This window comes from Bacillus cereus group sp. BfR-BA-01356 (assembly GCF_022663635.1).
Classification (GTDB): domain Bacteria; phylum Bacillota; class Bacilli; order Bacillales; family Bacillaceae_G; genus Bacillus_A; species Bacillus_A cereus.
Genome location: NZ_JAKUFX010000001.1, coordinates 1 through 57,671 on the forward strand (window position 1 = coordinate 1; position 57,671 = coordinate 57,671).

The following is a 57,671-nucleotide window of genomic DNA, read 5'->3' on the forward strand; positions in this document are numbered from 1 at the left end:
AAATGATTGTCCTTTTCTTGCCATAAAAAAATCCCCTCCAGATAAAACAGTATTGAGTCCATCATATCAGATGGACTCTTTTTTACTGTCTACCTATAGGGGATAATACCAGAAACTCGCTCTTTTTTGTTATGTACAATAATTCATTACTATTCTAATTCAATTGAAACATTTTTTTGTGGTACAAATGTAGAAATTGCATGTTTATAAATAAGCTGCTGCTTACCTTCTGTTTCCAGCAGGACTGTAAAATTATCAAATCCTTTAATTAATCCACGAAGCTGGAAACCATTTAATAAGTACAGCGTAACAAACGTATTTTCTTTACGGAGTTGATTTAAAAACTGATCTTGAATATTGATTGATTGCTTCATGTCGAATCCTCCTCTTTTTCTCTACTTACTATTATTCGACTTTACTTGTAACTTTCCTTCTATGTATCGTAAAATTTCTGACGTTTTTTCACCGTCTGTAACATCAAACCACGTGACATCCATTTTATTACGGAACCACGTTAATTGACGTTTTGCATAACGACGCGAATTCGTCTTTAATTGTGACACCGCATCTTCTAAAGAGGCTCGATTCTCAAAATAATCATAGATTTCTTTATATCCAATCGCTTGAATAGATTGACAATCTCGTATCCCTCTATTATACAGCCCTTCTACTTCCTCTAATAGGCCTTGTTCCATCATCAAATCCACTCGTAAGTTAATGCGATCGTATAGCATTTCTCGATCCATTGTCAAGCCAATTAATGAAACATCATAGAGTAACTCTTTTTCTTGTTTCTCAATTTGGTCACTCATTTTTTCACCCGTCATGTGGAAAATTTCTAACGCCCGAATGACACGTCGTGCATTATTTGCATGAATACGCTCCGCACTTTCTGGATCTACTTCTTGCAATTTTTTATGTACATATTCCACACCGCGTTCTAAAGCTAACTTTTCCATTTGCTCTCGGTATATCACATCACCAGCATCATCTGTAAACTGATAATCGAATAAAACAGATTGTATATAAAGACCGGTCCCACCAACTATAATTGGTAATTTACCACGTTCTGTAATTTCTCGAATATGCTTGCGAACACGTTCTTGAAATTCCGCGACAGAAAATGAATCTTCCGGATTTTTTATATCGATCATATAATGTGGAATTCCGTCCATCTCTGCTTTTGTTACCTTTGCAGTTCCAATATCCATCGTTCGATAGATCTGCATGGAATCACCACTAATAATTTCACCGTTCAACGCTTTGGCAAGATCGATACTTAACTTCGTCTTTCCAACAGCAGTTGGTCCAATGATGACAGCAACTTTTTCACGTTGCACTTCTCCCATATCATTCAACTCTCTTTATGTAATATACTCCATCTATTGATTATACCCAATCTTACCAATTTTAACGGCATGATTGCAAGTTCTTTCATTTCGGTACATGAAATTACACAGAAAAAAGAACATAGTTTGTCCAATTCTGCATATACATGATAAAAATAGTTTCGAGAGGATGAGTTAACTATGAAACAATCCACCATCAATTTTTCATCTTTGACAAAAGACCTCATTTTAGCCACTTCTACAAAAGAACAAAATTGTTCACAAGAGGAATTATACTTCGCCCTAAATTGTTTACTACGGGCTTTTCATTCTACTCTCCATGAAACAACATTACATCCAGAAAATAAAAATACAGAATATATACAAACGCAATTTTGCAGTGCATATAAAATTATCACAGGTAAAACTATTTATCCATTTCAATAATCCATAAAAAGCGGCTGCTTACATAGTTTCAAGCAACCGCTTTTTATATTAATATCGATAACCTATTGTATAACTTTCACTTTTACAGATTTGCGCCCCCAGCTATTAGCACTACCATCTGAACCGACTAATACATCAATACGATTTCCTTTAATCGCACCACCGGTGTCTCCAGCAATCGCTTCTCCATATCCTTCTACCCATACTTTTGATCCAAGCGGAATTACTTTCGGATCAACAGCAATTACTTTCATATTTGGATTTGCTGTTAAATCATGCCCCATTGCAGTTAATACACGACCACCATACGAACCATTCTCACTCGGATCTGCTGTATATGCCGTCGCTTCTACTGTAATTTCACGACCACCAGTAGGCGCACTTGTTTCAGTAGATTTTGCAACTGGTTTTGCAGCCGGTTTTTCTTTTACCACAGGTTTACTTGATTCTACATTCTTAATAGAATCGTTACTCTTAACAGACTCTTTATTCTTAACTACTGTATTATTTTTAACTGGCGTATTTGTTCTAGCTGGCGCTTCTTCTTGAGCTACAACCTCTTTCTTTTCGATTACAGGTGCTGTTCCTGTTAAAAATGGCACGTGAACATATCCAACTTTTCCATTGTAGTCGAATTGTAACCATTCATTTTGAACTTGATTCGTCGTTTCAATCACATCATTTTTATTAAGTTTACCTAAAATTTCAGAATCAGTATTCGCTCCAGCACGAACATTTAATACGCCCGCCGTTACATAATATGTGCTCTTTGTAAAATCGGCACTTACAAACGCTTCCTTACCGTTCAACTTAATTTTTGTCCATCCATTTTCTGTATTTATAACATCTAGTGTATTCCCACTGAACACTTTACCTACAAGCTTTGACTCTACATTTGGGTTTTCTCTAACATTTAATACGTCTGTTGTTACAATTGTTTCCGCTTTAGCAGAACCCGCAAAAATCCCAAGACCAAAAACTGCTGCTGTTGCTATACCTAATAAATTTTTCATGAATAGCCTCCATTTGCTTTGTTTTCGTATTTTCATTATAGCAACAGATTTTTAGAATTTTTAGAAATCACACAATTACAAAGCATTCGTAATATACGATTAACGAGTTGTAACATAAATTTCCATATTAATAAAATGTATTCCTCATACAATCTCCAGTGGTTTTCATATATTTTTCATATACGAGCACAAGAACTTTTTTCCAGAAAAAATTACAGTGTTACTTTTTTGTTACAAAAAATTCACAATTCGTTACATCTTTTACCAAAAAACATCAATATTCAATTGTTAACCTATTTTTTTGTAATAAAAAGAGAGCAGCTACTAAAAACTGCTCTCTTTTTATTTGTTATTGAACTTTCTTTTTCCAAACACCTAGCATAACAGCCGAAACAATTGTTCCAATTAATATAGAGAAAATATATAGTAACGGTTTATTTACTAACGCTATTACAAATAATCCACCATGCGGTGCCGGTAATGTAATTTGGAATAACATAGATAACGCACCTGCAATACTTGAACCAACAACACAACTTACGATTACTCGAACCGGATCTGCAGCAGCAAACGGAATCGCACCTTCTGTAATGAACGATGCTCCCATAATATAATTGGTTAAACCAGATTTACGTTCCGCTTCTGTAAACTTTGATTTAAAGAATGTAGTTGCGAATGCAATCGCAAGTGGCGGTACCATCCCACCAGCCATAACTGCTGAGTGCACTCCAAAATTCTGTGCTTCTATTGCAGCAATACCAAACGTAAATGCCGCTTTATTAATTGGCCCCCCCATATCAATTGCCATCATACCACCTAAAATAAGACCTAGTAATATAGCATTCGTACCGTTTAAACCATTTAACCACCCTGTCATCATTTCATTTAATGCTACTACAGGCGGAATTACTACTTTTTGCATTACAACTCCTGTAATCAATAATCCAAAGACTGGATATAACAATACAGGTTTAATTCCTTCTAATTGTACTGGTAGTCCTGAAAATAATCTTTTCAACCCTAAAACAACATATCCAGCTAAGAAACCAGCAATTAACCCACCTAAAAATCCAGCATTCGCATTCGCCGCTAAAAATCCACCTACAACACCAGGCATAAAACCAGGACGATCAGCAATAGAACTTGCAATAAATCCAGCTAAAATTGGTACAAGGAATAAAAACGCACCTGTTTTTCCTCCACCAATTGACATGAACAATTCAGCTAAAGGACCTTCCGCCTTTATACCACCAAACGAAAACGCTAGCGCTATTAAAATCCCGCCGCCAACAACGAATGGAAGCATATTACTTACACCGCTCATTAAATGCTTATAAATTCCTAATCCTTTTTCTCCCTCAATACTTTCTGATTTCCCGTCCTCTTTTACACCTTTAAAGATTGGTGCATCTTGTTTGACAGCTCGCTTAAGCAGATTTTCCGTTTTTCGAATCCCATCAGCAACTGGCACTTGAATGACATGTTTACCAGCAAAACGATTCATTTCTACTTGTTTATCCGCCGCAACAATAATAGCTGTTGCACGTTCAATATCCTCTTTCGTTAAACCGTTTTTAATACCTGTTGATCCGTTTGTTTCAACTTTAATCGCTATTCCTAACTCTGTCGCTTTTGCTTTTAAGCTATCCGCTGCCATATATGTGTGAGCGATTCCAGTTGGACAAGCTGTAACAGCAAGTACGTACGGTTCATTTCCTTCTGGTTTTGCGACTTCAGTCTCTTCTTCTTTTTCATTCTCTTTTTCATCAAATAGTTGAAGAAGCTCACTTTCATCCTTTGCTTCTAATAGTTGCTTGCGAAATCCTTCATCCATTAATAATGTCGATAAACGAGACAACGTTTCTAAATGAGTATTATTCGCTCCTTCACTTGCAGCAATCATAAAGAATAAGTGTGCTGGCTGTCCGTCAAGCGACTCATAATTGATACCGCTTACACTTCTACCAAAACAAATCGATGGTTGTTTAACAGCCTTTGTCTTCGCATGAGGTATTGCAATACCTTCCCCTATTCCAGTCGTACTTTGGGACTCCCGCTTTAAAATAGCTTCTTTAAATTCCGTTTTACTATTTAAACGATTTGCCCCGTTTAATTTCTCAACTAATTCATCTATGACAGCTTCTTTATTTGAAGCTGTCAAATCCATAATGACTGTATCCCTTTTTAATAGTTCTGTAATTTTCATATGTTGCTTCCCCCTATCGCTTAGCTACAATTACTTGCGACAATAATTCTTCTACTTTTTCCTTCTTACATAAATCAGCTGAAAATGCTGTTGCACTCCCTGTTGCAACGCCGTATTGAAATGCCTTTTCAATATCTTTTGTCTGTTCATATTTGCCTACAAACCCTGCAACAAGAGAATCTCCGGCCCCAACTGAATTAATTACAACACCTCTTGGAACAGTCGCTTCATATATACCTTCTGCCGTAAATAATAAAGCTCCCTCTCCAGCCATCGATACGATAACGTGTTTTACACCTTGTTCAATTAATTTTCTTCCATAAGGTAAAACGTCCTCTACTGTTGAAAGCTCCACTCCAAACAACTCACCAAGTTCATGATGGTTTGGCTTAATTAAAAATGGCTTATTTTTAATTACATGTTGCAGTGCGCTTCCACTTGCATCTACTACTACACGAATACCTTTTTCAGCTCCAAACGCAGCAATTGATTCGTAAAAGGTACTTGGAATAGAGACCGGTACACTCCCAGCAAGTACAACACAATCTCCAGGTTGCATACTCTCAATTTTTTTCATTAACTGTTCGAACTGCTCTTTTGTTACAATAGGACCTTGGCCATTTAATTCTGTTTCTTCTTCCCCTTTTATTTTCACATTAATGCGAGTATCTTCATCTACTTGGACGAAGTTTGTTGTTACACCTTCCGTCTGTAATACCTCTTTAATAAATTGACCAGTAAATCCACCAGTAAATCCAAGTGCTATATTTTTAACACCTAAACGCTGAAGAACACGAGAAACATTAATTCCTTTTCCTCCAGGAAACTTCATATCTTTCTCCGCTCGATTTATTGTTCCTAAATCAAAAGAAGAAACTTGCACTACATAATCAATAGATGGGTTTAAAGTAACTGTATAGATCATTGTTTATCAGCCTCAATTACATTGGTTTGTTGTTTATATTTTTCTAAATCAATTTCTAAATGGTTTGTAATAATATTTGCTTCTTCAACATTTGCAATTTTCGCAAATGCAACTTCTGAAAACTTACTTTCATCAATTAAGAAATATCCTTCGTTTGCTAATGTTAATGCCATTTGTTTTAAGAGCGCTTCTTCTGGATCTGGCGTTGTAAAGCCAAGCTGTTCATGTACACCATTTGCACCTAAAAAACATTTATCAAAACGATACTTCTGCATACTTTCCTGTGCCATAGCACCGATTAAAGCTTTCGTCCTACTCTTCATCATTCCGCCTAGTAAATACGCACGAATATTATTTTCAACTAAAGCTTCAATATGCATAAGTCCATTCGTAACGACAGTAACATCTTTATTTATTAAAAATGGAATCATTTCAAATGTTGTACTTCCTGCATCTAAATAAATACAATCACCTTGTTCAATAACGCTAGCCGCATACTTAGCAATTTGTTGTTTTATTTGAATGTTTTTGGATGATTTTTCAACCATCGTTGGTTCTTGCCCTTTTCCTGTTAAAACAGCGGCACCACCATGAACTCTTTTTAATAACCTTTGCTTTTCCAATTGCGCTAAATCACGGCGAATTGTCGATTCAGAGCTTTCTGTTCTTTCAACTAATTGCTGTAATTTTACAACTTTCTGTTCTTTTACAAGTTGCAATATCATTTGATGACGTTCAGGAGTTAACATTTTATTCACCTCTTCTTTGATTACAGTATAATGAAAACGGTCACAAAAATCAACCGTAAACAATCAAAAATAATCAAAAACATCCAAAAACGTTTATAAACAGCAAAAAGAAACCTATTCGATCAAACAATCAAATAGGTTTCTTTTCTAAATTCACTTATAAAGAAGCTTTATATATACTTAAAACATCATCTTTATTTAATTTTTTAAAGTTACCAAATTCACCATACGCCATCGCTTTATCCGCCATTAAATCAATTTCATTTTCTCCAATAGCGTAATCAGATAATGTTACTGGCGCCTCAATTGAAGTCCAAAATTGACGTAACGCCTGAATTCCTTCTAACGCAATTTCTCGATCAGTCTTTCCATCTGTTTCTACATTGAATACTCGAATAGCAAACTGTTTAAAACGACTTACATTTTCCTCTACAACATGCTTCATCCAGTTCGGGAATAAAATCGCAAGGCCACCCCCGTGTGGTATATCATGAACAGCAGAAACTGCATGCTCAATATTATGAGTCGCCCAATCTCCTTTTACTCCCATTGCTAAAATGCCGTTTAACGCCATAGTACCACAATATAAAATAGTTTCTCTATGCTCATAATTTTCTAAATCACTTAAAAGCTTAGGAGCTGTCTCAATTACTGTTTTTAAAACAGCTTCACAATAACGATCTTGTAGTTCTGTATTCGTTCCATGATGGAAATATTGTTCTAATACGTGCGACATAATATCTACCATACCGTAAATTGTTTGATCTTTCGGTACAGAAGTAGTATGAACTGGATCTAAAATCGAAAACTGCGGGAAAGTAACCGGGCTACCCCATCCATACTTTTCATTCGTTTCCCAGTTTGTAATTACCGAGCCTGCATTCATTTCAGATCCTGTTGCTGCAAGAGTAAGTACAGTACCAAATGGTAATGCCTCATTAGCAAATGTTTTTTTCGTTACAATATCCCATACATCTCCATCGTACTTACTACCAGCTGCAATTGCCTTCGTACAGTCGATTACACTTCCTCCACCAACTGCTAAAATAAATTCAACACCATTCTCTTTACAAATTTGAATCCCTTTCTTTACAGTTGATACACGTGGATTCGGTTCAACACCTGTTAATTCAAATACTTCTGCATTAATATCCTTTAAAATAGAAATTACATTATCATAAATACCGTTTCTTTTAATGCTGCCTCCCCCGTATACGAGAAGAACTTTTTTACCGAACTGTGGAATTTCAGTTTTTAACTGTTCTAATTGACCTTTACCGAAAATAAGTTTCGTTGGATTACGAAATACAAAATTTTGCATATTTCTTTACCATCCCTTCTATATGAAAAGCAACTATACTTTTGTATACCATATTTTTTTCATTTCACAAAAATATTTGCTTAATAAAAAAATCCCAGCCTACAGGCTGAGATTTTTTTATTGGTAATAAGGTGAGATCATTAAGTAAACAATAACACCAGATAAACTTACATATAACCAAATCGGCATCGTCCAACGTACAATTTTACGGTGACGTGTTAATTGATTTGTAAAACCAAATACAAGCGCAAACAATGCAAGTGGTACGATAATTGCTGCTAGGATAATATGTGTAATTAAAATGATGAAATACACATATTTAATGAATCCTTCTCCGCCAAAATGTGTTGCCGGTGCTAAGTAATGATACGATAAATACGACACACAAAATAGTAAAGTTGTCGTAAATGCTGCAAGGATAAAACCACGATGCATTTTCACATTCTTTTTAATAATAGAGAATAACGCTGCTAATAAAAATACGAACGTAAAGCTATTAAAAATCGCGTTTAACATTGGTAAAATCGTTACATCAAAATGTACTTCTCCTTCATAGCCAACAGGTCCAAAGAACAAAAATAAAATAATCGCATTTACAATTACAGAAAGCGTTATCACAATAGGAGCATAGCTTTTCTGATTTGTTGATTGATCCACCAAAATGGTCACTCCCTCTTCCTTCAAGTATGTATACATAACCTCACTATTTTAACATATTATTCACAGTGTAAATGTGACAATAGTTTGACACAGCAAGACAAGACAAAGAAAAAAATCCTTCTTAATAAAACTTCTTAAGAAGGATTTTATCGCTTTATTATTCAAATAGCAATGCGATTAGTTTTTGTTAAAAAATGTATCGCTATATGCTTGAAAAATTTCAGACACTTGATATCCCATTAATGAAATTGCTGTTAATGAAAAGAAACCAATCATAAGAAATCGAAACCACATATAAATCTCCTCCTTGTATTTAGCTTAAAAAACATTCGCTATATTACAAGTTGAGTGGCACTCTTCATCGTCACTTTCCTTTTTCCTTACAATTGCTGTAATAAATCGAATCATAAAGAAAACTACAAAAGGAAATTGTTCGTAATTCACATTGGCATAGTTTAGCAACGGCTCGCGCTGCACATCGAACGGAGATGAGAAGGAGTAGAACATACCTTGCTCTTCCATATATACAATTACAATTTTCATGCAAAATACGATTCCTAGAAACGAAACAATATCTTGCCATTCTGTCGTATATAACAGGTTATACAGCTCTAATACATACTCTTCCATCATCATCCCCCCTTCCTTTTTTACCATTTTGCTCGCCTTCGTATAAAAAGTCAAGAAAAAAGTTTATATTCACTATGACAATAGTAATTACTTGTTTCTATGATTATATATGATTCTTTTATAGCAATGATTGGGTGTAACTCTCTTCGAAAATAAGAAAATTAGAATCGAACAGATTCCTCATTCTTACTTTTAGGATGCAAAACTGTGATATTTTTATTTCTATTAAAAATAAAATAAGAAAGTATTATAAGAACAGTAACAAACATTGTTAAAAATGCTTGTGAACGTAAAGTATCAATTGCGAACATCGCAACTAAAACTGCTATAATAGCAGCAATTGTAACATACGTTACATACGGAAAAAGCCACATTTTCACTTTCAAATTTTGTTGTTCTACTTTCCCCATTTTTTTACGCATCTTTAAATGCGAAACTGCAATAACGAGATAAACTAGTAACGCAATCCCGCCAGATGCATTCACTAAAAACAAAAAGACTTTATCTGGAGAAATGTAACTAAACACAACTCCAATATAAGCGAAGAAAGTTCCAAATAAAACCGCTCGAACGGGAACACCACTACTGTTCAATTTTAAAAATGACTTTGGAGCATCTCCTCTTTCTGCCATTGAAAAAAGCATTCTTGAATTTGTATATAAGCCTGAATTTAAGCAAGAAAGTACAGCTGTTAAAACGATAAAATTCATAATTTGTGCTGCCGCTGGTATTCCTATATGTTCAAGTACAGCTACAAATGGACTTTTTAATATGTTTGCTGAATTCCATGGCAGTAGCGTGACAACTACCGCTATAGACCCAATAAAAAATACAAGAATACGCCAAATCACACTGTTTGTTGCTGTTTTTACTGCTTTTACAGGTTCTGCAGATTCACCTGCGGCTACTGCTACAATCTCTGATCCCATAAATGAAAATATAACAACAGTAATTCCAAGCAGGACCGAACTTATACCGTTTGGCATAAATCCACCTTGTCCAATTAAATTCGAAGTGCCGGGTGCTTCTGTTCCTGGAACAAATCCTAAAATAACAGCAAGACCTAGACAAAGGAACAAAACAATACTTATTACTTTAATAAAAGAAAACCAATATTCAAACTCTCCAAATGATTTCACCGAAAAAACGTTCGTCAGCGTTAATAAAATTGTTAATATTAAACTTAATAACCAAAGCGGTATTTGTGGAATCCAATATTGGATAATACCAGCACCTGCTGTGGCTTCTATTGCAATAACAATTACCCAAAAAAACCAGTATAACCAGCCTATTGTATAACCCGCCCAAGGACCAATCGCTTCTCTTGCATACGTTGCAAATGAACCACTTGTCGGATTAACAGCTGCCATTTCTCCTAGCATTCTCATGACGAAAATGACTAGAAGTCCTGCTAATGCATATGAAACGATAGAACCTGGTCCTGCCGAATGTACAACTGCACCACTTCCAACAAACAAACCAGCCCCTATTACGCCGCCAATTGAAATCATTGTAATGTGGCGTATTTTGAGGTCTTTCTTTAGATTTTTATCCAAATCTTGTACATCCCCTTCCAAACTAAATTTTGAAACTTATGTAAGAGTACTGTGCGAAAGATTTTGTCCTATACTTTAAAATATATCAAAATATTCTGAATTTAACAATTGCAATTCAACCTTCTTCAAAAATTATTACATTAGGTTTAATACTTTCCCATACACAATTGTTGAGAAAATTATAGTCCCCTTACAAAAGAAAGAATTTTCAGATATTATTAAATAAACAAGATTATACATCTAGACAACTTTTTTGTATAGGAGTGTTGATATGTTAAACAAGTTCAAATTTTTTTGTTGTATTTTAGTAATGTTCTTACTTCTACCGCTATCCCCTTTCCAAGCACAAGCAGCAAACAATTTAGGTTCAAAATTACTCGTTGGATATTGGCATAACTTTGATAACGGTACTGGCATTATTAAATTAAAAGACGTTTCACCAAAATGGGATGTAATCAATGTATCTTTTGGTGAAACTGGTGGTGATCGTTCCACTGTTGAATTTTCTCCTGTGTATGGTACAGATGCAGACTTCAAATCAGATATTTCTTATTTAAAAAGTAAAGGAAAGAAAGTAGTTCTTTCAATAGGTGGACAAAATGGAGTCGTTTTACTTCCTGACAATGCCGCTAAGGATCGTTTTATTAATTCCATACAGTCTCTAATCGATAAATACGGTTTTGATGGAATAGATATTGACCTTGAATCAGGTATTTACTTAAACGGAAATGATACTAATTTCAAAAATCCAACTACTCCCCAAATCGTAAATCTTATATCAGCTATTCGAACAATCTCAGATCATTATGGTCCAGATTTTCTATTAAGCATGGCTCCTGAAACAGCTTATGTTCAAGGCGGTTATAGCGCATATGGAAGCATATGGGGTGCATATTTACCAATTATTTACGGAGTGAAAGATAAACTAACATACATTCATGTTCAACACTACAACGCTGGTAGCGGGATTGGAATGGACGGTAATAACTACAATCAAGGTACTGCAGACTACGAGGTCGCTATGGCAGATATGCTCTTACATGGTTTTCCTGTAGGTGGTAATGCAAATAACATTTTCCCAGCTCTTCGTTCAGATCAAGTCATGATTGGGCTTCCAGCAGCACCAGCGGCAGCTCCAAGTGGTGGATACATTTCGCCAACTGAAATGAAAAAAGCTTTAAATTATATCATTAAAGGAGTTCCGTTCGGAGGAAAGTATAAACTTTCTAACCAGAGTGGCTATCCTGCATTCCGCGGCCTAATGTCTTGGTCTATTAATTGGGATGCAAAAAACAACTTCGAATTCTCAAATAACTATAGAACATATTTTGATGGTCTTTCCTTGCAAAAATAACAAAGTAAAACTATAATTAGCCCCCATCAATCGGACATTTATGGGCAATCAATGCAGGATAAAAACAGCAATAGGACCCTTTATAGGTCCTATTGTTGTTTTTTATTTATGAAAACTACTTTGTCACATCTAAAGTTTCAAGAAACTGTTTTCCATCGCCCAACATCGCACGTTCCTCCGAATCATATTGTTAAATATTCTAGTCACTCTTTTGCTTCAACACAAAAACTGAAAGTTCAGGTACACTACAAAATCTAACAGGCATCCTAGTAGTCCCAATACCACGATTTACATATAAATATAACTGCTTACTCTTCCCCTCCACTTCATACATACCTTCAACATAGCTCTCAGCTAGTTTGGTAGTAATTAACGGACCTACAAAAGGGATTTGGACTTGTCCTCCGTGACTATGTCCTGACAGTTGAAGATCAACTGGGTAACGATTTATTTTGGTTACAACATCCGGCTCATGTACTAATAACATGTTAAAATCATTTTGTTTCAAGTTTTTTAAAGTTGAATCTATTTTCGGCTTCCCTAATAGAAAATCATCCAAACCTGATATTGTAATATATTTGCCGTTTTCCACTTTAATTTTCTGCACTTCATTTACTAATACAGAAAAACCAGCTTCCTCCATATATCTTTTGTAAAATAAACTACCGCCCCCGCCCCTATCATGATTCCCAAACACAGCATATTTCCCTAAGGGAGCATAAATTTTCTGCAAAATAGCCTTCGCTTCCTCTCTTTCTGCACTATAAGAACCAAATTTATCTATTAAATCCCCGGTAAAAACTACTATATCTGGATGTAATTCATTCATCTTCTCCACCAAATGTTCAAGTTGCTTCAATGTAAACTCTGGCCCTAAATGTACATCTGAAAACTGTAACATTTTTTTATTATTAAATTCTTTAGGAATTGCAGAAGCTTCTATTTCATTCCATGTAACTGTTACTAGTTTTCGTTCTATTTCTGTCGCATAATAATACAAACTTACTAGTATCATTAATATACTTATAAAACTAATAATAAATATCTTTACGATTGATTTTTTTCGTTCTTTTTTTACATGATTCGTATTCATGTTTTCACCTCTAGAAACACTTTAAATCCTTATTGTTACATTAATGTGACAACATGAACAATGTTATTAATATGTAATTTCCTCCCTATTCACTTTGACAATTTTATACAGAAGTCATACCATATTTTTATAATACATATATTTTCGAATCTTTTTCTATTCATTCCATCATTTTATTACGGAGGGGTTATTCATGTCTGTATTTACACCAGAAGAAATTACGGAACTTGCTGCGAATTCCGGAAGGAAAAAAGCTCATTTATCATTACTCCCTATGCTAATTCTCGGTTTTTTTGGCGGTGCTTTTATCGCATTAGGGTATTTACTCGATATTCATGTTATTGGGACAATGCCAAAGGCTTGGGGATCATTTTCTAGTTTTCTAGGCGCTGCTGTATTCCCTGTTGGTCTTATTCTCGTTATTCTTGCAGGCGGTGAACTAGTAACTGGCAACATGATGACAGTTTCTATGGCCTGGCTCCAAAAGAAAATTACTTTATTTTATTTCATACGAAATTTAGTTATTGTTACATTTAGCAATTTCATAGGAGCTGTATTTGTAGCCTATTTTTTCGGTCATATCGTTGGCTTAACTGAAGGAGCTTTTTTAGCGAAAACTATTTCTATCGCTCAAGCGAAACTACAAGATACACCATTGCAAGCATTTATTTCTGCAATCGGATGTAATTGGCTCGTTTGTTTAGCTGTTTGGCTCAGTATGGGAAGTAAAGAATTTATCGGAAAGATTATCGGTATTTGGTTCCCAGTTATGACTTTTGTTGCGATTGGATTTCAACACGTTGTAGCAAATATGTTTGTCATCCCAGCCGCAATTTTTGCCGGTCATTTCACTTGGGCTGAATATTTTCCAAACTTTATTTTTGTTTTCTTTGGAAATTTAGTAGGAGGTATGTTATTTGTAGCACTACCTTACTTCATATCTTATAATAAGAAACTATCTTCTTATCAAGAGAAGACTGAAATGAAGAACAAATCTCTGTCGGCTTAAATAGAATGTCTATAAAGAACCCTAAAAATATTACAAATTTCATTTTTTTTGCGAATATATGTACGTACACTTGTTCTCGAATGTTTTATACGTTATAATAACAACTTAAATAGCATTATTTACATATGAGGTGAAAAACATGAACAAAACAGAATTAATTAAAAACGTAGCACAAAATGCTGAGATTTCTCAAAAAGAAGCTACTGTAGTTGTACAAACTGTAGTAGAATCAATCACTAACACTTTAGCTGCTGGTGAAAAAGTACAACTTATCGGATTCGGTACATTCGAAGTTCGCGAAAGAGCTGCTCGTACAGGCCGTAACCCACAAACTGGTGAAGAAATGCAAATCGCAGCTTCTAAAGTACCTGCTTTCAAAGCTGGTAAAGAACTAAAAGAAGCTGTAAAATAATGAAAAATATCCTTCTCATTTATGAGAAGGATATTTTTTCATAACATAATTAATAAAAATCTGACCATTATGCTGTTTCTTTTGTTCTTTTATGCAAATAAAATCTTTACTTTCAAAAAAAGGTTTTGCGGTAATGCTCGCCTCTGTATATATCTCCCTATGCCCTAGGTTCACTGCTTCTTTTTCTAACTTCTGTAGTATGTATGAAGCGACTCTTTTCCCTTGATAATCTTTATGCGTAAATAAACGATCTACGTAACGATCATCGTTATAATCCCCAAACCCCACAATCATACCTTTATGATCGGCTACATAGCTAATATTCTTTTCTAAAGACTGTAACCAATTTTCTCTATCTAGTCGCTCCGGTGCCCACGCCTGTAGCTGTAACTCATTATAATCTTTTGCATTAACCGTATGAACTGTTTCATAGAACAATTGTAATACTTGATCTAAATCTTTTTTCTGGAATGTTCTAATTATAATATCTTTTAACATATATAAGTCTCCTTACCAAACTACCTCTTAACTTTTCTACTACATACGATTCTATATTTCTGCTTTATTATATCGTTTTAATTTCTATACGAACAAAAAAACAATACTTATTCAAGTATTGTTTTTTAATTCTATTCAATTACTTAATGTAGCTTTTTAAGATTTTAATTTAACTCTTTGTAATCGTAATGCATTTAATACAACGGATACAGAACTAAATGCCATCGCTGCTCCAGCAACCCAAGGGGCTAAGAAACCTAATGCCGCAATTGGAATTCCTAACGCGTTATAAGCTAATGCCCAGAATAAATTTTGTTTAATATTTCTTATCGTCATTTTACTCATAAATATCGCATCAGCAATACTATTTAAGTCACCACGGATTAACGTTATATCCGCTGCTTCCATCGCTACATCCGTTCCCGTTCCAATTGCCATACCAATGTTCGCTGTAGCAAGAGCAGGAGCATCATTTATCCCGTCTCCAACCATCGCTACTTTCTTACCATTTGTTTGCAGTTTTTTCACTTCTTCTGCTTTTCCTTCTGGCAATACTTCTGCAATTACGTGATCAATACCAACTTGCTTTGCAATTGCCTGAGCAGTTTGTGTATTATCTCCTGTAATCATCACAACGTCTAGACCCATTTTTTTCAGTCTTGCGATAGCTGCTTTTGAAGTATCTTTCACAGTATCTGCAACGGCAACTATACCAGCATATTCTTTATCGATTGCAATAAGCATTGCTGTTTTTCCTTCTCGTTCTAGCGCTTCCATTGATTTAGAAACTTCTTCAATATCAATATTGAATTTCTTCATTAATCGACGTGTACCAATTAATAAGTGTTTTCCTTCTACAACTGATTCGATACCAAATCCCGGAATCGCTTCAAACGTTTCTGAACTTGGGATATCAATTTTCTTTTCTTTAATTCCTTCTACAATCGCTTCTGCAAGCGGATGTTCAGAATTTCTTTCTGCTGCCCCTACTAATCTAAGCAGTTCATTTTCATTGAATCCATCTGCTACAATTACATCTGTTAATACCGGCTTCCCATTTGTCACTGTACCCGTTTTATCTAAAATAACCGTATCTAATCGGTGCGTTGCTTCTAAATGCTCTCCACCTTTAAATAAAATACCATACTCAGCCGATCTTCCTGATCCTGCCATAATAGATGTAGGCGTTGCAAGACCTAATGCACATGGACAAGCAATAACAAGTACTGCTATCATTTTCTCAAGTGCTCCGCCAAAATCACCAGGTGTAACAAATATCATCCATACTGCAAATGTGATAATCGCAATCACAACTACAACCGGTACGAAAATACCTGAAATTTGATCTGCTACCCTTTGAATAGGAGCTTTTGAACCTTGTGCCTCTTCTACTACTTTAATAATTTGAGCTAATGCAGTATCTCTTCCTACCTTAGTTGCTTTCACTTTTAAAAATCCATTTTTATTTATTGTCGAACCTATTACTACATCCCCAATTGACTTATCAACAGGAATACTTTCACCCGTTAACATCGATTCATCAATTGCTGACTTTCCTTCTACAATCTCACCATCTACTGGTATTTTTTCACCAGGCTTTACATAGACGATATCACCAGCTACTACTTCTTCAATCAAAATTTTTATTTCTGTTCCATCTCGCACAACTGTAGCTGTCTTCGCTTGTAAACCCATCAATTTTTTAATTGCTTCTGATGAGCGCCCTTTTGCTTTCGCTTCAAATAATTTACCTAAAATAATTAATGTAATAAGTACCGCACTCGTTTCAAAATATAAATCTGTCGTATGTTTCGAAGAACCAATAGATTGAATACTTAAATATACACTATAGAAATACGCGGCCGACGTTCCAAGCGCCACGAGAACATCCATATTCGCACTTTTATTACGTAACGCTTTATAAGCTCCAACATAAAACTGTCCACCAATGATAAATTGAACAGGAGTTGCAAGTGCTAGTTGCACCCAAGGGTTCATTAACATATCTGGTAAATAAATAAACGACGTAAATGAGAAATGACTAACCATTGCCCACAATAATGGGAAAGATAAAATAAACGAAATAATAAACTTCTTCTTTTGTCTTTCAATTTCTTGTAATCGATGATCAGTTGATGCATCTTGATCATCTGGTTTCACTTCTAATTTATATCCTAGCTTCGTAATCGTACTCTTCATTTCATTTACATTAACTTCATCAGGATTAAAGTCTACTGTAGCTGATTCTAAAGCAAAATTTACTGTCGCTTTGTTCACACCATCTAACTTATTTAAACGCTTTTCAACTCTATTTGCACATGCTGCACATGTCATTCCTGAAACAGTAAATTCAGCTTTATCACTTACAATTCCATATCCTAACGATTCAACTTTTTCTTTAAACTGTTGCGGATTTGTTTTAGTTGGATCGTACATTATTTTTGTTTTTTCAAGTGCAAAATTTACATTTGCCTCATGAACACCTTCTACTTTTTTTAGACCTTTTTCAATTCTATTTGCACATGCCGCACATGTCATTCCCGATATTTGAAGATTGGCCTCTTTTTTTTCATTCATGTCTCTCACCTCTATATACCCTTATGAGGTATAATGATTAGCAAAATAAATCGTACTTTATTTAAAGTACGATTTATTTCCATATCTAAAAATAATTATTGAACATCGTATCCTTGGTCTTCGATTACAGCAACGATATCTTTTAATGTTACGGCAGACGAGTCGATAGTAACTTCAACAGTTCCTTCTGCTAATTGAACCTTCACTTGTTCAACACCGTTTAGCTCTTTCACACTGCTTTCGATAGCATTTACACAATGTCCACAAGACATACCTTCAACCTGTAATGTTAACTGTTCCATTTAAAATCCTCCTCTTGTTTATTCATTGTTTGTTAATCACAATTACATCTTACCATACCCCCCTAAGGTAATCAATGGTTTTATATCATGATTTTTCAATTATTTTCTAAAAGTTTATTTTACACACACTTTTTCACATCAATACGCCGAGATCTTATTATGAAGGTAAACAAAAAAACAAGCCAGTGACATACTAGCTTGTTTTTACGCTTTTGAAAAACGTTCAAATACAGTCATTAATTCTTCAATTGCTTCGTCACCATTGCCATCTTTAATAGCACCTGAAACACAATGACTTGTATGGTTTTTTAATACACCCATTCCTACTTTTTTCATCGCTGCATTAATCGCTGAAATTTGCACTAAAATATCCACGCAATAACGATCATTTTCAATCATATTTTGAATACCGCGGACCTGTCCTTCAATTCTCTTTAATCTATTTATAATCTGTTCTTTTTCTTTTTCTGATCTATGTGTTACTGCTTCATGCTCTTTATGATCCATATTATCACCTTCTTAAAGTTTCTCTTCATTCAATAAAACAATTGTTTTTTATGAGTATACCAATTATAGCATTAAATATCTACGCATGATACCCCATAAGAGTATATTTACACTTTATGATTATTCTTAGCAACTCATTAGCTTCTTAATCTCAATTTTCAGTATACCCTTTCCTTTTTGTCACAAAATCATTATATCTCTCATCAAAATTCAATAAAGTGAAACAAGAATAAGCGGGGATTAACCGCCCCCGCTTATTCTTCGTCTATAATTTTTTAATTTTAATTTTCAGATATTTAACCCTAGAATTTTTCTTTCCATATATAATTATTGCTGATCACATACTTTTGTATCATTCACTACTGAAGTTCCTTCAACGGTTACCGTATGAAAACAATCATTCACTCGAACTGTCACAACATTATCTTGCCGATTAATGATATGATATTCATTAAAATTTTTATTCAGAGCACTGCGAATTTGTTCTCCTTCATAAATTGGGATGCCATGCGATAAAACCCAAATAAGTCCAGCGATAGCAAGAATTGTTTTCATACGATCTACCTCCTTGGGAATATAGTGAACTTTTAATCCATGCTTTTTCAACTCTACGAATCATGATTGAAATAAACCAAGCCTTTTTGGAAATAAGTTCATTTCGTCTATTTTATGTTTATGCTAATTGTGACCGATTTGTGACAACTTTTTGTCTCTTTAGACGAAAAGTTGAAACAAAACTTTCGAAAAGGACAATTCTACATATTAAAAAAGGTTATGGAATGTTTTATCCATAACCTTTTTTCCTATACGTAACTAATAAACCTCAATCCTTTACTTAAAGACGTCGGCACAACAGATGCATGATTCTCCCCTTCAGCTTCATAAAACTTAAATTTAAGTTTATCGTGGTTTACTTGGAGAAGGCGCTCTGATAATTCATTTGCACCTACAACCATATGCTCTCGTTCTAGTGACCCAACTGTAAGGAACACTCCTGTTTCAAACTTAGCATTGTTTAATTCATGTATAAGGTTCTCTTCTTTTTCAAGTACGGATTTATTATTCCACCATATAGATGGACTACTAATAAAATAATTTTGAAAAGCATTTAAGTTTGTAAATAGTATATAAAGAGCAAATAGTCCACCTAAAGAATGTCCAAATAACGTTTGCTTACTTTTATCAATCTCAAAATTCTTTTCAATTTGTGGTTTCAGTTCTTCTTCAATAAAAGTATAGAAATTATGTGCTCCTCCTGTTTTAGGCCACGGTTTACCGTCTGGTTTTAAAGGGGCATCTTTTGAAATTACGCTAGGCGTAAAATCATAGCACCTTTCTTCCCCTGAAAATGCGCCTTCAATTGGATAACCCACTGCTACTATAATAGCTGGTGAAACACCGGTTTTTTCCGCTCTTACTGATTGTATTTTAACTGCTTCATGAAATGTTTGAAAAAAGGCATTGCCATCTAATACGTAAATGACAGGATATCCTGAATCCGGTGCTGGTTGCCTCGGCTTTGAAATATGAATTTGATATTCCTTACCTTCTAATTTTGAATACATTTTCCACTGCTCTGTATTAGATGTTATAATCTGCTGTTTTTCAACTGTAGTATTCACCCTATTCCCCCTCTTTTTTAACTTGTTACATATATTTCGATTTTTTCTTCTTCAGATACAACGCTATCATATCCGAAACAAACAGGAGCCCCGTTATACGGATCAATCATGACACGTGCATCAATATGAAATACTTCTTTTAACACTTCATTTGTAATGATTTCTTCCGGGCTACCAGTTGTAACAATTTCTCCTTCCTTCATTGCAATAATTTCATCTGAAAACCTTGATGCATGGTTAATATCATGTAATACCATAACAACCGTACAATTATGTTCTTTATTTAACTTCTCCACAATTTGTAATACATCTAATTGATGAGACATATCAAGGTATGTAGTTGGCTCATCTAATAGCAACACTTCTGTCTCTTGTGCTAATGCCATCGCTAGCCATACCTTTTGTCTTTGACCACCTGATAAATTTGCAATTTGTCTCGTTCGAAATTCAGAAGTTTTCGTTATATCTAATGCCCAATCAATCATTTCTTTATCTTTTGTCGTTAACTTATTTACGTTATTTCGATGTGGATAGCGTCCATAAGAAATTAATTCTTCCACTTTAAGCTCACCTGGTGCAATTGGAGTTTGCGGGAGTAAAGCTAACTGCTTCGCAATTACTTTCGTTGGAATTGTATGTAAATCCTGTCCTTGCAAATATACTTTACCGCTTTTTTGTTTTAAAATTCTTCCCATTGTTTTTAACAATGTCGATTTACCGCAACCGTTTGGACCTATAATTGTCGTTACTTTTCCTTCTTGTATTTCCACATTTAAATCGCGAAACACTGTAAGCTTTTCATAACTTGTTTCTAAATTTTTTGCACTTAAAATACTCACTTTTATTCCTCCTCTTACGCTTTCGCCTTATAAAGTAAATATAAGAAATACGGTACACCGACAATAGAAATAACGATTCCAACTGGTAGCTCTACAGGTGTAAAAACTGTTTTCGCAATAAAGTCTGAAGCAATTACAAGAAACATTCCGATTACGCCGCACGTAGGAATTATATACTTATGTTGAATACCGACAAGCCTTTTCGCTATATGCGGTGCCATTAAGCCAATAAAACCGATACTCCCTGAAACAGCAACACATGCGCTCACAAGCCCGATACTACTTAATAGTAAAATCGATTTCTCTCTTTCTACTGAAACACCTAAACTTGTAATACTCGTTTCTTCCAATTGAAATAAATCTAATAAATAAGCTTTCTTTTGTATAAGCGGAATTAAGATAATAAGCCATGGTAACATAGCCACAATATACTTCCAGTTTGCACTATATATGCTTCCAGACACCCACACTGCGGCCATTTCAAAATCAGTTGACTTCATTTTGAGTGATAAGTACATAGAAAAGGCTCCAAATCCTGATCCAATTGCAATCCCTGTTAATAAAAGTCGCTGCGAATCTAATTTACCGTTTTTCCAAGAAAACAGATAAATGATGATAGCTGCACCTAATCCGCCTACTAAACCAAACATTGGCATCATCATAATAGAAACCCAGTCTGTGCTTTTTAATTGCCCTTGAAAGAAAAACATAAAAATGACAATCGCTGTTCCTGCTCCGGCATTTACGCCTAAAATACCTGGGTCCGCCAACCCATTTCTCGTAATCCCTTGAATAACGGCACCCGCAACACCAAGGCCTAATCCTACTAATCCAGCAATTACGATGCGCGGAAGGCGAAACTCAAAAATAACTAAATCATGTTCTGGTACTGGATCAATTCTAAAAAGTGTTTTAAATACATCTGTAATCGTAATGTCGAACGTACCATTTGTTAAACTAATATAAATAGCACATAGTATTAAAAATATAATAATCCCCATCGTCATTCCGAAACGTTGACTTGAACTTTTAAGCATGTCTCTCTCCTCCTCTAGTACGGATTAAATAAAGGAAGAAAGGAATTCCAATTAAAGAGGTAACGACTCCAATAGGTGTTTCAAATGGATAGTTTATAAATCTACTCAAAACGTCACATAACGCTAAGAAAACGCCACCAATAACACCTGCACATGGCAAAATCCACTTATAATCTACCCCAATTATAAAGCGCGTAATGTGCGGAATAATTAAACCTACAAAACCAACTTTCCCCACTAAAGCAACTGCTGTTCCTGTTAAGAAAATTACCGATAAAATTGCCATCGCTTTAACTAGTTTTGTACGTTGCCCTAAATTAATAGAAACCTCTTCGCCTAATGAAAGAATGGTAATAGATTTTGATATTAACAATGCTAAAATTATTCCAATTATCCCAAACGGTATCGTGATTTTAATGATATTAGGATCTACTTGATCTAACTTTGCATTAAACCAAAAACTAACATTTTGAGAAATTTGGAAATACGAAGCCATTGCAGCCGATACACTACTTAAAAATGTTCCAATAACTGTTCCTATAATCGCTAACCTAACTGGTGATAAGCCATTTTGAAGGAGCGAACCAAAACCAAATACGATACCGGCTCCTAGTGCAGAACCAATCATTGAACATACAACCATACCAATTGATGACATTCCCGGAAGAAAAATCATGCTAAGTGTAATAACAAAGGCAGCGCCATCCGTCACACCCATAATAGAAGGGGATGCAAGATAGTTTCTTGTCATCCCCTGCATAAGTGCTCCTGATATGGCTAGAAATGCTCCGACTAAAAGAGCTGCAACTACCCTTGGTAAACGTGAAGTAATAATAATATTATGATTTACATCGCTTGAATCAAAATGAAATAATGCGTTCCACACTGTTTCAGCGTCAATACTTTTTGCCCCATACAAAATCGAAAGTATAATTGTAAATAAGATGAGTATGGGTGCTATACATAATATAGTTACTGGTACTGCATTTGTTTTCTGCATATCATTCAACGCACCTTACTTATTGTATTATTTAGATAAATTTTTCACGGCTTCTTTTAAGAATGCTGTTTTACTCCAAGCTGTACCACCTTGTGCCATTGGATCTACAACATTTACAAATACTTTCTTTTCCTTCGCAGCATTCATACTTTGCCAAATTGGATTACTTTCAATTTCTTCTAACACTTTCGGGTTTTTATTTTCACTTGCCTCATATTGTAAGAAAATATAATCTGGGTTAAGTTCAGCAAGTTTTTCAAATGAAATTTTCTCTTGTGCTTTTACAGTTTTCAATTGTTCTGGAGCAGTTAGTCCAAGATCTTTATAAATTACAGGGTTGAAGTATACTCCTTCTGGATATAGGAATAATTCATTTGCTCTTAGTCTTATGACAAGTACTTTTTTATCTTTTAACTTATCTCCTAGTTTTGCTTTTGCTTTTTCAGCGTCCGAATTGTAATCCTTAATAATTTTTTCTGCTTTATCTTTTTTACCAGTTAATTCTCCCATTAACTTTAAGTTATCTTCCCAATTTGTTGAAACGTGTGATACCGGGAATGTAGGAGCTACTTTCGTAAACTTTTCAGCTGTTTCTGCTGGGAATTTCGTACTCGATGTAATAACATCTGGTTTTAATTGTAGTAATGTTTCGAAATTGGGTTGCATTTTCTCACCAACAGATTTAGCACCTTCTAACTCTTTTTCAAGATATTTTGGTAATTTACCACCTACAGTAATGGCACCAACTGGTTTAATTCCAAGTACTGCCGCATCTTCCATTGACTCTAAACTAGCTGTCGCAATTTTATCTACTTTTGCTGGCACTGTATACTCTTTACCTAAATATGTGATTTTTCGTTTTTCATCTTTTTTCGTTTCCGTAGCTTTTGTCTGTTGTTTTTGCTCGCCTGAAGTTTTATCCGCACTATTACATGCCGCTAAACCTACACTTAAAACTGTAACCATCCCTAAAGTAAATAATTTCTTGTTCATCTTTATATGTCTCCTCTCGAATTTTCAAACTATATTCTCAATAAAATTTAACTATATGAACCTTGTCCCATATATATATTTCATTAGATTAATAATTTTATCCAGAACTCATTCCCGTTCACTTCCCCTAGACTATAATTCTTTTACGCCTTCATCACTTGATAATCATTTTCACTGATAATGATTATCGTTACTAAGTATATATTTAATATGAAATTATTTCAAGAATGATTTGAAAAATTTTAACAAACTGAATTAAAAAAAGAAGTATCTCCCTAATATTAGGGAGATACTTCTTTTTTTTAGAAATTTATATGTAATTCAACTGGACAATGGTCTGACCCCATTACTTCACTATTAATTTTCGCTTCTGTTATTTGGTCTTTCATTCGTTCCGAAACAACAAAATAATCTAAACGCCATCCAATATTTTCACCTTTGTAATCTTGCTCTTACATTTATGAATACATACATACGCACTTTATTCAGGTTATACTAATTTCAGAGGTGATGTTCTATGCACAATGAAGGAGTTACATTAACAAATGAGTATTGGCAAGCAATTATTCATAATGATTCTTCCTATGATAGCAAATTCTTTTATGCTGTGAAATCAACTGGAATCTTTTGCAGACCATCATGCAAATCAAGAATACCGAATAGAAACAATGTACGAATTTTTCATCATGCAGAGCAAGCATTAAGTGAAAACTTTCGCCCGTGCAAACGTTGTAAGCCAAATGGAATCACTTTACCTAATGAAGAGTGGGTAAAACAAATTAAAGACTATATCGAAAAGCATTATGACAAATCTTTAACTCTCGACATGCTTGCGGAAATGTGTCACGGTAGCCCTTTTCATTTACAACGTACTTTCAAAAGAATAATAGGGCTAACTCCTATAGAATATATACAACAATTCAGGATTCTTAAAGCAACCGAATACCTTTTACACACAAATCAATCTATTAAAGAAATTAGTACTGCTGTCGGGATAGAAAACCCAGAATATTTCGCAACTTTATTTAAAAAGAAAACCGGATTTACTCCTACTGAATATCGAAAAAAGAACGAGATGAAAGAGGGATACGATAATGAATTCCTACAAAAATAATTATATATATTGGACGCTACTTACACATAAAAATTGGCAATTTCATATTGCTGCAACTGAAAATGGACTATGTTTCATTGGATCACAAGACGAAAACTTTGAAGAATTAAATATATGGGCTAGAAAAAAACTGCCCCAACATATATTGATCCATAGTCCAGATTACTTGCAAATATATACGAAAGAAGTTATCGAGTATTTAGAAAACAAGCGAGAAACTTTTACATTCCCTATCGATGCTTATGGAACTAATTTTCAATTATCTGTTTGGAATACGGTACGTGAAATTCCTTATGGAAAGACATATTCTTATACAGAAATTGCTGAAAGAATTCAAAAACCTAAAGCTGTGCGCGCCGTTGCTTCTGCTATTGCTGCTAATCCTCTTCTTATCACCATTCCTTGTCACCGCGTTATTGGGAAGAATGGGAAACTAACCGGATTTAGGGGTGGATTAGAAATGAAGAAAAAATTGCTTACATTAGAAAAGTTGCAGGTGGAATTCATATGACAGCAGAATATAATAGCGTATTATCTATAGCAGTTCCAAAAGAATTTTGTTTCCAAGAAAATTTACGTTATCTATCACGTTCTAACAATGAATGTATGTTCCATATTGAAGATAACAAAATTTATAAAGTTATCCCTGTTCAAGATGTAAATCCTTTAGTTGAAATTAGTGTGAATACAGATGGCAATATTCAAATACATTGTTTAGAAGAATCATATACATCTGAAAAATCGATACGTGAAGCTGTAGCTAACTATGTAAAAGAATGGTTTGATTTAACTACTGATTTAGCTCCCTTTTATACATTAGCTAAACATGATTTACTCCTTCAAGGACCAATTGAACAATATTACGGCCTTCGTACTTTAGGTATTCCAGACTTATTTGAGGCACTTTCCTGGGGAATTATCGGTCAACAAATTAACTTAACATATGCTTATACGCTAAAAAGAAGATTAGTTGAGCAATTTGGAAGTTATGTAGAATGGGACGGTAGAAAGCATTGGATATTCCCATCACCTGAAACAATTGCAAATCTACATGTAGAAGATCTCCAACAATTAAAAATGACGACTAGAAAATGTGAATATTTAATCGGTATTGCGAAGCTTATTACAGAGAGAAAACTATTAAAAGAGGATTTACTGCAAACACAAGATGTAAAGGTTGCTGAGAAACAATTAACCGCTATCCATGGTATAGGACCATGGACTGCCAACTATGTTTTAATGCGTTGTTTAAGATTTCCTTCAGCTTTTCCAATTGATGATGTTGGTCTGCATAATGCAATTAAATTTATAACAGGTTCCGAAAATAAACCGACTAAAAATGAAATAAAAGATTTCGCGGCAAACTGGGCTAATTGGGAGTCTTATGCGACTTTTTATTTGTGGCGAGTACTATATTAAAAGAACCAAGTAGCACATTCGTACTACTTGGTTCTTTTTTAAGCTTGCTCCTCAAAACGTCTTGCAATTTCCACAATAACTTGAACAGCTTTTTCCATAGTATCTACCGAAACATACTCAAATTTACCGTGATAGTTTTCACCACCAGTGAAAATATTCGGCGTCGGTAATCCCATATATGATAATTGTGATCCATCTGTGCCTCCGCGAATCGGATGAATATTTGGTTCAATGTCTAAACTTTTCATTGCTTCATATGCAATATCAACAATTTCTCTTACCGGTTCAATTTTTTCAAGCATGTTATAGTATTGATCATTCATTTCTAAAACGACTGCATCTTCGCCATATTTTTCTTGCATAGTCTTCACAATATTTTTAACGTTATTTTTACGTGCCTCAAAATTTTCACGATCAAAGTCTCGAATAATATAATACGCTTTACTTTGCTCAACATCACCATTTAAAGAAAGTAAATGATAGAATCCCTCATAGCCTTCTGTATATTCTGGCGCCTCTTCTACTGGTAAATACCCGTTAAACTCCATAGCCAGTTTAGTAGCATTGCGCATTTTATTTTTCGCTGTTCCAGGATGTGTATTCGTTCCGTTAAACGTTAACTTAGCACCTGCAGCATTAAAACTTTCATACTCTAAACCACCTAATGGACCTCCATCCATCGTATAAGCGAATGATGCACCAAACGCTTCTACATCAAAATGCGCTGGCCCACGACCAATTTCTTCATCCGGTGTAAATGCTACTCTTATTTTCCCGTGCTTAATTTGCGGATTATGTATTAAATGGTTCATTGCAACCATAATTTCTGTAAGACCAGCTTTATCATCTGCTCCTAGAAGTGTTGTACCATCAGTTGTAATAATGGTATGTCCTTTATATGATGGTAATTCCGGGAACTGCTCTGGTGTTAACACAACATTTAGCTCTTCATTTAACGTAATTGCATTACCATCAAAATTTTCATGAATTTGTGGCTTGACGTTTTTCCCTGTAAAGTCTGTTGCCGTATCTAAATGGGCTAAAAATCCGATTACAGGAACATCCTTGTCCGTATTAGCTGGAAGTGTTGCCATTACATAGCCATTATCATCCATCGTTACTTCTGTTAAACCAATTTCTTTTAGCTCTTCCACTAATAACTTACCAAACTCAATTTGTCCTGGTGTTGTTGGTACTGTATGACTTTCTTCATTTGATTGCGTATCAATTTTTACATATCTCGTAAATCTTTCAATAAGTTCTTGTTTCAAGTTCATTCACTCCCTTTTATGTTCCTCCCTCCATTATAATCCTTAAAACGAAATATTTTAACTTTTTTGACTGTGAAGATGTATATTTCATTTACATTGTTAACACTTTTACATAACAAAAAGAAAATTAGCGAACATATTTAAAGTACAGCTTAATACAAATAAATCCACCCTATTTACGACTCTCATCGCAAATAGGGTGTTGCTGTTTTTATCTCGCAATTTAAGAATATATACTACTCATTTACAATAAAAGTATATACATCATCATAAATACAGCCATTTACTTTAATCACATACTTCCCAGGTTTATTAAAACTAATTGTGTATTTATTTAACTGAATTGCTTCTTTATCTCCAGAAAGAATATCAATGCTTCTGCCACTTAATACATACAATTCATTTAGATTCATCGTTACATCAATTGTATTGAAATTTTCTACTTTCACTTGCTGTGCTTCCGCAACGCTTACACTTGGTTCTAAAAACAGTAGTCCACTTAATCCAATCGTACCTGCTAAAGCAACTCCCGCAAACTTTTTAATCTGTTTCATTACAATGACCTCCTTATAGATTTTACGTAAAGGCAATGTCCTCCCTTACACCACAAAGCCTATATGTAATGAAATGAAAAGTAAACGGGGACTGTAAGACAAAATTCTACATCTTTTTCTCCTATTGAATATAAATCCAACGTTTGGAATTTTGACACATTTAAAATTGTTTCCCTAAACCAATTTCTCCATAATTTATTCAAAGACTGAATAATTACTTATTTATTTAACATTCTAACAATAGTTGATAAAGATGCTTTCTATTCAAAAAAAGACTTTGCTATAAAAGTAACTTTTACAACAAAATCCATGCAACTAATTTTATTCAGCTTTCCATAATCTCTCTACATTCATTAATTGTTCTTCTTTAAATTCCATCTTATATATATCCGGTTTTGACGTATTCATTAAAAATTCAAAACCATATTGTTTATCAAAATAGTTCATCATTAATGTCATGACAAGCCCATGTGTACCAATTACAATTTTGCATCCTCGAAAATCCATTAAGATTTCTTTTAATACTTTCACTACTCTTCTCTGGCAATCTGCATATGACTCTCCTTCCGTTCGTGCAAAATCCGGATTAGAGAACATCTTCTGTACAAGTGGATACACCTCTTTGTCTGATATAACCTGATCCTCACTTGAAAACATACACTCTTTAAGATTTTCATATACTACTATTTCTTTTTCATGGAAATTAGCTGACTCCTCTATCGTTAGCATAGCCCGATTATAAGGACTGGAAATAAAAGCATCAATCCTCTCCGCTTTTAATATGTCAGTTACTCTACGGGCATCCATATGTCCCCTCTCAGTTAATCCACGCATTCTTTCATTTCCTTCTAGTTTTGGTGATTCACCATGTCTAACCATATAAATATATGTGCTCATAATTTCTCCTTAAAATTTTTTATAAAGTGAAACTTTAATCAGCCCTCACTAATCGGGCTGCCCGGCAAATAGCGAGATAAGTTAATAAATCACGTTCATTTATCCCATTTCAACACTTAGGGGTAATACTAAAATACTTTATAAACTGTGCTGATTTGTTCGTCTAATCCATTCTCCTACTAAACTCTCAAATAATTCAGGCTGCTCAATTTGCAAATTATGCCCTGCCATATCTAACACTGCTAATGTTGCCCTTGGATATTCTTCAATAATTTCTATAATATTTTGATAACCTACTGATATATCTTGTCTTCCAGTCAGTAAAAGAACGGGATTTTCATATTTTTCATGCTGAAAATCCATAGTAAGAGAGTAATTCTTTTGCAACCTTTCAATAAATTCATAATTAGCAACATCTAACCCAGGCTTAATTTCTTCTTTAAATCGCTTATATGTATATTCATTTGCTATTACAGCTAACTCACAAAATTCCTCTCTTTCTGTGGAAGTGAGCGTATTTAAAAATTCCTCATCTTGTACAATTACCTGTTTATATGGAAGAATCCTTTTTTCTGGCTCCGCTACAACAACAGGACATACTAATAGTAATCCGCTAACTCTCTCAAACATCTTTGCAAGTATACCTTTGGCTAAATAGCCTCCATATGATTCTCCTACCAATAAAAATTTTTCAGTAGAAATGATTTCCTCAATAAATGTGATAAGCACTTCTACTATACGATCTGAACTATTTATCCAATTTGGAGCATTCGATTTTCCCATTCCAGGTAAATCAATATATATTCGCTTATAACCTTCATATTTCTGAAATACTGATTCCATACATTTCATCATTAACCTATGGTCAGGGGCGCAGCCATGTATGATAATGACCGGTTTACCCTCTCCCACAATTTCATAGTATATTTCTGCATCTTTAATTCGATATATCATAAAAAAGCCTCCCTATTTAGTGGCAATACTATTCCACTCTGTAAGAATACACGTTCTTATTTTATATCTTTTCTCAACATTTTCACAAATATTAATTTTCAGATTAAAAATAAAAAGCTCACCAAAAAAAGATACTCATCATTTTATATGCAATTTTGCATCTCCACTTACAAATCACTAAAAAAACTTTACAATTCAAAGGATGACTAAATATACAATTTCTATTTAAAGTCTTGATACAGTCTGTACTATCAACCGCAATATTTTTCCAACCTTAAGAATACTTACACTCTTTAACACTTTCCTTATAAACATGATTTTTATAAGGAAATCTGATACAATTCTTAAATAATATTATTATGTATAGATATAACGAACATAGTGCATAATTAAAGAAGGTGATTTCATTGAAATTAAATAAAAATTTACAATTATGTATATTAATCGGAACATTAATATGCTATTCAATCTATTTTATGTTTTTCTATCTATTCCCTACTCATTTTTCAAATTCAGATGTACGCTTCGCTTCACTTGTCGTTGAAGCCATTACATTTGTATCACTGATTTACTCTATATATTCTAAAAAAGTCAGTTCAAATCCGTTTTGGATATGTATTACAATAGCAATTGGTAGTTTTTTATTAGGGAAAATAGTATATACATATCAAGATAGCTTCTTCGAAATTCCAATACATCGTTTTACGGTTTCTGATGTATTTTACATGTTTTTTCTATTTTTCTGTCTTATCGCTTTCTGCTATAAAATCTTAAAGGAATGCAATAAATGGGAAAAAGCGTTCTTTATTTGTGATATATGCATAGTGCTTACTTCCATATTTACATTAGAATGGTATTTATTTAATCAACCAAATTTAAATATATTCGCTCTTTCACTAGGAGATGTTTTCCTTTCATTTTTATACCCAATTGCAGATTTATTATTTCTACTGCTAGGTGTTAGTCTCATTTTCCGTCCAACAATTTTTAATTCCAAACGGAAAATTTATATCTTTATTTTTGTATTAATAAGTTCTGCAACTTTTAACTATATTTATTTTTACTTAAATAACCACTTATCAACTGAAACGATAATATTATTACGTCTTTTATATAGAATACCTATATTACTTATTGCAATAGCTGGCTCTATTTCAGAAGATCATAATAGCCATAAAAATTATTTCCTTGTAAACCCTATAATAGGAAAAAAAGCTTTAGTTGTATTTCCCTATCTTGCTGTTGCAATACTAATCGGGTTTACATTAAAAGAACAAACATCATCTTCAACTCTCATTACAGGAAATTGTATTACTTTTATTTTCGTACTCATTCGTCATTCTATCGTACGTATGCAAAACAATTCCTTAACAAAACGTTTGCAGGCATTTAATGCCCAACTAGAAGAAAAAGTTACTTTACGGACGTCTGATTTAGTTCATAAATCAGAGGCTCTTTCTCAAAAACAGCAAAAGTTTAAATCATTATATGAATATCATCCTGACCCTATCTTCACCATTGATTTAAATGGAATATTCTTAAATGTAAATAAGGCTGGGAGTGTACTACTTGGGGCACCAACGGATGAGTTACTAGGTGAAACTTGTTTTTCGATCATTTTAGATGAAGATAAGCATAAGCTAGCATTGGCATTAGAAAAAGTGAAACAACAAGAATCGGCATTCTTACAACTTAGTTCTCAATATAAAGATGGCTTTACTTATTTTTTATACGTTACAATCATTCCTATTATAATAGACGGACAAATTTCAGGAAGCTATATTATGGTGAAAGATATTACTGCACTAAAAAAACAGCAAGAAGAAATAAAATATTTAGCATTCCATGACACTGTAACGAAAATTGGTAACCGTGCCTTTTTCCATAAGAAATTAAAGAGAGTTATAAAAAATGCTGAAATAACAGAAAGCGAGTTTGCATTATTATATTTAGATTTAGATCGCTTTAAAGCAATTAACGATACACTTGGACATTCATCAGGAGATTACATATTAGAAGAAGTAGCAAAGCGATTCCAATCATGTCTTCCATCACATACTCATCTTTCAAGAATCGGTGGCGATGAATTTACAATCATAATTGAAAACTATACTGACGAAGATTACTTATTCCAATTATGTAACCAATTATTTAAATGCATGAAAAAGTCATTTATCATACATGAGCATAAATTAACTTTATCACTGAGTATCGGCATCGCTATTTATCCACATTCCGGAATCGATACCGCTACACTTCTGAAAAACGCTAATGTTGCAATGTATGATGCAAAAGCAAAAGAACTTAACTCTGTATCTATTTATGACGATGTAATCGCTAAAAAAATTGAAAGACGATTGCGATTAGAAAAAGATTTACCAAACGCACTACAAAATGAAGAATTGTTCCTTTTGTATCAACCTCAAGTTGATAGTGAATCTAATAAAATTATCGGTGCAGAAGCTTTAATTAGGTGGAATCATCCTGAATTAGGTATTATTTCTCCATACGAGTTTATTCCGATTGCAGAAGAAACACTACAAATTATTTCAATAGGTAAATGGACATTAGAGCAGGCTTGTAAACAAATGAAACGTTGGCACGCACTCGGATATTCACATTTAAAAATAGGTGTAAATTTATCTGCTAAGGAATTTGAACAAGAGGATTTTGTAAAATCTATTTCTTCTACTTTAACAAATACAGGTTTACCAGCAAGCTCTCTTGATCTTGAATTAACAGAGCGAATTGCAATGATGGATGAGCGAGAAACATTGATAAAACTGCGTACACTAAAAAGTTTAGGGATTCACATTTCTATCGACGATTTTGGTACAGGTTATTCTTCGCTAGCCTACTTACCTTTGTATCCAATTGATACGTTAAAAATCCCGAGAGAATTTATTACAATGTCTGAAACATGTGATGATGGAATGGAAATTATTAAAACGATCATCACATTAGCAAATACATTAGGAATGTCTGTCATTGCTGAAGGTGTAGAAACGAAAGAGCACGTAAATTTCCTTCAAAAAAATAAATGTCAGTTTATTCAAGGTTATTATTACAGTAAACCTATCCATATTCATGCATTTACTGAGCTATTAGAAAACGGCATTCACCCATAGTACATAACTAATTAGAACAAATATAGCAAAAAGGAAAGAAGATACCTTCTTTCCTTTTGTTTTTCTATTTACATTTCTATTACTTCACCACTTCATTTATTATATCTATTATTTGATGAATTCCCTCATCATTTGTTTTCTTATATCCATTCATGTTTTGAATATATTTCTCCTTATTTGTATACAACTTATTTACTGCATGTATAAATGTATTCGTACTTACTCTGTCTTGGAGTATAACTTCCGCATATCCTTGCCGTGAAAAATATTCAGCATTTAAAACTTGATCTCCCCTACTGGAACTGTTAGTTAACGGGATAAGCAACATCGGTTTCTTCAAAAATAACAATTCAGAAATAGCAGTAGAACCCGCTCTAGAAACTACAACACTTGCCATATTTAGTATATGCGGCAACTCGTCGCCTATATATTCAAATTGCATATATCCCTCCATGCCAATAGATGGGTCTACCTTCCCTTTACCACATATATGAATAATATTAAAGTTTAATAGTATTGTATCTACACATTCCCTTACCATATCATTTATCCACTTAGCACCCTGACTCCCACCCATAATTAATAATACTGGTTTATCTTGCTGAAATTCACAATATCTTCTTCCTCGTAATACGTTACCCTTCTCAATTTCTTCCCTTACAATTGGTCCTACATAAACCTTCTTCTCATTACTTACATTTTCTCCTGTCTGAGGAAATGTTGTGCATAGCTTTGTAGCAAAAGGTAATGCTATTTTATTGGCAAGCCCTAATGTGCTATCTGGTTCACGTATAATTATAGGCACACGATTTAACCATGCTCCTATAGCTACAGGAACTGAAACAAATCCTCCTGCTGAAAAGATAACGTCAGGCTTTGTTTTCTTAATTAAATTATAACTTTGTAAACAACCGCGTATAATTTTAAAAGGATCTTTAAAATTCTCCCAATCCCAATATCTCCTAAGCTTTCCCGTTGAAACACTATTGTATTTAACATTTTGCACTAATGATTTTTCAATTCCATTTTTGGATCCAATATACTCGACTCTCCAGCCTTTCTCTATAAATTTAGGAATTAATACAATATTAATCATAACGTGTCCGGCTGTACCGCCCCCAGTAAAAAGAATCGTTTTGCTCATAACTTATACCCACCTTTATTATTAAAAATCTAGCTTTCTCTTTACCTTTTAAATGTAAATAAACTTATTATTTTTTATATAAATCTTTAACTCCACCTCTATATCTTGTAAAAGATCGTTAATGAGTTCATAAAAATCATTTCCATACTCACTACACTCGTATTGAGCAAAGATTTGAATCACATACCTAGTTTCCGTCTCTAATGCTGACTTTATTTGATTAACCCTTTTTTCTTCTACATACGCTTGATATTTATGTATTGCCTCATACAGACGCAATACATGCGCTTCTTCATCTCTCCAATCCAACGTATCAACAATTGAAAGAAATAGCGTATTTTGATTATCTATTATTTCATAATCATTCATATATTTCTTACACCCTTTTTTGTTTTTCATTGCATGCAGATGTCACTACACTTCGCATACTCAAGTACATCTTTTAATGATTGATGAAATTCAATTTCTGGGATCCAACCTAACCTTTTTATTTCCTCTATTGCTAAACTCTCATTTGAGTCGCTCCCACTTTTCCCTGTTTCCTCTATAAAAAAATTTAACTGTGTTAATTCTTTATATTGTTCTAGTACATTTAATAAAGATTGTTTTACTCCTGATCCGATATTATATTGTTTTCCATTTATTCCATCTCGTAATAACACATGATACGCTTTAATCGCATCACGTACATCTAGAAAATCTCTACTATCTTTCAAACTGTTTACTTCAATAATGGCTTTACTTCTACCTGATTCTATATCTATCATTTTCTTTGCGAGAATCGAACAAATGCCATTCGATTCCCCTGGACCAATTAAGTTTGAGGGCTTTGCAATGATAATATTTGAATCCATTAATCCTCCCCAAGCCTCTGCAATAATGACTTGCATCGTTTTACTTAAACTATATGGATTTGAAATTTTTATTTCGTTCATACTATCTGCTTGCAAAGCAGATCCTATAACTAATGTTCTACAATGCGAGGCTTCTTGCTTAATTGCTTCTAATAAATATAACGTTCCTATTACATTAATCTCTATATACTCAAGAGCAGCTGTCCAAGATTCTATAACCGAATTCCTTCCTGCTAAATGCAATACGTAGTCTGGCTTTATTTGTTTCATTACCTTCATTACTTCGCTCTTATTAGTTAAATTACACGTAATACCATTTCTAATTTTTTCTCTATGTGCACGATTTTGAAACATAGGAATTACATGAAAGCCCTGCTCTAAAAAATAGTGGCAAGCATGGCGTCCTGTGAAACCATTTGCACCAGTTATTAAAAGGCTCGCATTTTTTTTCATCGCAAAAACCCTCCTTTTAATAGCATTTGTTTCACCTCATGTTTTGCAAGCAAGTCTTGTTGAGAACTAAAACTCTTCACATCCACTAGCGGATAGCTAGAATAATATTCTTGAGGTCCTTCGATAGGAATCGTCGGTAGTACCACAAAATAATTTTGATCAAAACTTATACTTGTTTTACTCTCTACCTCAGATAGAAGCATTTCACTTAATTTTTCACCCGGTCTTATCCCTACCTCTTTCACCTTAATATTTTCTTTTTTTGAATCTTCAATTAATATTTCTGCTAAATCTGTTATTTTACATGCCGGCATTTTCATAACAAAGATTTCCCCGCCTCTACCTTGATATACTGCTTTAAATAACAATCCAACAGCATCTTCAACTGTTAAGAAAAATCTAGTCATATTCGCATCGGTAATCCCTACTTGTGAAGATCTTTTAATTTGTTGTTTAAAAAGTGGTACTACACTTCCACTCGTTCCTAAAACATTTCCACCACGAACACAAATGAATTTTGTTTTCTTCGTTTGTATATTCGCATGAACCATTAATTTTTCACCAATTGCTTTTGTCATCCCATACGTATTTGATGGATCGGCTGCTTTATCCGTTGAAACATATATAACTTTTTCAACTTGCATCTGTATAGAGGCTTCAATTACATTTTGCGTACCATGTATATTGGTTTTTATAGCTTCATAAGGATAATACTCACATACTGGAACATGTTTTAAAGCTGCAAGATGGAACACATAATGTACACCTTGGCAAGCATAGACTAGTTGATCTTTATCACGAATATCTCCAATAATAAATTTTAACCTATCATCATTTATATACTTTTGCTGCATTTCAAACTGAACCGTTTCATTTCTTGAAAAAATTCTAATTTCTTTCGGTGATTTTTCTAATAGTTGTTTTATAAGTTCATGCCCCCACGAACCTGTCCCACCAGTAATTAAAATTATTTTATTTAACATTCTTTTTCCTCCTACGAAACATCTCAATTTAAATAATATTTATTGAATTATTTTCAATTGATTCAAATCATAATCGTCGTTTGTTACATTTAATTGACAAAATAAAAAAACAGAAACTATTAAACATAGTTTCTGTTTTTCATTTCACCTCACAACAGTAAGATTTTTTATACTGTTTGCATGATAAATAAATTCCTTGTAAAAAAACACCGCTCATTTATTTCTTATACTCGTAATAAAATAAATAGAATGATTCATAGCCAATAATCATGTTTAAATTTATGAAAAAGGGAGGTAACGGAATGGACCGAAGCAATTCAAATCATACATATAACGGACCTTCCAAAGCACTGCCTCTCTCCCTATTCGACGTAAAAAATGAATTAAAACAAAAAAGCAAGCTTATTCCTTCTGACACCATGTATAAATTAACGAAAGAAGAACAACTCATCATCAACAAAATAAAAATACAAACAGAGCAGCTAAATAAAAATAATGTTACAAGAACACGCGCATACTACCAATTTTACATTCAATATCCAGAAATACATTGGGCACTGCTTGGACATATGGTATCACGTAACGGCGGTTGGAATATGACTGATTTAAAGGGGGATTTATATACGAGAATTTTATCAGAGAAAGATCAATTCATATTTTTTTCTTTTTTAGAAAGAGGGAATTGGCTTATTTTCCAAGATGTATACCCTCAATTTTTACTTTACGAACAAAGTGTAAAGAGATCACAAAAGTTATTTCACCTTCTTTCTCACCTAAATGTTTCTACATTTATGGAAACGATGTGGAACCATTTTTGGAAAACAGGTAACAAAAAAACTTTAGCGATTGCAACTATTATTAATGAACAAAACTACTTAGAAAAAAGAGTGATTCAAAATGTACAATTTAAAAAGACTGTACTAAATAGTATTGGATTTAAACTCTTTGATTTCTTTCAGTTTAATCATATTCTTTTCCCATTCTACGAAAATGATAAGAAACAAAAAGTATTACTATTTGGTGATACAATGAAACATTTCACTTCCTTACATGAACGGATATTAATCGGAAAAAGATTGTACTCATTATTATTTCGAGATACACATGTTTTATCTCAAATAATAAGCTGGGCTCAACACCATCCACATACAGGATCAAGGAAAGATTACTGGCCCCATTTATTTTCAAGTGTAAATGAATCTTTTTCCCGTGAGTTTTATAAGCGCCGAATAAAGAAATGCCAGTTACGAAATGGCGCTTATCGCATATACAGCCCTGCACTCATCTATGCATGGCGAGATATGAAGCATGAAGAAGTTGACAGTGAAGATTGGTTTACCGATTGGCAAGTTGTAAATTACTTAGTTGATAAGGAGGAAAATATAAATGGACAAATTACAGAAGACTACTGCAAAACACTCGAAAAAATTGAACTCGCCATTCTCGCAAAGAAAAATGTCCTCCTCCGAGAAGAAGAATGAGTTTCTAGCATTAGTAGTTACAATCTTTCTCTCTTCTATTATTGGAACTTGCTTAGATGCCTTTTTTGTTCATAAACAAATATATTCCTTTCCGGCTAGGCCCTTCTCATCCACATTTTCGGTTAATATAGCTTTTACATTGTTCGTACTGCCGATTTTAACAGTTATCTTTATACACATTTCAAAAAAATTATCTAAAGTTTCTAGAATTTTATTTATTATTTCAATCGGTATTTGTGCTAGCCTTTTTGAACAGGTTGCTGAAAGTTTAGGTTTATTTGTACATAGCGCGAATTGGAACCATACATATTCTTTATTTGGTTATATGATTTTTCATTCTTTTATTTGGAACGTATATAATTGGATAAAAAAATAAAGAGACCATTATAGGTCCCTTCTTAAGCATACTCTTCCGTTATTGCTACTGGTGCCAATGTTTGAAGGCTTTTAGAGCTTAAACGATAGGCAACGACTTTCTTCTTATATTGCTTAATGACATCAACATGTTCCTCATAGCTATATAGAGAAAATCTAATCTCTTTATTCCCTTTCTTCGTATCAATGACTATTGGTGTCCCTTCTCCTTGCGGCGGGAAATAATGTTTATCTAAAAACAAAGCCTCATTAAATTCATGAATAACTTGTAGTTTCATTTCTCCCTCTATATTTTTTCCATCTATCGATATAGAAGTATTTTCCGCCTCAAGCTTTTGATGCAATTCAAATCTACTAATAATTGATTCTACAACAGAAGTGGGCATACTAGAAACTAGCACTTTAAGAGCGCCAAAAATAAATAATGTAACTATAAACCATGTTGTCATTTTCATCATCTCCATTACATTTTAAAATATAAATTTCGTTCCATACGGTATGAATATACTAATGAGTATTCCAGTTACAATCATCGTCACCGAACCGATTGTCGCCTCTTTCTCGCCTTCCTTCACGAGACGGCTCACACCGATAATATGTGATGCACAGCCCATTCCAACTCCTTTTCCAATCGTACTTGTTATACTGAAAAACTTAAGTACTGTTGGTCCGATCATAGCGCCTGTTATTCCTGCAACAACTACAAAACTAGAAGTCATAGATGGAATACCACCAATTTGATCCGCTAATGATAGGGCAATAGGCATCGTTGCTAACTGTGGTAAAGTAGTTAATATAAGTTCCTTATCTATATTTAAAATTCCGCCAATCACTACATTCATACTCGTTACAGCCACTATACCTATCACTACTCCAATAAGTATCGATAAAAAATTTTTCATAAGTATCTTTCGCTCTTTAAATAGAGGTATGGCTAATGCTACAATTGCAGGGCTCAATAAGCTTGAAAGAATGTCTCCTCCATTTTCCCTATACTCATGATGAGAAATACCAAAAATGAAAAATAAACAAATCATAATTGCCGTAACTGTTAACACCGGTAACGTAAATGCAAACGTAAATTTTTCATATAGCTTTGTCGCCAAGAAATAAATTGCTACAGTAATAATAATTAAGACCATTTGAATCGTGCACCTTGTCGATTTTATTTTTTTGTTGTTATTAATAATTGACTTATATACCCTGAAACAATCAAAGTTACTACAGTACTTGCAACTACTAAAAGGAATATAATACTCCCCTTACTGAAAAGAAAAGACCCGTATTCCATCAGCCCTGTTGTCGAAGGGATTAAAAATAACGGTAAAAATACGATTAACTTTTCCGCACCTAACTCAAACCATTTTAACGGTAAAATGCGAGTGGAAAGGAGCAGGAACAGCATTAACATCCCTATTAAACTTCCTGGCATTGATAGATGGAATACTCCTTGAATCCACGTACCCACTAGGCTAAATACATATAGCACGCCTACTTGAAGTAAAAGCGTCACGTACTTCATTTCTTTCCCTCATTTCACTATCACACATCCATATTATGAAATCTCATGTAGCGTGTCGGCAAACCGTTTAATTCCAAGTTGAATTTGTTCTATATTCGCTCTACCAAACGTAAATCGTATATATTCATTTTTCGAACCTAAAACACTGCCCGGAACAAATGCGACACCATTCCGTATAGATTCACCTAATAAGTGATATTCATCAAACTTTCCTTTCACTTTACACCATACATGTATTCCACCCTCTGGCACGAAACATTCAACTCGGTCTCCCAATGTTCCTTCAAGCTCTGCAATTAATTCATCTCTTCTTTGCTTCAATTGTCCACGAAGTATCGTAATATGTGTATGAAAATCCTTTGATTCTAAAAATTGATTTGCTACCCACTGCGTAAATACACTATGGCCAAAATCAACTTGTTGCTTTGCATCTGCTAAACGCTCAATTACACGTGTAGGACCAATTATCCATCCAATACGTAATCCTGATGCAACAATTTTTGATAATGAACTTATATAAAGAACATTTCCATTTTGGTCCATTGATTTTAATGTCGGGTTCACTTCTCCATTAAAAGAAATTAAACTATACGGATCATCTTCTACAATTGGTATACCGAACTCAGAAGACAGTTCTAAAATTTTTTTACGTCTCGCTAATGAAAGCACAGTACCTGTTGGATTTTGATAATCTGGATTCAAAAATACCATACGAATGCGATGCTTTTTGTGCAAATCTATTAAGTCATCTGGATTCATTCCATGCTCATCAACAGGTAAATGAAATATGTTTAAACCGGCCGATTTAAACATTGGAAGCGAAAAACAATATGACGGATCTTCAATCGCAATTGCATCGCCAGGTTTTAATAAACATTGAACGATAAGATTAAGCGCCTGTTGTGCTCCTGACGTAATAAGAATAGAGCTTGAATCTGCTTCAATTTGTTTATATTGCTGAACATGTGCTGCAATTGTTTTTCTCAACATCTCATTTCCAAGTGGATGGTCATAGCCGAGGTTTTCCATAAATGTTTTCTCCGACAAAATTGTTCGAAATCTATCACTTGGAATTAATTCTGGTGACAGTTCACCACTTGCTAAATTAATTAAATCATCTTTTTGTGTTTCCGTTCGAATTTGTTGAACGAGTGGTACGTTAGGTAAGAACGATCCATCCTCCACGTACCTACCCCAGTTCGGTATTCGTTTATGTGAGACACCCCATATATCTGTATTGACCCGTGTTCCGCTTCCCTTTTGTCGTTCTACTACTCCAAGTGATTTTAATTCTTCATACGCAGCTACTATTGTACTCCGGTTCACCTGTAATTTCTTTGCTAACATACGCTCAGAAGGTAACTTACTATCAGAAGGAAATTCGCCTGAAGAAATGCCTCTTTCAATATAATCCGCAATTTGTTTATATACAGGTGTCTTATCTGCACGATTTGGTTTCCATTCCATATAGTTGCCCCCTCTCAAAACTAACTATATTTTACTCACTAATAACAGTATTGACTGTAATAATAGTATTAATTAATTACATGATTTAAAAATCTTTCTACTGTCATATTAAAGCTACTTGGCTTTTCTAAATAAGGTAAGTGTCCACTATTTTTAAACTCAATAAAAGTTGTATTTTTCAAACGGCTTTCAAACTCTCTTACATATTTCTCGGGGACAAAATCATCATTTTCCCCTCTTATAATTAAAGCGGAACATGTAATATTCGAAAGAAATGGTCTTTGATCATAATCTACTAATTCAGCAAATAATCTTTGAATATGCACCGGATTAATAAACTGTAAAGATTGATAAAATCCCCTGACAATTACTTCATTATTCGCTACTCCCATCGCCTTCAACAATGTATCCGCCCATTTTTTCCCGTTATCATGTAAGCTAAGCAAATCATATACTTCAAGCCGCTTCTTTCGATCCTCAGGCTCCAAATAGGGAAATGCATTTACAATAATTAAGCTAGAAACACATTCTGGATATTGGATAGCAAAATCAACACCTACTCTAGCCCCTTTTGAAAGTCCACAAATGACTACTTTTTGTAACTTTAAATAATTGCATAACTCATACAAAACATTTACATATTCTTTAAAGTTAATTTCTAGCCCTCCAGATTTTCCATTTCCTGGTAAATCAAGTGAGATCACTGTCCATTTTCCCTTAAAATATTGCCTTTGATATAACCAATTATTTGCGTTTCCTCCAAGCCCATGTAAAAACAATATGACTGGACCTGATCCTTCTATATTATAAAAAACCTTTCGATTCTTATATACAAAATACATATTCATCACCTTCAGCTGTAGCATCACTTATTTTTATCTTTGAATGAATATATCCAAAACGGTTCTCTTTCTAACCACTCGACTGTTTCCGGTACACCATCTTCATACTCTCTTTTTAGTTCTGTTACTTTAGTCGTAAACTGTGATGCATGTGCTTGCAATGCTTCTAGCTTTTTTGGAACATATTCTTTCACTTCATTTTTAAAATGTGGCGGACCTATTTCCACTTCATGATTATTTGAAAAAGCTACCGCATAAAACGTTGGTCTTTTATTTTCCTGAATAGTAGCTAAAGCCGCAGCCACCGCTTCTCCTGTTGCATCATGATCTGGATGAACTGCATATCCCGGATAAAAAGAAATGACCAATGAAGGATTCAATTCTTCTACACATTTTTGTATTACACGTCTTAACTCTCCAGGAATTTCAAATTCAAGGGTCTTATCACGATATCCCATCATACGTAAATCTTTAATACCTAAAATATTTGTAGCCCTCTTTAGTTCTTTCTCTCTTATAGCATATAATGATTCACGTGTTGCAAAAGGAGGATTTCCCATCGCTCTCCCCATTTCACCTAACGTTAAGCAAACATAAGTTAGAGGAACATTCCGCTGAACATAAGCTAAAATTGTACCCGCCACGCAATATGACTCATCATCTGGATGCGGAAAAACAATTAAAACGTGACGTTCATTTTTTATCAAAATCATCTTCCTCCATCATACACAATATTAACCTTTTTCTTTAAAAACTATTAAATCACTACTGCATACCACGTTACTCCAACAAGTAGTACGAAAAGAAGGATAATATAAATAGTTGATAAGTTTTTCACATTTCTCTTTGTAGACTTTCCGTAATTCTCCTCCACGTTTCTTGCAACTAGTACAGTCCCAAATAGCGATACAATTACAATAATAACGACTAGTGAAATTGCAAAACTCATTGTCTTTTCACCTCTCTAAGACCCATCTATTTTAATTAAAGAACTTACATAAAAACCTTCCTCTTTAAAACGTTGATAACATACTACCTTTCTTCTCTTATCATAATAGATGTTTGTAAAAAGCGGACCAACCACTTTCGTGTTTTTTTACTCATCCACTTTAAAAATAAAAAGAAGCGATATATTTTATCGCTTCTCACTCTCATCATCTTTATTCTTTTATTAATGACTTATTCGCTCTTATAACTTCTTGATACAATAATGGTGACCACTTTTCATTTATGTAGTCTTGAATTACCCAGCCTACTCTCGCAGGATTCTTTTGTTTTATATGGTTTGCAATTTCAGGATTTATATAAGAGGCATAGTAATATGGACTATTCCATGCTGTACCACCAGAAGACAAGCTTGTAAAATTTATATATAGATGATTTAAATCCTCACTATTGTTCATCGTTTCATTCATTGTATCTTTAATAGATTTTACTTTCTCATCATAACTCACTTTATATTTATCTTGTACTGTTACATTTACATTTTGATTTACAGTTGTGGTAAACGTCTCATTATCCGGCCAATAAAAATTATTATATCCTCCAGATTCATTACTACCACTATATCTTTTTAGTAGTACAATTTTCCCACGAGCATCTCCAAGTTTTATATTTCCTTCTGTTTTTAAAAAGATAGGATCAACAAAATAATTTTTTTCAAACGTACTACTAAATGAATCTTCTGCCCCTTTCATATCCTCATACTCTTTTTTTAAGGACATAATAATCGTTTCACTCGGATTATCTCTTAAAAATTGTTTCGCTTCGTTTATGAATTCATGCAGTGTTACATAAATATATAATGGCCCATGATGAAGAACTATCGTATTATCATCTGTTAAACGTCCTCTTATATCAAAAATGCGAGCTCCATGGTCCATTTGATAGCGAAAATCATATTCTTGCGTCATTCCCCATACTTGCTTAATCGGATTTTGCAACTTGAACGTCCCACTATCGTGTGTTCCTGGAATTGAAATTCGTGCTAACGGGATATTATCAGGTATAGGTTGCATCCATTTCGACCAATTTTCAAGCTCATTAACAGAGCTAGCTGCAACTACTTGCTTATCATGTAAAGCAAATACAAATGTGATAAATATTGTACTACATATGAATAATTTCAAAATTAACTTCTTATTGCTCATTATTATCCCTCTCTTTTTCTGTTTTTATATCAAACTTATTGAATATAATATAAGCTAGTTCAGAAAAAATAAATAACATTTCATCAATATGAAATATTGCATAGAAGTAAAGTTAAAAAATCATTCACATATACTAAATTAGAAAAATTTAAAGGAACTTCATCTGAAGTTCCTTTTACTTATTTTATGTTCAATACGTATGAACCATCTTTATTCTCATATTTATAGACGTATAAATAATATTTACCTGGCTTTGCATTATAAGTTCCTTTAACTACATTGCCTTCATTTTCACCATATGCTACATAGTTATTTAAATCTGATTCATGATGAAGTACCCATGTCATTCCGATATTTTGTTCATTTAGTAAAGAAATATTAATATTTTCCGGCGAGTCAATTTGGACAGTAAATACATCTACTCTATCACTATTATATAGCGTTCCTTTCACCGGTGTATGAAAGTTAACTTTATTTGCCTGTCTAGGCTCATTATTTGGTTCATTTTCTGTTACTTGTAATTCATTCCCACCGTTTGGTTTTCTTTGTTCATAGCCTAAGTTTACTAGTATAGACTTCAAATCTGGTAAAACACCAATTTTATCTGCATATGGATCTTTAGATTTTGTTCCTGTGCTCTGGTTGCTTAATATTGCTCTTAGTTCACTAGGTCTATATGGTTGTCCTAAATTTTCTTTAGCAATGCTTTGTACTAAAGTCGCTGCCCCAGCAATAATTGGCGAAGCACTAGATGTTCCGCTAAAGCTTGAAGTATAAAGATTTACAGCACTTCTACTTTGTTCAGCTGTAGTTGTATCTACATTTTCTCCCCATCCGTACACATCAATACGGCTTCCATAATTCGAAAACCACATACGTTCATGAGGGAAAGATGAAGAGCCAGCGCCTACCATAATTGCACCCGAATCTTTAAAATCTTTACTATTACGATTTAAGACTTGCTTACCTTTTCTATCTTTGAACTGGTCTAAATCATTCCACCCATTTGCTCCAGCCTCTATAATTACAATCCCTTTATCTGTACCAGCACGAATTGCATCAAAGATATCTGGTTGTACTTCAACAGGTAAATATTTATCACCATATCCATCGAAAGATGCTTGAGCCTCTAACAATAAAACATCCCCAGCTTCTAACTGATTTACAGCGCTTAATATTGCATCAGCCGTATTATACTGTCCGTTATCTCTTATTTGAGAGATAACCTTTGCTTTCGCTTTTGGCGCAATCCCAATATTCCCGACTTCATTGTCCTCAGAGGATACAATTCCTAGTACAGACGTCCCATGACCGACATGCTGATCTATATTTCTTCCAGACATTAATTCAATATTTTGATGTAATAAATCCTCATGATTTAATAGCCATCCGTATTCCATATCAACAAAAGTGATACCATTTCCATTACCGCCTTGAATTTCCCAGGCGAAAGGCGCATTAATACCGTATGGGGCCGCTTCAAGATAACCTTGCTTTTTAAATCTAGGATTGTTACTAGGATTAAGAGCTACACTTGATGATTGCACTTCAGGTGGCATTATTTTCTCTTTTCTCTTCATATATGCATCTTCTATTAAAGAAGATGCCTTTAACTTATCTACTATTTCTTCTTCATACCCACTATTTTGATTTTGAAGAATATAGTAGTTTAATAAACTTGTAGATACATGATTAGGTGCTTTCACTTCAAGGTTTTGTATTTGTTCCGGGCTTACAGATGTGAATAAACGAGTAAATGTTACATCTGGATATTCTGTCAAAAGATCTTTTATTACTTTATCATTCGTTTGAGATTGTATTTGTTTTTCAATACCATCTTCATATGGCAAATCCAAATCCGCTTTAAATTTTACAATGATTTGCTTATCTGTTTCTTGTTCTATCCCTGATTTAATCTGCTGTTCTATAGAATCAGCATGTACACTATTGATAGTACCTCCTGTTCCTAAAAGTGCTGTAATGATTACAGTTGACGCACACATTTTTTGAAATATTTTCATTCCATTAATCCTCCTATTAATAATTAATTATTATATTAATCTATAATGATTTTATTTCTATAACGTATTCCCTTTCTACTAAATAGATTATAGTAATCAGAAATATGAACTTCAATGTATTTTCATATGCAATATTTCATATTCGGACTCTACACTACACGAATATGAAACTTATAGTGATTATTTATTCTATATGTGCTAATATACTTACATTAATATATTACGCATATATACATTTCAAACTACATTACTTAATAGTTTCACCTTAATTTTTTCTTAGGAGGATTTACAATGAAATTACTAAAACTAAAACATATAATCCCTTTATCTGCAGCTGCAATTACATTCGTATGTAGTCAAAGCACAGCTGAAGCTTCTACCATTCATACAGTAAAAAAGAACGATACACTTTGGGGCATTAGTAAACAATACGGAGTTTCAATACAATCCATTAAACAGGCTAATAATAAAGGAAACGATCAAACCTTTATTGGCGAACAGTTACATATTCCAGGGTCCGTGAAATCAAATGAAATCACTGTTCCTCAAAACGCCAAGCCAGCGAACATTTCTGGACAAATTATTTATCAAGTACAACCGGGAGATTCATTAGAAACGATAGCAAGGCGTTACAATGTCACTGTCCAATCTATAAAACAAATAAACAATACAGTCGGAAACAAGCTTTATACAGGACAACATTTAAAAATCAACTCAAGCATTTCACAAAAAGAAAAAGACTTAATGGCACGCTTAGTCACTGCTGAAGCAGGTGGCGAATCGTATAAAGGAAAAGTAGCAGTAGCGAAAGTTATACTAAATCGTGTAAATGCAAAAGGTTTTCCAAATACAATAACAGGCGTTATTTATGAACCTATTAAATACGGATATGCATTTACTCCTGTTACAGATGGAAGAATTAATCAGCCTGCAAGCGCAGAAGCAAAAATGGCTGTAGAAGAGGCTATCTCCACAAATGGAGTACATTCTGACTGGCTTTATTTCTACAATCCAAAAACATCAACAGACAAGTGGATTACGACACGTCAAACAGTAGCAGTAATTGGTAACCATGTGTTTGCTAAATAAGATTTAAAATCATTAACAGACCTCTTCACTTAAAAGGTCTGTTTTTTTCTATGTAAGATGTTATTAATCATATGACATAGTTATTTTTCAAACTATTTTTTCTTTCAAATAAAAATTTTTGTATTTACTCCACCACTCGTAGAAATTAATAAAGCATCAAGTTCAAAAACTCCCACTTTATTAATAAAAACTATTTCTTAACTTCATAAAATTGTTATACACTAGAAAAATAAAAAACAAACTATTCGTTAGCAGGTGGAAGAATATGTATGATGTTACGATTATCGGCGCTGGAGTAAGTAGCATTTTTATGGCTTATTCACTAGCTAAAAGTAACAAAAAAGTTTTAATTCTTGATAAAGGTAAAGCGCTAGAAGATCGCCATTGTCCTTTAGACGAAGGAAAAGTGTGTAATTGTACTACATGTGATAAATATTTCGGGTTTGGTGGTTTAGGCAAATCTGAAGGGAAATTTAATTATACAAACGGATTTGGCGGAGAACTTGAGAAAAAAGTCGGTAAAGAGGGTTTTATACAACTCATGGCTGAAGTAGATGAAATTCTATGTCAGTTTGGTGGAAGTTCGGTTTCAAAATATTCTACTGAAAATTCAAGTCTCACTAAGAGAGCTGAAGCGTGTGGTTTACAAATGCTAACAACAGAAGTAAGACATCTTGGTACTACACTTTCCAGTAACATTTTTCAGCAGCTCTATGAATTTTTACTGACGAAAATAAAGATCCAATTTCATATAGATGTACAACATATTCTGAAACAGGAAGATCATTTTACAATAGAGACAAATCAAGGAACAGTTCAAACTAAGCAACTAGTATTAGCAACTGGGCGCTCTGGAGCCGATTGGTTAGAAGAAATGTGCAGTTCCCTAAATATTTCTCAGGAGCAAACACGTGTAGATTTAGGAATTAGAGTAGAAATGAAAGAACATCAATTACGCTCTATATTAAAAGATACTTTTGAAACAAAACTTTCTTATCAAGGTGAGCATTTCATAGCAACTACTTACTGTATGAATCCAAAAGGACGCATCATTCGAAAGTACGAAGAAGGTTTAGTTATGCCTGACGGTCAAAATTTTCGAGAGCAAGGAACTGGCACTTCTAACTTAAATTTCACTTTATTTATTCCTCGCTATTTTCCAACTCTCAAAGAAGCAAATGTATACGCAAGTTCAATTATTCAAGGCATTAACCAAGGACGAGATCGGATTGTTATACAGCGCTTAGAGGACTTACTAAAGAAACAACCTACGGTGGAAAACAGCATGGAACATAATCGTATACAACCTACACTACAGGGAGATTATGGAGATTTGAATCAAGAAATTCCTCAATTATATATTGAAGGGCTAAAAGAATTTTTATTACGTTTAGAACAATTTATACAAGAGCCTATCGATCAACATACTTTACTATATGGAATTGATGGAAAGTTCTATGCTCCTACGATAAAAATTAATAATCATTTTGAAACTAGTGTACATGGGCTATTTTTAATTGGAGATTGTTCAGGCGTTACGCATTCATTATCTCAAGCAGCTGCAAGTGGTCTGTATGTTGGAAAGTACTTATCTGACATTTAATTTTTATCATTAAGATGTCAATCAAATATTTTCAATTTCAAAACACTTTACTTATATAGTAAAAGTATATTAATAAGTCCCCTACCCTTCACGGCTAATGATTAACAGACAAAAGATTTCGATTTTACAAAATACATATGTAATATAACTGTATATTTAAAACGGTTGACATTCAATTCTAATAAATTGAATGTCAACCGTTTTAAAAGTCTCTATCCATTTTCACTTTTATTTGTTCGATATTTTGTAACATCATCATAGTGTTTAATATGGTAGGATGTCTATAAGTCAATTTCACTACAACTATGACTTGTTCTGCCCGTTTCTCAAAAAGAGTTATATTTATGCTACTACGCTTTAAAAAACCCCATTATATATATGAATACTTCAAATTATTCCCTTTAGAAAACAAAATCTAAATGGTTCATCACACTCTAATAGTTATAAAAACATAATATATAACTTTAGTTAAATAAATTATATAAAGAAGGTGTAAAAATGAAGAACAAAATAAATTTACAAATACAAAATATAAGTTTTGTTATAATAATGGGTTTAGCAGTATGGTTAAAAACATATCTTATTACGCGATTCAGTTTTGATTTAAAAATCGAGTCTTCGACGCAAGAGCTCATTTTGTTTATTAGCCCTCTAGCCGCATCATTAGCATTTGTTGGATTAGCATTATTTGCAACTGGTGAAAAGCGAAATTATATAGCGCTCTGTATTAATTTCTTATTAACAATCGTGCTTGTTGGAAATGTAATGTTCTATGATTTTTATAATGATTTCGTTACATTACCAGTACTTGGACAAACCTCAAACTTTGGCCAATTAGGCGGCAGTATTATAGAAATATTAAACTACAAAATTATACTCGCATTCGTAGACATTGTTTTCTTCTTTATTTTATTAAAAAAGAAATCATTGGTCTTTAAAACAGAACGTGTAACTCATTCTACGCGCTTGTTATACTTTCTTTTAACGATTGGTGTATTCTTTGCGAATCTACATCTTGCAGAAAAAGAGCGCCCTGAATTATTAACAAGATCATTCGACCGAGTCATGCTTGTCAAAAATTTAGGCTTATATACTCACCAAGTATATGACTTAACACTGCAAGTAAAAGCTGGGTCACAAAAAGCACTTGCTGATAGTAGTAAATTACAAGAAACTGAAAACTACGTAAAAGCAAATCAAAGCGAGCCAAACCCTAATATGTTTGGTGCAGCGAAAGGAAAAAACGTAATTGTCGTCACTCTTGAATCCTTGCAGACCTTCTTAATAGGCGCATCAGTGAACGGGCAAGAAGTTACACCATTCCTAAATGAATTCATAAATGAAAGTTATTACTTTGATAACTTTTTCCATCAAACTGGTCAAGGGAAAACATCTGATTCTGAATTTCTAATCGATACGTCGTTGTATCCATTAAATCGAGGAGCTGTATTCTTTACACACGGTAACAATGATTATACTGCAACTCCAGAAATTTTACGTCAGCAAGGTTATTTCACTTCTGTATTTCATGCGAATAACGCAACATTTTGGAATCGTAATATTATGTACTCCACTCTTGGTTATGACCGTTACTATAATGAACTTGATTACAAAATCACGCCAGAAACAAATTTAAATTGGGGATTAAAAGATATCGAATACTTTGATCAATCAGTAGATATATTAAAAACTGTTAATCAACCATTCTATGCTCGTTTCCTTACTTTAACAAACCATTATCCATTTACGTATGATGAAGATACAAAATTCATTGAACCATACAACTCTGGTAATGGCGTATTTGATCGTTACATCGTAACAGCACGTTACTTAGACGAATCCATTAAAAAATTTATTGAACGTCTAAAGGCCGAGGGGCTTTACGATAATTCTATTATTGTGTTATACGGTGCTCATTATGGCATTTCCGAAAAACATAATCGTGCAATGGCACAGTTTTTAGAAAAAGATCAAATAACAGAATTTGATACTTTAAATTTACAACGTACACCTTTATATATTCATATTCCTGGACAAACAGAAGGTCAAACTATTTCAAAGCCTACGGGACAAATCGATATGAAACCTACTATTCTAAATTTATTAGGTGTTGATTCTACGAATGATATCCGTTTTGGCCATGATATGTTTTCAGATGAATATACTGGCTTTGTTGTTTTACGTGATGGTAGCTTCGTTACAGATAAGTATGCATACAAAAACAACACTTTCTACGACCGTATAACAGGTGAAATTGTAGATTTACCAAAAAAAGAAGCTCAAGCCCTCATTAAACGTGCACAAAATGAATTACGAATGTCTGACAAAATTATTGAAGGCGATTTATTACGTTTCTCAGAAAGTAATAAAATTAAAACTGGCGAAGTACAAACTAAAATTAAAGAAACAGAAAAATAATCTATATGAAAAAGGAGCAACTTATTACAGTTGCTCCTTTTTACTTTCTTATAACACATCAGATTTTTTATTCTACGCTTGTTTCTAAAACTACATCCGCAAAAGTATTATCATCACCTATATTTAAAATCACTTCACATTGACGCAATCTCAATTCAAAGAGCATGATAGAATCGTGATAGATTTCAGGATTTGATTTCATCTTATGTAATATCTCTTGTTTTTCTTGTATTTCTAAATGCGTGTTTTCTACAGCTTGCTTTAAGGAGTTAAATGGATTCCTAAAGAATATATTAATATCTCGCTCTTGTGTGTTTTCAAACAGCTCAAATTGCAAGAAAAATTTCTTCATAATAGAAGCCGTTACTTCAGTATAATCTTCATTTTCTACATACTGTTTGTATTTGTTATATAGCATAGATTTATTTTTAGGAAGAACTCCAAATAATTTACCAGCACTTTTCAGTAAAAATTGTGCTGGCGTAAATCGACGTAAAATATTTACTTCATCCATTTGTATTCTAGTCGTCATCCTGTCAGTATCTCTGCGCCAGTCATCAAGTACTTTAAAGTCACATTCTAACTGTATTCTATTTTCTCCAAATAGTGAATTAAGCCCTTCACTAAGTTCTTCTAAATATGTTTGACTTTGAAGAAGCTCATTATTAGAAGTTGCAATCCAATTTTGCATAGAAAGAGCCAGATTAGGTAACACAGTTTGTTCTAAATATTTATGCACTCTTTCATTCATTGCTTTATTTAGTTCCGTATCCATGTGCCCGAAATCACTTTCTTCACTAATTAAATTAGAACAGCTCTTTAATATCTTCGGAATATTTTCAGTAAGATCATTTGTAATTTCAGTCTTCATTGAACGATACGATTGTGTAATGAAATGAATTTTTTCCCTCTCAAATGTAGTAAGGTTATTAATGCTACCGTTTAGTTTCACTAGCATATCTTCATTCCAATTAATAGCATCCACCAGATTATTTTCTTTCTCAACACGTTTATCCAAAAGATATGTAATTGTTTTTCGAATGAAAAATAATAACTTTTCAGTACGTTCTGCATCGATATTTTTATGATTAAAGTTAAAATGAATAAACTCAGTTAAATCATTTAATTGTTGACTACTTGTATATAACGAGGAATAAGGGAAAATTCTCGCATACGGGAAATATGTGTTTATTCTCGTTGCCGTATCATGTAATACCCTTTTCACTTCTGCTTCACTGTAAATGTTATCGATTTTATTTAATAAGAAATGAATTTGTAAATTTGGCGTATGCTCTTGAATACTTAATAGAATGTCACGTTCTTTATCAGTAAAAGGTGAATCCGCATTCAATACGAACAGTAATTCGTCTACAGAATTTAAATATTCGAATATCTCATCTCTAGTGTCGTTATTCCTATTAAAGCCAGGTGTCACTACAAATGTAAGTTTATTTTCATTTAAAAATCTACATGGTAATTTAAATTCAACACACGCTCTATCTCTATATGTTTGATAGTGCTGAGACATCATATTATGGTAATCAGAGACATCTTCCGTTGTTGTAATTGCTGAGTCTGTTATAGCGTTTATTTCTATATGAGCATCATTTTTTAAAACTACTACATTTGAAATTGATTTTTCTAATATATTTTCTCCTAATATAGAGTTAATAAATGTAGTTTTTCCGTTCCCTGAAGTTCCCGTTACTAAAATACGATTTGTTCTTAAATCTGCGAGCTCGTCAACTAACCATTTAAATCGGTGACCTATTTCTATATTCTGCTTTTGTGCCCACTGTGTAATAGATTCAAAAAGGTGTAAGCTGTACTCTAAGCCATTTACATGATTAATAGAATGTGACAGTAAGTTTTCCGCATGTTCTATATTTGCTGAATCTATTTTGGAAGGGAAAATCTCATCCCATGCCAATACAGCTGCAGATGGAAATACAGCATAAGATGGATTGACTACCTTTAACCAATTTGCTAACAGATTTGGAATGATATCGTTTAATTGTCTAAGCGTATATTGACCTTGAATTAATGCAAAGTACGTTTCTTCGTAAAGAGCAGAAACTTTGTTCCATATATCGGACGAATGTATTTCAATATGTAAGAAAAATTTATTTATTGTGTTAAGCCACAATAAGTAATTTTTTTCATTTTTATAACTGTTCCAGAGTGATGAAACCATTTGCGTAAATTGTACTTGATCTACATTATTTAATGTAGCTAATGCATCATAAAAATAGTCTGGTGAAATATGTTTAGTAAACCCTTTATCGATATATCCTTTTAACACCTCAAACCAAGGATACGATTCTATGCGAATTAACTCATTCACAGCAAGCTCTACTGCACTATCAAAATCTTGCTGTTCCTCATAAAAGGAACGGGCAATTTTTGTGACATTCGGATAATCAGGATTTAAAGAAACTGCTTCTTTAATAACACCGAAAGCTGAGTCAAAATTATTTTGCTCAATGTAAAGAGAAAGTAATTGTAGTCTAATTTCGGTCATCAATATTTTATTATCAGTAGTAATAGAAGTATAAATATTTTCAGCAAATGATAACTGATTCAGTTCGAAATAAGCATCCGCAATATTTTTTTGTGCCCATGGTGCTAATTCATTACTAACCTTCTCCCATTTAAAAATAGCTGCTTCAAAATCTTGATGACGATAATAAAATTCACCTTGTGCAAAACGAATATAAGACCCATCAGAAATCTCATTTTTTTCTTCGTTTACATAAGCTTGTCCAAGTACGTCAAGAGTTGGTTTTGTTTCATTCTCCATTAGGAATGTTTCATAATACATCTTTTTTATTAATTGTTTTTCTAATCTCATCTTTTCCCCCACTATATCTTGAAAATACATTTTTAAGATATGTCAATACTTTTTGTATGTATGCTTTTTATCTTAACAAAGAATATCTTTTGGAAAATTTCATTTTCCTTTCATTTTTCAAGTTAGATTGAATTTTTATGAGAAAAGTTTCAGTTTTTTTTCAATTCCCTTTCAGTTATGAAACAGCATTAAATGTTCCTAATAACCTAATAACACTATAATATTCCACATTATATTATCAGGAAAACCCCATATAAACCATATTATAAAAACAATCTATATTGAATTTATATACATAATTCACTGTGCTGTCAAACAAAAAAACAACAATAGGAGCCAACAGCTATTCATACCATTTCTTTCTCAAATTGTTTTCCTTTAAAATGTTTCAGTAGTTATGTAATTAAATTCCATTAACCTATATAAATAACTAGTCCAAAAAATAACTATATGCATATCATGTTATAGTAAAGAATTTAGGAGATCCTAAAAGGAGGCATTTTCATGTTTGAAGATAAATCTAAAATAAATTACCCATATGAATTTACTGAAACTACAACAGTTCCTCTAAAGAACCCCATTGATAAAAAATTCAAGAACGGCACAGGTACACATAACTTCCCAATTAAGAAGCACTATAAAGAGCAAGTTCTATACACTGAAAAAATTAATAATAATAAAAATAAGTAATTGTATAGACCTTTATAACAATTAGCCAAATAAGAAGCAACATTTGGCCATGCATAGTTATTTAGTTAGTAATGATACAATTCATGCACATTTTAAAAAGTGCTGTATACAGCGCTTTTTTATACATAGATAAATTTAAGCTAACGCAACCAAGAAATAAACTGCAAAATTACTCCACCTTATTCTCGTTTAACTATTAAATCTACATATGAAAAGGGAGCAACAGTAAATGTTGCTCCCTTTTGAAATATAATTTATTCACTCTACATAACCCTCTTAAACATCTTCTCCAACTCATAAGTAGAATGATGCACAAGAATCGGTCTTCCGTGTGGGCATGTGTATGGGTTTGTTGTTGTACGTAATTCTTCCAGTAAGGCAAATATTTGATCGTTCGTTAAATATTGATTCGCTTTAATGGATGCTTTACAGCTCATCATGATGGCTGCTTCTTCACGTAACTTTTTAATATCCACTTTTTTTAGTTTAACAACTTGCTCCATCATTTCATCGATAATTTCTGTTTCTTGTCCTTTCGGGAACCATGTTGGATGCGAGCGGACGATAAAAGATTGATGGCCGAATTGTTCTAAAAATAGCCCGACTTTTTTTAGTTCTTCTAACTGTTCTTCGACACGTAAAAATTCAGTAAGAGATAGATCAATACGGTACGGTACAAGTAACTCTTGTACTTCTTGCGCTACCCTTCCTACTTTATCACGGAAGTATTCATAATTAATACGTTCCTGCGCGGCATGCTGGTCAATCATATATAAGCCTTTATCATTTTGAGCGAAAATATATGTTCCATGCATTTGTCCAATTGGATAAAGTGGTGGTAAGTCATTCCCGTTCATTTCAATCTCTTTTATTTCCCGAACTTCTTCTTCTAATTCCTCTAGTTCAAAATCCTCTTCATTACTGTCCCACGATTTCTCTTCTTGAATTGGTTCTTCGATTATCGGTTTAGTGGATGGTTGCCAACTTTGTTCTTCTCTTATGAGTGACTGTGGTGGTTGCCATTCTTGTTTCGGCGGTTGCCACAGTTGTGGTGGCTGTTTCACAGCCTGCGGTTCTTCTTGTTTTGCATCCATGCCAGTTGGTAAAACAATGTCCGGAATAGATGGTTCTTTCGGCTTCGCATGCTCAAACTGGAACTGTTCTTGCACACTTTCGTCTTTTTCTTTTTTCTTCGTTGTTACGCCTGCATCTGGAATGAGCTGTATTTTTTTAAATGCAGCTTGCAATGTTTCTTCGATCAGCTTTAGCAATTCTTGTTCTTTACTAAAACGAACCTCTAACTTCGCTGGATGTACGTTAACGTCAACTAGCATTGGATCCATTTCAATCGATAAGAAGCCAATTGGATACCGGCCGACTGGCAGTAATGTATGGTATCCTTGCTGAATTGCTTTCATTAGTACAAAGTTTCGAACGTAACGACCATTTACGATCGGTGACATATAATTACGAGATGCTCTCGTTACTTCTGGTAATGTTACATAACCTTTAATTGTAAAGTCTAAAGATTCAGCTTCAATTGGAACAAGCTTCTTCGCAACTTGAATACTGTAAATCGATGCAAGTACTTGTCTTACATCACCGTTACCTGATGTATGAAGCAATTTCTTTTCATTATGAAACAGTTTTAACGATACTTCTGGATGTGACATTGCAATACGATACACGATATCTGTAATATTCCCGAGCTCCGTATGAATGGTTTTCATATATTTAAGACGCGCTGGTGTATTAAAGAATAAGTTTTGTACTGTAATATCTGTTCCTTTTCGGCTCGCAGTCTTCTCTTGCTTTATAATGTCTCCACCTTTAATTATGAGGTGTGTACCAGGCGCATCACCTGTGCTAGTAATTAATTCTAATTCACTAACAGAGGCAATACTCGGCAATGCCTCACCGCGGAAACCGAGTGTTCTTATGCGAAACAGATCGTTTTCATCTTTAATTTTACTCGTCGCATGGCGTTCAAAAGCGACGATACAGTCTTCTTCTGCAATACCATCACCGTTATCAATGATACGAATTTTCGATAACCCAGCTTCTTCTAAGTGGATTTCAATAGATGTACTATTCGCATCGATAGAATTTTCCACAAGTTCTTTTACGACTGAAGCAGGGCGCTCTACTACTTCCCCTGCCGCAATTAAGTTAGAGAGTTGGTCATCGAGTTTGCGAATTTTCCCCATCTACTTACTCATCCTTTCTTTAACTTTTTCTGTAAGCGATACAATTCGTTCATCGCTTCTAAAGGTGTCATATCAAGTAAATCGATTTTTTTAATTTGCGCCAATA

General features: G+C 33.6%; 55 protein-coding genes and 1 pseudogene (1 of these 56 running past the window's edge). 14 read left to right on the top strand and 42 right to left on the bottom strand.

Annotated elements, in window-relative coordinates; genetic code table 11:
* Positions 1-149: 149 nt before the first annotated feature.
* Entirely contained in the window at positions 150-374 is a 225-nt protein-coding gene (gene hfq / locus MR168_RS00005; RefSeq protein WP_000813896.1) for an RNA chaperone Hfq, read from the bottom strand.
* Positions 375-395: 21 nt separating this feature from the next.
* Complete coding sequence (gene miaA / locus MR168_RS00010; protein WP_006922262.1) at positions 396-1,349, bottom strand: tRNA (adenosine(37)-N6)-dimethylallyltransferase MiaA; 954 nt, start codon at positions 1,347-1,349, stop codon at positions 396-398.
* A 180-nt stretch (positions 1,350-1,529) separates the two neighbouring features.
* On the opposite strand from miaA, the gene MR168_RS00015 reads away from it, so the two are divergent.
* Entirely contained in the window at positions 1,530-1,775 is a 246-nt protein-coding gene (locus tag MR168_RS00015; RefSeq protein WP_000814429.1) for a hypothetical protein, read from the top strand.
* A gap of 62 nt (positions 1,776-1,837) precedes the next feature.
* On the opposite strand, the gene entD is transcribed toward MR168_RS00015, so the two are convergent.
* The 8 genes from entD to gabP all read right to left on the bottom strand — a co-directional run bounded on the left by entD (position 1,838) and on the right by gabP (position 10,835).
* Positions 1,838-2,788: a cell wall-binding protein EntD gene (gene entD / locus MR168_RS00020; protein WP_242291163.1), complete on the bottom strand. Its 951-nt coding sequence runs from the start codon at positions 2,786-2,788 to the stop codon at positions 1,838-1,840.
* A gap of 349 nt (positions 2,789-3,137) precedes the next feature.
* A complete protein-coding gene (locus MR168_RS00025; RefSeq protein WP_242291164.1) occupies positions 3,138-4,994 on the bottom strand; it encodes a PTS fructose transporter subunit IIABC in 1,857 nt (618 codons plus the stop codon).
* A gap of 13 nt (positions 4,995-5,007) precedes the next feature.
* Complete coding sequence (gene pfkB / locus MR168_RS00030) at positions 5,008-5,919, bottom strand: 1-phosphofructokinase (RefSeq protein ID WP_006922254.1); 912 nt, start codon at positions 5,917-5,919, stop codon at positions 5,008-5,010.
* Entirely contained in the window at positions 5,916-6,668 is a 753-nt protein-coding gene (locus MR168_RS00035) for a DeoR/GlpR family DNA-binding transcription regulator (protein WP_016123256.1), read from the bottom strand. Before MR168_RS00035 ends, pfkB begins: the two co-directional genes overlap by 4 nt.
* Positions 6,669-6,825: 157 nt before the next feature.
* Entirely contained in the window at positions 6,826-7,989 is a 1,164-nt protein-coding gene (locus MR168_RS00040) for an iron-containing alcohol dehydrogenase (RefSeq protein WP_025708990.1), read from the bottom strand.
* Positions 7,990-8,106: 117 nt separating this feature from the next.
* Entirely contained in the window at positions 8,107-8,649 is a 543-nt protein-coding gene (locus MR168_RS00045; RefSeq protein ID WP_000228315.1) for a DUF420 domain-containing protein, read from the bottom strand.
* A 318-nt stretch (positions 8,650-8,967) separates the two neighbouring features.
* On the bottom strand, positions 8,968-9,306 hold the full coding sequence (locus tag MR168_RS00050; RefSeq protein WP_002026213.1) for a hypothetical protein: 339 nt from the start codon (positions 9,304-9,306) through the stop codon (positions 8,968-8,970).
* Positions 9,307-9,440: 134 nt separating this feature from the next.
* On the bottom strand, positions 9,441-10,835 hold the full coding sequence (gene gabP / locus MR168_RS00055) for a GABA permease (RefSeq protein WP_000360111.1): 1,395 nt from the start codon (positions 10,833-10,835) through the stop codon (positions 9,441-9,443).
* A 271-nt stretch (positions 10,836-11,106) separates the two neighbouring features.
* Between gabP and MR168_RS00060 the strand changes: the two genes are divergently transcribed.
* Positions 11,107-12,189, top strand: a complete 1,083-nt coding sequence (locus MR168_RS00060) for a chitinase (protein WP_000932436.1) — start codon at positions 11,107-11,109, stop codon at positions 12,187-12,189.
* 199 nt (positions 12,190-12,388) lie between these two features.
* Here the strand turns inward: MR168_RS00060 and MR168_RS00065 are convergent, their stop codons facing one another.
* Positions 12,389-13,282 (bottom strand): metallophosphoesterase, encoded by an 894-nt coding sequence (locus tag MR168_RS00065; RefSeq protein WP_001095338.1) that lies wholly within the window; start codon positions 13,280-13,282, stop codon positions 12,389-12,391.
* A 193-nt stretch (positions 13,283-13,475) separates the two neighbouring features.
* Here MR168_RS00065 and MR168_RS00070 point away from each other — a divergent pair, with 193 nt between their 5' ends.
* Positions 13,476-14,291 (top strand): formate/nitrite transporter family protein, encoded by an 816-nt coding sequence (locus tag MR168_RS00070; RefSeq protein ID WP_006922243.1) that lies wholly within the window; start codon positions 13,476-13,478, stop codon positions 14,289-14,291.
* 139 nt (positions 14,292-14,430) lie between these two features.
* A complete protein-coding gene (locus tag MR168_RS00075) occupies positions 14,431-14,703 on the top strand; it encodes an HU family DNA-binding protein (RefSeq protein ID WP_001043904.1) in 273 nt (90 codons plus the stop codon).
* Positions 14,704-14,718: 15 nt separating this feature from the next.
* Here MR168_RS00075 and MR168_RS00080 read toward each other — a convergent pair whose 3' ends face one another.
* The 11 genes and pseudogenes from MR168_RS00080 to MR168_RS00130 all read right to left on the bottom strand — a co-directional run.
* Positions 14,719-15,201 (bottom strand): GNAT family N-acetyltransferase, encoded by a 483-nt coding sequence (locus MR168_RS00080; RefSeq protein WP_000910167.1) that lies wholly within the window; start codon positions 15,199-15,201, stop codon positions 14,719-14,721.
* Positions 15,202-15,357: 156 nt separating this feature from the next.
* Positions 15,358-17,778 (bottom strand): heavy metal translocating P-type ATPase, encoded by a 2,421-nt coding sequence (locus tag MR168_RS00085; RefSeq protein ID WP_086411742.1) that lies wholly within the window; start codon positions 17,776-17,778, stop codon positions 15,358-15,360.
* Between the two features lie 95 nt (positions 17,779-17,873).
* A complete protein-coding gene (copZ, locus tag MR168_RS00090) occupies positions 17,874-18,080 on the bottom strand; it encodes a copper chaperone CopZ (protein ID WP_000436973.1) in 207 nt (68 codons plus the stop codon).
* A 204-nt stretch (positions 18,081-18,284) separates the two neighbouring features.
* Positions 18,285-18,587, bottom strand: a complete 303-nt coding sequence (locus tag MR168_RS00095) for a metal-sensing transcriptional repressor (RefSeq protein WP_000349636.1) — start codon at positions 18,585-18,587, stop codon at positions 18,285-18,287.
* Between the two features lie 327 nt (positions 18,588-18,914).
* Positions 18,915-19,142 carry a hypothetical protein gene (locus MR168_RS00100; RefSeq protein ID WP_000849104.1) on the bottom strand — a complete coding sequence of 76 codons (228 nt, stop codon included), beginning with the start codon at positions 19,140-19,142 and terminating at the stop codon, positions 18,915-18,917.
* A gap of 248 nt (positions 19,143-19,390) precedes the next feature.
* The gene (locus MR168_RS00105) at positions 19,391-20,209 is read right to left on the bottom strand and encodes an alpha/beta hydrolase (RefSeq protein WP_006922233.1); all 819 of its coding nucleotides are present in this window, start codon (positions 20,207-20,209) and stop codon (positions 19,391-19,393) included.
* 17 nt (positions 20,210-20,226) lie between these two features.
* Entirely contained in the window at positions 20,227-21,048 is an 822-nt protein-coding gene (locus MR168_RS00110) for an ABC transporter ATP-binding protein (RefSeq protein WP_086411743.1), read from the bottom strand.
* A 14-nt stretch (positions 21,049-21,062) separates the two neighbouring features.
* Positions 21,063-22,085, bottom strand: a complete 1,023-nt coding sequence (locus MR168_RS00115; RefSeq protein ID WP_000920450.1) for a FecCD family ABC transporter permease — start codon at positions 22,083-22,085, stop codon at positions 21,063-21,065.
* A complete protein-coding gene (locus MR168_RS00120; protein WP_006922226.1) occupies positions 22,078-23,085 on the bottom strand; it encodes a FecCD family ABC transporter permease in 1,008 nt (335 codons plus the stop codon). Before MR168_RS00120 ends, MR168_RS00115 begins: the two co-directional genes overlap by 8 nt.
* Positions 23,086-23,112: 27 nt before the next feature.
* The gene (locus tag MR168_RS00125) at positions 23,113-24,078 is read right to left on the bottom strand and encodes an iron-hydroxamate ABC transporter substrate-binding protein (protein ID WP_001035506.1); all 966 of its coding nucleotides are present in this window, start codon (positions 24,076-24,078) and stop codon (positions 23,113-23,115) included.
* Between the two features lie 302 nt (positions 24,079-24,380).
* Positions 24,381-24,518: pseudogene (locus MR168_RS00130) on the bottom strand (exodeoxyribonuclease III); the annotation flags it as partial.
* A 77-nt stretch (positions 24,519-24,595) separates the two neighbouring features.
* Here MR168_RS00130 and MR168_RS00135 point away from each other — a divergent pair.
* From MR168_RS00135 to MR168_RS00145, 3 genes are read left to right on the top strand one after another with little or no spacing between them, the layout of a single operon-like run.
* The gene (locus MR168_RS00135; RefSeq protein ID WP_006922223.1) at positions 24,596-25,192 is read left to right on the top strand and encodes a bifunctional transcriptional activator/DNA repair enzyme AdaA; all 597 of its coding nucleotides are present in this window, start codon (positions 24,596-24,598) and stop codon (positions 25,190-25,192) included.
* Positions 25,173-25,703 carry a methylated-DNA--[protein]-cysteine S-methyltransferase gene (locus MR168_RS00140; RefSeq protein WP_001089833.1) on the top strand — a complete coding sequence of 177 codons (531 nt, stop codon included), beginning with the start codon at positions 25,173-25,175 and terminating at the stop codon, positions 25,701-25,703. Before MR168_RS00135 ends, MR168_RS00140 begins: the two co-directional genes overlap by 20 nt.
* Entirely contained in the window at positions 25,700-26,611 is a 912-nt protein-coding gene (locus MR168_RS00145) for a DNA-3-methyladenine glycosylase 2 (RefSeq protein WP_000123520.1), read from the top strand. The genes MR168_RS00140 and MR168_RS00145 overlap by 4 nt, the downstream gene beginning before the upstream one ends.
* 38 nt (positions 26,612-26,649) lie before the next feature.
* On the opposite strand, the gene pepT is transcribed toward MR168_RS00145, so the two are convergent.
* From pepT to MR168_RS00165, 4 genes are all read right to left on the bottom strand, one after another.
* Positions 26,650-27,882, bottom strand: coding sequence for a peptidase T (gene pepT, locus MR168_RS00150; RefSeq protein WP_000807014.1), 1,233 nt, complete (start codon positions 27,880-27,882; stop codon positions 26,650-26,652).
* 236 nt (positions 27,883-28,118) lie between these two features.
* Positions 28,119-28,436: a hypothetical protein gene (locus MR168_RS00155; RefSeq protein WP_000809495.1), complete on the bottom strand. Its 318-nt coding sequence runs from the start codon at positions 28,434-28,436 to the stop codon at positions 28,119-28,121.
* 321 nt (positions 28,437-28,757) lie between these two features.
* Positions 28,758-29,333, bottom strand: coding sequence for a histidine phosphatase family protein (locus MR168_RS00160; RefSeq protein ID WP_086411744.1), 576 nt, complete (start codon positions 29,331-29,333; stop codon positions 28,758-28,760).
* A 138-nt stretch (positions 29,334-29,471) separates the two neighbouring features.
* Positions 29,472-30,287, bottom strand: coding sequence for an alpha/beta fold hydrolase (locus tag MR168_RS00165; protein ID WP_000640337.1), 816 nt, complete (start codon positions 30,285-30,287; stop codon positions 29,472-29,474).
* 407 nt (positions 30,288-30,694) lie between these two features.
* On the opposite strand from MR168_RS00165, the gene MR168_RS00170 reads away from it, so the two are divergent.
* Positions 30,695-33,415 (top strand): putative bifunctional diguanylate cyclase/phosphodiesterase, encoded by a 2,721-nt coding sequence (locus tag MR168_RS00170; RefSeq protein WP_006922219.1) that lies wholly within the window; start codon positions 30,695-30,697, stop codon positions 33,413-33,415.
* Positions 33,416-33,494: 79 nt separating this feature from the next.
* Here MR168_RS00170 and MR168_RS00175 read toward each other — a convergent pair whose 3' ends face one another.
* Genes MR168_RS00175 through MR168_RS00190 form a run of 4 tightly spaced genes read right to left on the bottom strand, consistent with a single transcriptional unit; the run spans position 33,495 to position 36,849 of the window.
* Positions 33,495-34,559 (bottom strand): undecaprenyldiphospho-muramoylpentapeptide beta-N-acetylglucosaminyltransferase, encoded by a 1,065-nt coding sequence (locus MR168_RS00175; RefSeq protein ID WP_000047564.1) that lies wholly within the window; start codon positions 34,557-34,559, stop codon positions 33,495-33,497.
* Positions 34,560-34,607: 48 nt separating this feature from the next.
* On the bottom strand, positions 34,608-34,958 hold the full coding sequence (locus MR168_RS00180) for a DUF6572 domain-containing protein (RefSeq protein WP_015055176.1): 351 nt from the start codon (positions 34,956-34,958) through the stop codon (positions 34,608-34,610).
* On the bottom strand, positions 34,955-35,866 hold the full coding sequence (locus MR168_RS00185; RefSeq protein WP_000739075.1) for an SDR family oxidoreductase: 912 nt from the start codon (positions 35,864-35,866) through the stop codon (positions 34,955-34,957). The genes MR168_RS00180 and MR168_RS00185 overlap by 4 nt, the downstream gene beginning before the upstream one ends.
* A complete protein-coding gene (locus tag MR168_RS00190) occupies positions 35,863-36,849 on the bottom strand; it encodes a UDP-N-acetylglucosamine 4,6-dehydratase family protein (protein ID WP_086411745.1) in 987 nt (328 codons plus the stop codon). Before MR168_RS00190 ends, MR168_RS00185 begins: the two co-directional genes overlap by 4 nt.
* 302 nt (positions 36,850-37,151) lie before the next feature.
* Between MR168_RS00190 and MR168_RS00195 the strand changes: the two genes are divergently transcribed.
* Together MR168_RS00195 and MR168_RS00200 are read left to right on the top strand one after the other, a co-directional pair.
* Entirely contained in the window at positions 37,152-38,330 is a 1,179-nt protein-coding gene (locus MR168_RS00195; RefSeq protein WP_000376164.1) for a DUF2515 domain-containing protein, read from the top strand.
* The gene (locus tag MR168_RS00200; protein ID WP_033692454.1) at positions 38,305-38,706 is read left to right on the top strand and encodes a CBO0543 family protein; all 402 of its coding nucleotides are present in this window, start codon (positions 38,305-38,307) and stop codon (positions 38,704-38,706) included. Before MR168_RS00195 ends, MR168_RS00200 begins: the two co-directional genes overlap by 26 nt.
* A 22-nt stretch (positions 38,707-38,728) precedes the next feature.
* On the opposite strand, the gene MR168_RS00205 is transcribed toward MR168_RS00200, so the two are convergent.
* From MR168_RS00205 to MR168_RS00245, 9 genes are all read right to left on the bottom strand, one after another.
* Entirely contained in the window at positions 38,729-39,154 is a 426-nt protein-coding gene (locus tag MR168_RS00205; RefSeq protein WP_086411746.1) for a YfmQ family protein, read from the bottom strand.
* Positions 39,155-39,175: 21 nt separating this feature from the next.
* Entirely contained in the window at positions 39,176-39,847 is a 672-nt protein-coding gene (locus MR168_RS00210) for an LrgB family protein (RefSeq protein ID WP_006922209.1), read from the bottom strand.
* A gap of 23 nt (positions 39,848-39,870) precedes the next feature.
* Entirely contained in the window at positions 39,871-40,227 is a 357-nt protein-coding gene (locus MR168_RS00215; protein ID WP_000878492.1) for a CidA/LrgA family holin-like protein, read from the bottom strand.
* 33 nt (positions 40,228-40,260) lie between these two features.
* On the bottom strand, positions 40,261-41,694 hold the full coding sequence (gene pdxR, locus MR168_RS00220; protein WP_016123267.1) for a MocR-like pyridoxine biosynthesis transcription factor PdxR: 1,434 nt from the start codon (positions 41,692-41,694) through the stop codon (positions 40,261-40,263).
* A 68-nt stretch (positions 41,695-41,762) separates the two neighbouring features.
* Complete coding sequence (locus MR168_RS00225) at positions 41,763-42,536, bottom strand: alpha/beta fold hydrolase (RefSeq protein ID WP_086411747.1); 774 nt, start codon at positions 42,534-42,536, stop codon at positions 41,763-41,765.
* Positions 42,537-42,559: 23 nt separating this feature from the next.
* Positions 42,560-43,240: a bacillithiol biosynthesis deacetylase BshB2 gene (gene bshB2 / locus MR168_RS00230; protein ID WP_042867561.1), complete on the bottom strand. Its 681-nt coding sequence runs from the start codon at positions 43,238-43,240 to the stop codon at positions 42,560-42,562.
* A 53-nt stretch (positions 43,241-43,293) separates the two neighbouring features.
* On the bottom strand, positions 43,294-43,485 hold the full coding sequence (locus tag MR168_RS00235; protein ID WP_000006467.1) for a hypothetical protein: 192 nt from the start codon (positions 43,483-43,485) through the stop codon (positions 43,294-43,296).
* A gap of 211 nt (positions 43,486-43,696) precedes the next feature.
* Positions 43,697-44,686 (bottom strand): phosphatidylinositol diacylglycerol-lyase, encoded by a 990-nt coding sequence (gene plcA / locus MR168_RS00240; protein WP_086411748.1) that lies wholly within the window; start codon positions 44,684-44,686, stop codon positions 43,697-43,699.
* Between the two features lie 179 nt (positions 44,687-44,865).
* On the bottom strand, positions 44,866-46,707 hold the full coding sequence (locus MR168_RS00245) for a S8 family peptidase (RefSeq protein WP_086411749.1): 1,842 nt from the start codon (positions 46,705-46,707) through the stop codon (positions 44,866-44,868).
* Between the two features lie 291 nt (positions 46,708-46,998).
* Between MR168_RS00245 and MR168_RS00250 the strand changes: the two genes are divergently transcribed.
* From MR168_RS00250 to MR168_RS00260, 3 genes are all read left to right on the top strand, one after another.
* On the top strand, positions 46,999-47,796 hold the full coding sequence (locus MR168_RS00250; protein WP_000771174.1) for a cell wall hydrolase: 798 nt from the start codon (positions 46,999-47,001) through the stop codon (positions 47,794-47,796).
* Positions 47,797-48,061: 265 nt separating this feature from the next.
* A complete protein-coding gene (locus MR168_RS00255; RefSeq protein ID WP_086411750.1) occupies positions 48,062-49,399 on the top strand; it encodes an NAD(P)/FAD-dependent oxidoreductase in 1,338 nt (445 codons plus the stop codon).
* A 498-nt stretch (positions 49,400-49,897) separates the two neighbouring features.
* Positions 49,898-51,817 (top strand): LTA synthase family protein, encoded by a 1,920-nt coding sequence (locus MR168_RS00260; protein WP_242291165.1) that lies wholly within the window; start codon positions 49,898-49,900, stop codon positions 51,815-51,817.
* A gap of 67 nt (positions 51,818-51,884) precedes the next feature.
* On the opposite strand, the gene MR168_RS00265 is transcribed toward MR168_RS00260, so the two are convergent.
* On the bottom strand, positions 51,885-54,668 hold the full coding sequence (locus tag MR168_RS00265) for a dynamin family protein (RefSeq protein WP_086389426.1): 2,784 nt from the start codon (positions 54,666-54,668) through the stop codon (positions 51,885-51,887).
* 504 nt (positions 54,669-55,172) lie between these two features.
* Here MR168_RS00265 and MR168_RS00270 point away from each other — a divergent pair.
* Positions 55,173-55,358 (top strand): hypothetical protein, encoded by a 186-nt coding sequence (locus tag MR168_RS00270; RefSeq protein WP_000461138.1) that lies wholly within the window; start codon positions 55,173-55,175, stop codon positions 55,356-55,358.
* A gap of 263 nt (positions 55,359-55,621) precedes the next feature.
* On the opposite strand, the gene mutL is transcribed toward MR168_RS00270, so the two are convergent.
* The gene (gene mutL, locus MR168_RS00275) at positions 55,622-57,565 is read right to left on the bottom strand and encodes a DNA mismatch repair endonuclease MutL (RefSeq protein ID WP_242291166.1); all 1,944 of its coding nucleotides are present in this window, start codon (positions 57,563-57,565) and stop codon (positions 55,622-55,624) included.
* Positions 57,566-57,573: 8 nt separating this feature from the next.
* A protein-coding gene (gene mutS / locus MR168_RS00280; protein WP_000196026.1) for a DNA mismatch repair protein MutS crosses the window boundary here: on the bottom strand, positions 57,574-57,671 show its 3' end. It continues 2,575 nt past the right edge of the window; the window shows 98 of its 2,673 coding nt (coding positions 2,576-2,673); its start codon lies beyond the right edge, outside the window — the gene reads right to left on this strand; it ends in the stop codon at positions 57,574-57,576.

Bases quoted from the DNA above. Each gene is read 5' to 3' on its own strand.
- mutL (WP_242291166.1), bottom strand. From the start codon at position 57,565: ATGGGGAAAATTCGCAAACTCGATGACCAACTCTCTAACTTAATTGCG.
- MR168_RS00210 (WP_006922209.1), bottom strand. From the start codon at position 39,847: ATGGTCTTAATTATTATTACTGTAGCAATTTATTTCTTGGCGACAAAG.
- MR168_RS00060 (WP_000932436.1), top strand. From the start codon at position 11,107: ATGTTAAACAAGTTCAAATTTTTTTGTTGTATTTTAGTAATGTTCTTA.
- MR168_RS00250 (WP_000771174.1), top strand. From the start codon at position 46,999: ATGAAATTACTAAAACTAAAACATATAATCCCTTTATCTGCAGCTGCA.
- MR168_RS00140 (WP_001089833.1), top strand. From the start codon at position 25,173: ATGAATTCCTACAAAAATAATTATATATATTGGACGCTACTTACACAT.
- MR168_RS00185 (WP_000739075.1), bottom strand. From the start codon at position 35,866: ATGAAAAAAAATGCGAGCCTTTTAATAACTGGTGCAAATGGTTTCACA.
- MR168_RS00075 (WP_001043904.1), top strand. From the start codon at position 14,431: ATGAACAAAACAGAATTAATTAAAAACGTAGCACAAAATGCTGAGATT.
- MR168_RS00215 (WP_000878492.1), bottom strand. From the start codon at position 40,227: ATGAAGTACGTGACGCTTTTACTTCAAGTAGGCGTGCTATATGTATTT.
- MR168_RS00015 (WP_000814429.1), top strand. From the start codon at position 1,530: ATGAAACAATCCACCATCAATTTTTCATCTTTGACAAAAGACCTCATT.
- MR168_RS00135 (WP_006922223.1), top strand. From the start codon at position 24,596: ATGCACAATGAAGGAGTTACATTAACAAATGAGTATTGGCAAGCAATT.
- plcA (WP_086411748.1), bottom strand. From the start codon at position 44,686: ATGAGCAATAAGAAGTTAATTTTGAAATTATTCATATGTAGTACAATA.
- MR168_RS00085 (WP_086411742.1), bottom strand. From the start codon at position 17,778: ATGAATGAAAAAAAAGAGGCCAATCTTCAAATATCGGGAATGACATGT.
- MR168_RS00040 (WP_025708990.1), bottom strand. From the start codon at position 7,989: ATGCAAAATTTTGTATTTCGTAATCCAACGAAACTTATTTTCGGTAAA.
- miaA (WP_006922262.1), bottom strand. From the start codon at position 1,349: ATGGGAGAAGTGCAACGTGAAAAAGTTGCTGTCATCATTGGACCAACT.
- MR168_RS00125 (WP_001035506.1), bottom strand. From the start codon at position 24,078: ATGAACAAGAAATTATTTACTTTAGGGATGGTTACAGTTTTAAGTGTA.
- MR168_RS00180 (WP_015055176.1), bottom strand. From the start codon at position 34,958: ATGAAAAACAAAAAAGGGTGTAAGAAATATATGAATGATTATGAAATA.
- MR168_RS00195 (WP_000376164.1), top strand. From the start codon at position 37,152: ATGGACCGAAGCAATTCAAATCATACATATAACGGACCTTCCAAAGCA.
- MR168_RS00235 (WP_000006467.1), bottom strand. From the start codon at position 43,485: ATGAGTTTTGCAATTTCACTAGTCGTTATTATTGTAATTGTATCGCTA.
- MR168_RS00100 (WP_000849104.1), bottom strand. From the start codon at position 19,142: ATGAAAACAATTCTTGCTATCGCTGGACTTATTTGGGTTTTATCGCAT.
- MR168_RS00160 (WP_086411744.1), bottom strand. From the start codon at position 29,333: ATGAGCACATATATTTATATGGTTAGACATGGTGAATCACCAAAACTA.
- MR168_RS00145 (WP_000123520.1), top strand. From the start codon at position 25,700: ATGACAGCAGAATATAATAGCGTATTATCTATAGCAGTTCCAAAAGAA.
- MR168_RS00175 (WP_000047564.1), bottom strand. From the start codon at position 34,559: ATGAGCAAAACGATTCTTTTTACTGGGGGCGGTACAGCCGGACACGTT.
- MR168_RS00065 (WP_001095338.1), bottom strand. From the start codon at position 13,282: ATGAATACGAATCATGTAAAAAAAGAACGAAAAAAATCAATCGTAAAG.
- MR168_RS00225 (WP_086411747.1), bottom strand. From the start codon at position 42,536: ATGTATTTTGTATATAAGAATCGAAAGGTTTTTTATAATATAGAAGGA.
- MR168_RS00200 (WP_033692454.1), top strand. From the start codon at position 38,305: ATGTCCTCCTCCGAGAAGAAGAATGAGTTTCTAGCATTAGTAGTTACA.
- MR168_RS00245 (WP_086411749.1), bottom strand. From the start codon at position 46,707: ATGAAAATATTTCAAAAAATGTGTGCGTCAACTGTAATCATTACAGCA.
- copZ (WP_000436973.1), bottom strand. From the start codon at position 18,080: ATGGAACAGTTAACATTACAGGTTGAAGGTATGTCTTGTGGACATTGT.
- MR168_RS00070 (WP_006922243.1), top strand. From the start codon at position 13,476: ATGTCTGTATTTACACCAGAAGAAATTACGGAACTTGCTGCGAATTCC.
- MR168_RS00155 (WP_000809495.1), bottom strand. From the start codon at position 28,436: ATGAAACAGATTAAAAAGTTTGCGGGAGTTGCTTTAGCAGGTACGATT.
- MR168_RS00115 (WP_000920450.1), bottom strand. From the start codon at position 22,085: ATGCTTAAAAGTTCAAGTCAACGTTTCGGAATGACGATGGGGATTATT.
- MR168_RS00095 (WP_000349636.1), bottom strand. From the start codon at position 18,587: ATGGATCATAAAGAGCATGAAGCAGTAACACATAGATCAGAAAAAGAA.
- MR168_RS00120 (WP_006922226.1), bottom strand. From the start codon at position 23,085: ATGCAGAAAACAAATGCAGTACCAGTAACTATATTATGTATAGCACCC.
- MR168_RS00025 (WP_242291164.1), bottom strand. From the start codon at position 4,994: ATGAAAATTACAGAACTATTAAAAAGGGATACAGTCATTATGGATTTG.
- MR168_RS00035 (WP_016123256.1), bottom strand. From the start codon at position 6,668: ATGTTAACTCCTGAACGTCATCAAATGATATTGCAACTTGTAAAAGAA.
- MR168_RS00260 (WP_242291165.1), top strand. From the start codon at position 49,898: ATGAAGAACAAAATAAATTTACAAATACAAAATATAAGTTTTGTTATA.
- pfkB (WP_006922254.1), bottom strand. From the start codon at position 5,919: ATGATCTATACAGTTACTTTAAACCCATCTATTGATTATGTAGTGCAA.
- hfq (WP_000813896.1), bottom strand. From the start codon at position 374: ATGAAGCAATCAATCAATATTCAAGATCAGTTTTTAAATCAACTCCGT.
- MR168_RS00255 (WP_086411750.1), top strand. From the start codon at position 48,062: ATGTATGATGTTACGATTATCGGCGCTGGAGTAAGTAGCATTTTTATG.
- MR168_RS00190 (WP_086411745.1), bottom strand. From the start codon at position 36,849: ATGTTAAATAAAATAATTTTAATTACTGGTGGGACAGGTTCGTGGGGG.
- entD (WP_242291163.1), bottom strand. From the start codon at position 2,788: ATGAAAAATTTATTAGGTATAGCAACAGCAGCAGTTTTTGGTCTTGGG.
- MR168_RS00265 (WP_086389426.1), bottom strand. From the start codon at position 54,668: ATGAGATTAGAAAAACAATTAATAAAAAAGATGTATTATGAAACATTC.
- MR168_RS00205 (WP_086411746.1), bottom strand. From the start codon at position 39,154: ATGACAACATGGTTTATAGTTACATTATTTATTTTTGGCGCTCTTAAA.
- pdxR (WP_016123267.1), bottom strand. From the start codon at position 41,694: ATGGAATGGAAACCAAATCGTGCAGATAAGACACCTGTATATAAACAA.
- MR168_RS00165 (WP_000640337.1), bottom strand. From the start codon at position 30,287: ATGATATATCGAATTAAAGATGCAGAAATATACTATGAAATTGTGGGA.
- MR168_RS00050 (WP_002026213.1), bottom strand. From the start codon at position 9,306: ATGGTAAAAAAGGAAGGGGGGATGATGATGGAAGAGTATGTATTAGAG.
- MR168_RS00270 (WP_000461138.1), top strand. From the start codon at position 55,173: ATGTTTGAAGATAAATCTAAAATAAATTACCCATATGAATTTACTGAA.
- MR168_RS00080 (WP_000910167.1), bottom strand. From the start codon at position 15,201: ATGTTAAAAGATATTATAATTAGAACATTCCAGAAAAAAGATTTAGAT.